The organism is Flavobacterium sp. DSP2-3-1 (assembly GCF_049896865.1).
GTDB lineage: Bacteria > Bacteroidota > Bacteroidia > Flavobacteriales > Flavobacteriaceae > Flavobacterium.
On sequence record NZ_JAFCVD010000017.1, the window covers coordinates 1 to 41,562 of the forward strand.

Here is a 41,562-nt window from a genome sequence, read left to right on the forward strand (position 1 = left end):
ACCTCTTCCCTTCCCGAACAGAGTAGTTAAGCCCGCCTGCGCAGATGGTACTGCAGTTATGTGGGAGAGTATGTCGTCGCCTTTCTTTGAAAACCCCGTTCTGATGAACGGGGTTTTTTGTTTTAGAGGTGTCCGAAGTTTTTTGATAACGATGCGGTTTGGCGCCTTTTTTTAAACTGAATAAAATTCGGAATGTATTAAATCCTCATCATTCAAATGATGAGGATTTTTTTGTGAATGCTAACATTATTTATATTTCAAGTTAATGGAGTTTAAGAATAGGTTAATTTATTGTCCTTTCGTGATCGTAAAGAGTTTGTACAAACTTTATGTTGTATTTTTGTTTTAAATATAAAAATATAATATGAAAAGAATTATTTTGTTTTTAGCAGTAATTATGTCTTTCAACTCACAAGGTCAGCAACGGCCTAAATTAGTAGTTGGTATAGTGGTTGACCAAATGAAAATGGAATATCTATATCGTTTCTCGGACGATTTTTCTGCAAATGGTTTTAAAAGATTAATGAATAATGGATATACTTTTCACAATATGCATTATAATTATGTACCAACTTATACAGCTCCTGGCCATGCTAGTATTTATACTGGTACTACGCCATCTACACATGGAATAGTTGGAAATGATTGGTTCAATAAAGCTACAGGAAAAGATATGTATTGTACGGATGATGCATCTGTTTCAATACTAGGTAACGGTACAGAAAAAGAGGGGGCAATGTCTCCTAAAAATTTATTAAGTACCACAATTACTGATGAGTTGCGAATGGCTACAAATTTTAAAGGTAAGGTAATTGGTATGAGTATAAAAGATCGTGGTGCTATATTGCCAGCGGGTCATTTTGCTAATTGGGCATTTTGGTATAGTAAAACAGGAGCTTTTATTTCAAGTACTTTTTATGGTTCAGCACTGCCTAATTGGTTAACTGAATTTAACCAAGATAAGCGATATATGAATTACATTAATAAAGGATGGAATTTATTGAAGCCGATAGACACTTACAATGAAAGTCTTGCTGATGACAATCCGTATGAAGGTAAATTAGATAAAGCTAATGCACCTGTTTTTCCATATGATTTAAGTAAGATGGATAAAGAAAAAGGAGCAGATGTTTTGAGAACTACACCTTTTGGTAATGATATTTTGGCAGAGTTAGCGATGAAAGCTATAGAAAAAGAAGAATTAGGGAAAGATGATATCACAGATTTTTTGACGGTTAGTTTTTCTTCAACGGATTATGTAGGACATACTTTTGGACCGCGTTCTATAGAGTTACAAGACACTTATTTGCGTTTAGATCAAACCATTGCTCAGTTTTTAAACTATTTAGACAAAACCGTTGGAAAAGATAATTACTTGCTTTTTCTGACTGCTGATCACGCTGGAGCTGAGAATCCTAATTATTTAAAAGATAACAAATACAATGTAAAAAATATTCCTGCGAAAGACATTGTTGAAGCATTAAAAAAACATTCAAATGAAACCTTTGGTTCAGATTTGATATTAGATTATTCTAACTTTAATCTTTTTTTCAATAAAGAAATTATCAAACAGAAAGGATTAGAATTGGTGAAAGTGAAACAAAGTTTTAAGGACTTTTTGATGACACAAGAACAAGTTAAAAGAGTGTACACTGAAGAGGAAATTTTAGCGTCATCAGGAGATGATTATTTTTTAAGTTTCATTTCTAAGGGTTATGATCCTAAACAAAATGGCGATATTGTTATACTTGATAAAGCAGGTTATATGCAATATCAAGCTACAGGAACTACACATGGTTCACCTAATAGTTATGATACTCATGTGCCTTTACTTTTTTATGGATGGCAAGTTCCAAAAGGAGAATTGCACGCTAAAAAATACATTACCCAAATTGCACCAACGCTTTCACAAATGTTGAAAATTCCATTTCCAAATGGGACTGAATCCGAAGTGTTAGAAACTCTTTTAGATAAAAAATAAAAATTGGTCTTATTTATTTTTGAACAAAAAAAATCCCGTCTCATTAAAAGTGAGGCGGGATTTGTATTTTAAACTGTGGCCATTGCTGCAGGTAATGGAATTTGATTTTTAAGTAAATCTTCAAAGGTTTCATGTGCTCTGATTAGATGCCCTTCGCCGTTCATCCATAATACTTCGGCTGGTTTGTATCTTGAGTTGTAGTTTGAAGCCATAGAGAAACAATACGCTCCCGCATTTCTAAAAGATAAAATATCACCTTCTTTTATTTCTGCAATTTTTCTGTTATTAGCAAAAGTATCTGTCTCACAAATATATCCTACTACGGAGTAGAATCGTTCTTTGCCTTTTGGGTGAGAAATGTTTTCGATGTGATGTTGTGAACCGTAAAACATTGGTCTAATCAAATGATTAAAACCGCTATCTATTCCTGCAAAAACCGTAGAAGTAGTTTGTTTAACGACATTAACTTTAGCCAAAAAGAAACCAGCTTCACTTACTAGAAATTTACCAGGTTCAAATATCAAGGTTAATTCTTTTCCATATTCGGTACAAAAGGCATTGAATCTTTTTGATAATTTTTTACCTAACTCTTCAATGTCCGTCTCGATATCGTCTTTTTTATAAGGCACTTTAAATCCACTTCCGAAATCAAGGAATTCGAGGTTTTTAAAGTTTTTTGCAGCATCAAATAATATTTCTGCGGCATATAAAAACACTTCGATGTCCAAAATATCAGAACCAGTATGCATATGAATTCCCACAATATTCATTTTTGTATTTTCAACAATGCGAACTAAATGCGGTAATTGGTGAACAGAAATCCCAAATTTACTATCAATATGACCAACAGATATATTAGCATTTCCACCTGCCATTACATGTGGATTTATTCTAATGCAAACAGGAACACTTGGATATTTTGTTCCGAACTGTTCTAATATGGATAAGTTGTCAATATTTATTTGAACTCCCATAGCGTTAACTTCTTCAATTTCTTCAAGAGAAACACCATTTGGAGTGTAAAATATTTTTTCTGGCTCATAGCCGGCATGAAGTCCTAATAATACTTCCTGAATGGAAACGGTATCTAAACCAGACCCCATTTCTTTCAACAATTGGAGGATCGCAACATTAGACAATGCCTTCATCGCGTAATTAATGCGCAACTTATTAACCTTAGAAAAAGCTTTTGATAATCTGTTATATTGAGATTGTATTTTTTCGGCATCGTAAACGTATAATGGACTGCCAAATTGTTCTGCTAATTGTACTAAGTCTTTTGATTGCATGATTATTAATTTTGAGCAAATTTATTACTCTTTATTTAGTTCCACAAGCTAATATAGGAATTCTAACAAATTCTAACAAAAAGTTATAAATTAAACATATGTTTGAAATTCTATAAAAAAAATAACCCTTGACAAATTTTTCTATCAAGGGTTATAAAATATCATTTAGAACTATAAGTTGGGTAAATCGCCATCTCCTTTGGTCGGTAAATTGGTATAACCCATCAAGTATTTATCGACTTCTCTGGCAGCTTCACGACCTTCAGATATTGCCCAAACAATTAATGATTGTCCTCTTCGCATGTCACCTGCAGTAAATATATGGGGAACATTCGTTTGATAATTGTTCGCTTTATAATTGCTTCTCATATCAATTTCTAATCCTAATTGATTACTTAATGTTTTTTCAGGACCGGTAAATCCCAGTGCTAACAGAGCTAAATCACAAGGCCATATTTTTTCCGAATCTTCTTTTTCTATCAATTCAGGTCTTTGTCCAGGTGTCATTTTCCAAGCCACTTCAACGGTTTTTAAACCTATAAGTTCCCCTTTTTCATTAGAAATGAATTCTTTGGTGTTAATCAACCAGTTTCTATTACAACCTTCTTCATGTGAAGAGGATGTTTTTAATTGCAATGGCCAAAATGGCCACGGAGTAGTTTCACTTCTTCCGACTGGTGGTTTTGGTAAAATCTCAAAATTAGTTACCGATTTAGCACCGTGTCTGTTTGAGGTCCCAACACAATCTGAACCAGTATCTCCACCACCAATAACAATAACATCTTTACCAGTTGCTTTGATTTGATCCGTAATTGATTCTCCGTATATTACTTTAGTTTGTTGTGTTAAAAAGTCCATTGCTTGAATAACTCCTTTACTTTCTATTCCTTTAGTAGGTAAACTTCGTCTTTCGGTTGCACCACCGCATAATACGATTGAATCAAAAGAATTTAAATCTTCAACACTATAATTTACGCCAACATTTATATTTGTTTTAAAAGTGATTCCTTCAGCTTCCAGTACTTTAACACGTCTGTCAATAATCCCTTTTTCTAGTTTGAAATTTGGAATTCCATAACGTAATAAACCTCCTATTGCATTGTCTCTTTCAAAAACCGTAACGGTATGTCCTGCTCGATTTATTTGTTGTGCCGCCGCTAATCCAGCAGGACCAGAGCCTATTACAGCTACTGTTTTTCCTGTTCTAACTTCGGGCGGTTGTGGTTTTATCCAACCTTCAGCAAAGCCCCTTTCGATAATATTTTTTTCGATATTTTCGATAGCTACCGGTTCGCTGATAATTCCTAACACACATGATTTTTCACATGGAGCAGGGCATAAACGGCCGGTAAACTCTGGAAAGTTATTGGTTGATTGTAATATTTTCAATGCACTTTGCCATTCTTCCTGATGCACCATGTCATTAAAATCAGGAATTAAATTCCCTAATGGACAAGCACTGTGACAAAATGGAATACCACAATCCATGCATCTAGATCCTTGTTCTTTGATTTTATCATTGGTTAACGGAATTTTAAATTCATTATAATTTGATACTCTTTCTAGAACAGCAACATTGCTTTCGTCGGTTCTAGTATATTCTTTAAATCCTCCTATCTTTCCCATAACTATAGTGCTAGTAGTTCTTCAATTTGTTTTTCTTCGGCTAATCGTTGCAATGCTTTTTTGTAATCAGTAGGCATTACTTTGACAAAATGGTTGCTTTGGTTTTTCCAATCTTCTAAAATCCTCTTTGCCAAAGGACTATTGGTATACATAGAATGATTTTTTATCAAACGTCTCAGTTTAATAAAGTCATCTTCTTCGAATATTTCAAAAGCGACCATTTCCATATTACATAAGGTAGCGTCGAATTTTTTATTTGGATCAAAAACGTAGGCAATACCACCGCTCATTCCTGCAGCAAAATTTCTGCCTGTTTTTCCTAGAACTACAACAGTTCCTCCAGTCATGTATTCGCATCCGTGATCTCCAATTCCTTCTACAACTGCTGTTGCTCCAGAATTTCTAACACAAAAACGTTCTCCTGCCATACCATTTATGTATGCCTCACCAGTAATAGCTCCATAAAGTGCAACGTTACCAATGATAATATTTTCTTCTGGTTTGAAAGTGGCAGATGGTGGGACTTTGATAATTAATTTAGCTCCAGAAAGGCCTTTTCCTAAATAATCATTACAGTTTCCATGAATTTTGAATGATAAACCATTGGTTGCAAAAGCACCAAAACTTTGTCCGGCTGATCCTTCAAAATCAACTAATATTGTGTCTTCAGGCAAACCTTGTGCGCCATATATTTTAGAAATCTCATTACTCAATATAGCTCCAACGGAACGATCCGTATTTTTAATTTTAAAAGTAACTCTGGTTCTTTCTTTTCGATAAATAGAAGGAATAGCGGCTTTTATAATATCAAAATCAAGCACATGTTCTAAAGCATGGTCTTGTTCTGTAGTATTGTGATTTGGTACTACTTTCGCTTTTTCTGGTTTATATAAAATTGCAGATAAGTCTAATCCACTTGCTTTATAATGTTTTATGGCTTTGTTGACATTCAGTTTTTGAGATTGTCCTACCATTTCTTTGAGGGTTCTAAATCCTAATTGCGCCATGATTTCCCTCAACTCCTCAGCGATAAAATACATGAAGTTAATGATGTGTTCCGGCGTTCCTTTGAAATTTTTTCTCAATTCAGGATCTTGGGTTGCAATTCCTACTGGACACGTATTCAAGTGACACGCTCTCATCATTATACAACCGGACGCTACTAAAGGCGCGGTTGCAAAACCAAATTCTTCAGCGCCAAGTAAAGCAGCAATGGCTACATCACGTCCTGTTTTCAATTGTCCGTCACATTCTAAAACTACACGACTTCTTAAATCATTTAATATTAAGGTTTGTTGTGCTTCCGCAAGTCCAAGTTCCCAAGGAATTCCTGTATGTTGTAAGGATGTTAATGGTGCAGCTCCGGTTCCGCCGTCGTATCCTGAAATTAAAATCACATCAGCTTTTGCTTTAGCAACACCGGCAGCGATTGTTCCTACACCCACTTCAGAAACTAATTTCACATTAATTCTCGCTTCACGATTGGCATTTTTTAAATCAAAAATCAACTGTGACAAATCCTCAATAGAATAAATATCGTGGTGTGGCGGCGGAGAGATTAATCCAACATAAGGCGTTGAATTTCTGACTTCAGCAATCCAAGGCACTACTTTTTCAGCTGGTAATTGTCCACCTTCTCCGGGTTTTGCGCCTTGAGCCATTTTTATCTGAATCTCTTTGGCATTTGTTAAGTAGTTGATAGACACTCCAAATCTTCCGGAAGCTACTTGTTTAATAGCACTATTTCTGGAATCTCCATTTAAGTCTTTTTGGAAACGTTTAGGATCTTCTCCACCTTCACCAGAATTACTTTTTCCGCCAATTCTATTCATGGCAATTGCCAGATTTTCATGAGCTTCCTGACTGATAGATCCGTAAGACATTGCGCCAGTTTTGAATTTTTTTACAATTTCTGTCCAAGGTTCCACTTCGTCAATAGAAATTGGATCCAAATTATTGAATTCAAATAAGCCTCTAATTGTCATCAAGTTTTCGCTTTGGTCATTGACCATTTTAGCATATTCCTTGTAGCTTTCAGGACTATTTAAACGTACTGCTTGTTGTAGTTTAGAAATAGTTGTTGGATTAAACATGTGTTTTTCTCCTGATCTTCTCCACCTGTAAATTCCTCCAATTTCTAAAGGCAATAAATTGCTGACTTTTGAATTTGGAAATGCTTTTTGGTATCTTTTTTTGATTTCTTTTTCGACTTCCATCAGGCCTATTCCTTCAATTCTGGAAGGAGTATAAGGGAAATATTTTGAAGTAAATGTTTTATTTAATCCTAAAATTTCAAAAATCTGTGCCGCTCTGTACGAATGTAAAGTAGAGATGCCAATTTTATTCATGATTTTCAAGATCCCTTTTGCAATAGCTTTATTGTAATTTTTAATAGCATAATCCGCTTTTATGTTAGTAATAAAACCTTGGTTAACTTGGTCATGAATAATTTCATTCACCATGTAAGGGTTTATTGCGCTGGCTCCATAACCAAATAATAGGGCAAAATGATGTGGTTCGCGAGGTTCTGCGGATTCAATAATGATTCCAAATTTAGAACGAACTTTTAGAATGTTAAGCGAATGATGAATGTAAGAACACGCCAACAGCATCGGTATTGGAGCCATTTTTTCACTAACTCCTCTATCTGAAAGAATCACAATATTACAGCCTTCTGAAACCGCTTTAAAAGTTGCTTGAACCGCTCTTTCCAAAGCGCGTTCTAGACCATTTACCCCTTTTTCGTTATCGTATAAAGTAGCGATCGTTACTGATTTGAAATCAGCATGATCAATGTTTTTTACTTTATCTAAATCCTCGTTCGAAATAACTGGATTTTGAATTTTTAGTTTCTTACAATGTTTTGGAACAATATCAAAAATATTATAATCGCCACCAATCGCTAAACTGATATCAGTAATTATTTCTTCACGAATACCATCCAACGGTGGATTGGTAACCTGAGCAAATAATTGTTTAAAATAGTTGTATAACAGCTGTGGCTGATCTGACAAAACCGCTAACGGAGTATCATTTCCCATAGAACTTAATGCTTCTGCACCTTGAGTTCCCATTGGGTTTATGATTGTTTTTAAATCCTCTAACGTGTAGCCAAAAAGTCTTTGTCTTGTTTCAAAATCTATGTTTTCTACTGGAATTGGATTGTCAGTATATGGTATTTGAGCCAATTGTACCAAATTTTCATCCAACCATTGTTTGTAAGGACGTTTGGTAACAATTGCATTTTTGATCTCTTCATCTTCAATAATTCGACCTTCGTTCATGTCAACTAAAAACATTTTTCCCGGTTCTAAACGACCGTGTTGAATCACATCTTCGGGCTTGATGTCAAGAACTCCAATCTCTGAAGACATAATTACGAAACCACTTTTAGTCAATGTATATCGTGAAGGACGCAATCCATTTCTATCTAATAAAGCACCAATAACGTTACCATCAGTAAAAGGAATAGAAGCTGGACCATCCCAAGGTTCCATGATGCAAGCGTTGTACTCGTAGAATGCTTTTTTGTCGGCTGACATAGTTTGGTGTTTTTCCCAAGCTTCAGGGACAACCATCATCATCGCTTCCGGCAAAGAACGTCCCGTCATCAATAACAGTTCGATTACCATATCCATAGAAGCCGAATCTGATTTTCCTTCTAAAATAATTGGGAATAATTTTTTGATGTCATCACCAAAAACATCGCTTTTCATTAGTTCTTCACGGGCCCGCATGCGGCTAATGTTACCACGAAGCGTATTTATTTCTCCATTATGACACATATATCGGAAGGGCTGAGCCAATTCCCATGAAGGAAAGGTATTAGTCGAAAATCGTTGGTGAACTAAAGCCAGTCTGGTCACTAAATCATCATCTAATAAATCCGTATAATACCTGCTGATGTCTTCAGGCATCAACAAACCTTTATATATTATTGTAGTGGTTGAAAAACTGGAAAAATAAAACATGTGACTTTCTGAAATTCTTGAATTTCGAATCGCATGTTCTGCTATTTTTCTTGCTGCAAATAACTTAGCATTAAATTGTTGTTCCGTAAGGTCTAATCCATTTTTACCAACAAATACTTGTTTAACGGTTGGTTCTTTCTCGCCGGCAATACGTCCTAAATTTGATGCGTCAACAGGAACGTCTCTCCATCCTATTAATTCTAGATTTTGATCGCGTATCGAAGTTTCAAAAGTAGTTTTACAAAAAACAACTTGATTTTTACTTTTAGGCATAAAAACCATTCCCACGGCATATTCCTTAGTTTCCGGGAGATCAAATTCGCAAATTTTCTTAAAAAAATCATGTGGGATATCAAACAATATCCCTGCTCCATCTCCAGTTCTGCCATCTGAACTTACAGCGCCCCGGTGTTCTAATTTGATTAATATATCAAGTGCTTTGTGTATAATATCATTTGACTTAATTCCATTTAAATTACAAATGAATCCAGCACCGCAATTGTCGTGTTCAAATTCGGGCAAATAAAGGCCTTGTTCTTTAACTCTCATGCTTAAATTTTTTTCTACAAAATTAAAGATTTAGTAACATATAAGAGGTGTAAAGGTTAAAAATGGCTTGTTTTTACAGTTCTAATAGAAAAAGGTTGACTAAATCTCAATAATGATATTTAAACACATCCGATTTGATTTTTCGATAAAATGGAAATAAAAAAATACTGATTAAAGCGGTGATTTTGAAAGAAATATTTTGCCAATCGTTAATCGTGATTATTTTTAACAAATTTGTAGTTAATTTTTATATTTTTTTATTTTGACAGTGGCTTTGTCTTTCTTTCTATTATCGAGATTTAGAGCTACATTTAATTGAAAAAAAAATAACAGTTAAGTTTAATTTTGCTATTTTTGTGGCACTTTTATTCTGAAAGAAATTCAGAAGCCAGACAAATTCTATATTATGAACATACACGAATATCAAGGAAAAGAGATTTTAGCTAGCTACGGAGTTCGCATTCAACGCGGAATAGTTGCTAATAGCCCTGTAGAAGCGGTTGCTGCTGCAAAACAATTAACTGCCGAAACTGGTACAAGTTGGTATGTTGTAAAAGCCCAAGTTCATGCAGGTGGACGTGGAAAAGGTGGTGGAGTGAAACTTGCCAAAAATTTACAACAAGTTGAAGAGATTTCAGAGCAAATCATCGGAATGCAATTGATTACACCTCAAACTTCTGCTGAAGGTAAAAAAGTACACAAAGTTTTAATCGCTGAAGATGTATATTATCCTGGCGAAAGTGAAACTTCGGAGTTTTACGTTTCTGTTTTATTGAACAGAGCTACAGGTCGAAATATGATTATGTATTCTACTGAAGGTGGAATGGATATTGAAGAAGTTGCGGAACACACTCCTCATTTAATTTTTACTGAAGAAATTGACCCTTCTGTTGGATTGCAAGGTTTTCAAGCAAGAAGAATTGCTTTTAACTTAGGTCTTTCTGGAAACGCTTTCAAAGAAATGGTAAAATTCATCGATTCTTTATACAATGCCTATATTGGATCTGATGCTTCGATGTTTGAAATCAACCCGGTTTTAAAAACATCTGACAATAAAATTATGGCTGTAGATGCTAAAGTAAATATCGATGATAATGCTTTATACAGACAAAAGAAATATGCTGACATGCGTGACATTCGTGAGGAAAATCCAATCGAAGTGGAAGCAAAAGAAGTAGGGTTAAACTATGTAGATCTTGACGGTACAGTAGGATGTATGGTGAACGGAGCTGGTTTAGCAATGGCAACTATGGATTTGATTAAATATGCTGGTTTTGAGCCTGCTAACTTCCTTGACGTAGGTGGAACTGCTGATGCAAAACGTGTTGAAACTGCTTTCCGTATTATCTTAAAAGATCAAAACGTAAAAGCTATTTTGATTAATATTTTTGGTGGAATCGTTCGTTGTGACCGTGTGGCGCAAGGAGTTGTTGATGCTTACAAAAATATGGGTGATGCAATTAAAGTGCCAATCATTGTTCGTTTGCAAGGTACAAATGCAGCGATCGCAAAAGAATTAATTGATAATTCAGGAATGCCAATTTTATCTGCTGTTGAATTCCAAGAAGCAGCTGATCAAGTTAAAGCAGCACTTTCTTAATTAGAAAATAGTTATAAATTTAAAATCCTGTTTGCTGTGGCAAACGGGATTTTTTTTTGGATCATTACAAGTTTTTAAAGAGAACAAATCATAATAATAATTGAAAGTGCAAAGTTTTCTGCTTTACAACAATTATCTTTGTTTTTAATGTTTTTTAGTAATTATGAAACTCCAGATACAAAATAGTTTTACTGCCGAATTACCTGCTGATCCCAATCAAATCAATGTTCCAAGACAGGTTCATCAAGCTTGTTATTCTTACGTACTACCCAAAAAACCTTCAAATCCTTCACTGATTCATACTTCAATTGAAGTAGCAAATGTTATTGGTCTCTCTCAGGAAGATATACTTTCAGCTGATTTTTTAAATACTTTTTCAGGAAGTACCATTTATCCAGGTACGAAACCGTATGCTTTGAGTTATGCAGGACATCAATTTGGAAATTGGGCAGGACAATTAGGAGATGGTCGTGCCATTAATCTTACTGAAGTAGTTCATGAAAATAAGTCGTACACATTGCAACTGAAAGGAGCAGGGCCAACACCTTATTCCAGAACCGCCGATGGTTTCGCCGTTTTGCGTTCTTCTATACGAGAATATTTGTGTGCCGAAGCGATGCATTATTTGGGTGTTCCCTCAACACGGTCGCTTTCGCTAATGCTTTCTGGCGACCAGGTATTGCGTGATGTTTTGTATAATGGAAATCCTGCCTATGAAAAAGGTGCAGTAGTCTGCAGAGTGGCTCCATCATTTATTCGTTTTGGTAGTTTTGAATTATTTGCTTCTCGCGATGATCATGTAAATCTCAAATTATTGACAGATTTCACCATCAAACATCATTTTCCCCATATCCAAGAAGAGGGTGTCGAAAAATATCTGGCTTTTTTTAAAGAAGTTACTCAAACTACGCTGAACATGATTGTACACTGGCAACGCGTTGGTTTTGTTCATGGCGTTATGAATACTGATAATATGTCCATTCACGGCATCACCATTGATTATGGACCTTACGGTTGGTTGGAAGACTACAATTCCACTTGGACGCCTAATACAACGGATAGCCAACATAAAAGATACCGTTTTGGTAATCAACCAGAAATTGCGCTGTGGAATTTGTATCAATTAGCGAATGCGTTGTATCCCTTAATTCTGGAAGCGAAACCGCTGGAAGCTATTTTAGATACTTTTAGTACCGATTACGAAAAGGAGTATTTGAATATGATGCAAAATAAAGTCGGTTTCCAAATCAAAAAAGAACAAGATGCTGTTTTGATTCAGAGTTTAACTCAATTACTTGAAAAGGTAGAAACGGACATGACCATTTTCTTTAGAAATCTAAGTAATGTTATTAAAGCTGATACTGCAATAACAGCTTTGAATACCATAAAAGACGCCTTTTACAATGAAAAAGATTTAGATGAAACAATCTTGAAAGATTGGCACGATTGGTTTGAGATGTACAGCATTCGAATCAATGAAGAAGCTATTTCAGATTTTGTCAGGAAAGAGCAAATGAATCAAGTAAATCCAAAATATGTACTGCGAAATTATATGGCACAATTGTGTATTGATGACGCGGATAAGGGTGACTATGCTTTGCTAAACGAATTATTTGAAATGCTTAAAAATCCGTATGACGAACAACCAAATTCCCAGAAATGGTTTGCTAAACGACCGGATTGGGCCAGAGATAAAGTAGGATGTTCTATGTTAAGCTGTAGTTCTTAAAATTAGATTTAAACACAATTAAATAATAATAAAAATAAAATCTATTTAATACCAATTGCTTCATGACCTTTTATTAAAATCTTATTTTTATTTTCTAAATTTCCTTTGGTTTTTCCCAAGATATTAATGATGTCAAATTTGGTGTCACTTTTTTTAAAATTGTAAAATTCTTCTGAATTAGTTACTTCAACTTTTAAAATATAGTTCCGGTCTAATTTGAAAGTTTCAATATTGTCTTTTATAAATGTTCCATTTACCATAAAAATGACATCGTTAGTTTTGATTTTGGTAAATTCAGATTTAATTTGTTCCAAACTTATGAAATCATATTTCTTAGGAACTTTGGAAGTAAAATATATTTGATCAGGATATCTAACCCCATTTATTATGGTGTCCTTTTTGATAATATTAACAGATTCAATTTTATTTGGGTCAACATATTCCATTGTTGTTGACGTAATTAAAATTGAATCCAGAAATTTTGCGGGTTCTTTTATTTTATTATTTTGTCCAAAAAATAAGGAAGTGAAAAAGAATATTGAGAAGGTTAGAATGTATTTCATATTTGAAGTTGTAAATTCACTTAGATGAACTAAATATACAAAAAAAATCCTGAACGCTTATTCAGGATTTTGATATTGTATTATTTTCCAATTTCTTGAATCGAATCTGATTCATATATTTTAAAACCTATATTGTTTGTTTGAGCTATTTTCAAAAGTGCTTTGGCTACCGTTTCGCTTTCGATAGGTTTGTACTTTTTTAAATTTCCAACGAATAAGAAGGAAAGTGTTTTCATAAAAAAGGCGCCTACTTTTTCTCCTAATCTAAATTCAGTTCGGTTTCCCAAAAGAAGGGAAGGTTGAAAGACAGCAACGCTTTCGAAATCACAATCTTTAAGAAAATCTTGGATTTCTCCTTTTGTTTTCAAATAGAAATTTCCGGATTTCGCATTAGCACCAAGAGATGAAATAATGAAATAGTTTTTGACTTTATTCTGCAAAGCAAAAGCGGCAAACTGTTTTGGATATTCAAAATCTACTTTTCTGAAAGCTTCTTTACTTCCTGCTTTTTTGATTGTTGTGCCAATGGTACAAAAGAAATCATCTCCAACCACTAATTCTTTATAGGTTTCCGGCTTGTCAAAATCGATGATGTGTTGCGTTAATTTTGGATGCTTTATTCCTGTATCTCTTTTTACAAAAGTGATCACTTTCAGATAATCATTGCTATCTAAAAGTAAATTTAATAGTTCTGAACCTATTAAACCAGTGCTTCCAATAATCAAAGCTGTTTTCACTGTTATGATTTTTTATTCTTACCGAAGTTGAATTTAACTTTTTCTACCACCTGAACTTTTGGAGCTCCTTTTGAGAATTGTTTTTTAAATGGTTTTTTAGCAGCAGGTTTCGATTTTGAAGGACTTTCGTCACCTCTAGATCTCTCCTCGTCTCTCGGCTTTGCTTTAAATTCAGCTCTTTCAGAAGTTCCTTCCTTTACAGGAATTTGAGCTTTATGTTTGGCCAAAACATCATTTGGATTTTTTGGATTTTCTTTCGTACCCCGCAAGTGAATTACCAATGCATTTAGGAAGTTACGCAACACTTGGTCGCCACATTCCATATAGTTTTCATGTTTTTCATCACGGAAAAAAGCACCCAATTCTGATTTAGTGATTCTAAAATCTACTAATTCTAATATTTCAACTATTTGATCATCGCGTAACATTAAAGCTACGCGAAGTTTTTTAAAGATATCGTTATTTGTCATCATATTCTAATTTTTTACAAAGGTACGGTTTAAAAGCAATTAGAGCACAATTTTAGATTTAGAATTGGAGCACTTTCAAAGGACCTTAATTAAAGTTACACCGGTTCCATTGATTTCAGAATAGCTTATTTTTCCAAAATCTATTGTTATACCAGTTGCTATGTCTTCAGCTAAAAGCAATGCACCGTCCATATCGACATAATCCAATTGTGGCAATAAATGTGCAATTGCAGATATTCCAACGGTCGATTCAGTCATACAACCCACCATTGTTTTCAAACCGAATTTCTTGGCTTCTTCAATCATTCGTCTTCCGGGAGTTAATCCGCCACATTTCATTAATTTGACATTCACTCCATGAAAATGATGGTGACATTTGGCCACGTCTTGCTCAATTATACAACTTTCGTCAGCAATTATTGGTAAAACAGAATGTTTGAAAACTTCTTTGTGTCCTTCCCAATTTTCTGCATTCATTGGTTGTTCTAAGAATTCAACACCTAATTTTTTCAGCTCAACAGCATTATTTATGGTTTCTTCAACGCCCCAACCACAATTGGCGTCAATTCTAAAAGTGGCATTCGTATGTTTCCGAAGTTCTTTGACAATGGCAATATCTTCGTTGGTTCCCAGTTTTATTTTATAAATTGGCCAAGGCAATTCTTTTATTTTTGCTACCATTTTCTCTACAGATGCAATTCCAATCGTGTAATCTGTCAGTGGATTTTTGTCAATGTCATAATTCCACAATTCGTACAATTTCTTTCCTTTTTTGCGTGCATACCAATCATTGTATGCCATATCCAAAGCGCATAATGCAAACATATTTTCTTTTAAATACGGGTGAATTTTTGACCAAAATTCTTCGGGTGTTTCATCTTTAGTGTTTTCGATGATGTTGCGAATTTTTTCTAAATCTTGCATCATCATCGGAACTGTTGTCTTGTAATATGGATTAGAAGTTGCTTCGCCAAAACCTGAAAAACCGTCACTTTGGAGTTCCACAATCAAGCAAGGCTGGAAGTCTATAGATTTTCTGGAAATTGTAAACGTATGTTTTAATTTAAGGTTGTATTCTCTAAGGATTAATTGCATTTGAATCTATTTTTTAACACTAAAAATTAATGAGTTTTTTCAAAGATGCCATTTAATAGCCAAGCCATAAAATTGCTTTTACAAAACCATCGCGCCATAATTTTTCATTATGTTGTCCGCCTTTTACAATTTTCTTTTCATTTAAATTCAGGCAATAACATCTATTTGAATTTAGCAAACGTTCCATTTTGTTCAAATCTGAAACCATATCGTCGCTTTCACTGTCGCCGCATAAAAAATAGACTTTAGATTTTATCTTTTCAGATTTTTCAGTAAGATTGTAAATGTCTTTGGCAAACCAAAAAGAAGGCGAGAAAACACCTGCTTTTCCAAATATTTCAGGGTATTTTAAAACGGCATAATAAGAGGTAAGTCCACCAAGGGAACTTCCCATGATAATCGTATTTTTCTTTTTGGTTTTTGTTGGATACGTTTTGTCGATTTGTGGTTTTAATGTTTTTACGATAAATTCTAAATAACTGTCCGCTTTTCCTCCACCGTATTTTTCGTTTTTAAAAGGCGTTAATTCATCGATTCGTTTGTCATTTCCGTGTTCAATTCCTACTACAATAACTTGTGCTTTTAAGCTGTCCAGTTTTTCATCGACATTCCATTCACCCGAATAGGAAGTTTTTTCATCAAATAAATTTTGAGCGTCGTGCATGTAAATTACGGAGAATTTCTTTTTGGACGTTAAATAATTTTCGGGTAAAAACACCCAAATTTTCTTTTTGGTTTGAAGTTGTGGTGCTTCAATAGTGAAGGTAGAAACTTGTTTTGAAGCCGTACTTCGTTTCGACTCTTTAGCGTCCTGAGCGGCAATATTTGCTACATTAAAAAAGAAGAGCAGGAGTAGGAACTGTGGTCGAATCATTTTTAGTTTTTGTGTTTTGATTTAAAAACAATATTTTAGCTAAAAATAATAATTTGATGAATACATTCGAAGAAAAGAGGAGTTTAGTTTTGGAGATGATTGCTTTTTCTACTGTCGACGGACATTTGCATAAAAGAGAATATGAATTTTTGGCAATTGTTGCTAGTGAGTTGGGATTTGGAATTGATGTTTTTAAAGATTTGTTTCATCAAGAACTGCCGCAAATCCCTATTAAATCGGAGTTTTTACGTATTCAGCAATTTTACAGATTGGCTTTGTTGATGTATAGTGACGGAATTTTACACCAAAAAGAATCGGTTGCAATCCAACAAATAGCACTTGAAATGGGACTTAATCCTGTCGCTACAAAACGTATTCTTAAGTTGATGAATGAAGCACCAAACGCTATAATTGATGGCGAAGTTTTATTAAATGTTTTTCAGGAGCAACATAATTAAGTTAATTGTCCTTGTAACGCTTTAATTTCATCACGTAATTTTGCAGCTTGCATGAAGTCTAAATCTTTGGCTGCTTTTTCCATTGATTTCCGTTTTTCGCGTATGCGTTTTTCAATCTCTACTTTGGATAGATACAAGTTTTCGGGTTCGGCGGCCGTATTTATTGTGTAGCCTAATTCATAATCAGCTAATGGGTTTTTAGTAAAGGCGCTTTCAATTTTTTTGTTTAACGCCATCGGTACAAGATTATTTTCAGTATTGTGATTAATTTGCTTGGTTCTACGATAATTCGTTTCGTCAATGGTTTTTTGCATGCTATTGGTAATTTTATCAGCATACATAATCGCTTTTCCATTCAAGTTTCTCGCCGCACGACCAATTGTTTGCGTAAGCGAACGATGACTTCGCAAAAAACCTTCTTTGTCTGCATCTAAAATTGCCACCAAAGAAACTTCAGGTAAATCCAACCCTTCACGGAGTAAATTTACACCTATTAGAACATCGAAAATTCCTTTTCGCAAATCTTGCATAATTTCTATTCGTTCCAAAGTGTCTACTTCAGAGTGAATGTAACGGCAACGAATATTGACCTTGGTTAAATATTTGGCCAATTCTTCCGCCATTCTTTTGGTTAAAGTCGTCACTAAAACTCGTTCGTCAATTTCTGCCCTAACCTGAATTTCTTCAATTAAATCATCAATTTGGTTTAAACTTGGTCGAATTTCAATAATGGGATCCAATAATCCTGTGGGACGAATCACTTGTTCGACAACAACTCCCTCCGTTTTTTGCAATTCGTAATCAGCTGGCGTTGCAGAAACATAAATAACCTGATTTTGCATCGCTTCAAACTCTTCAAATTTTAAAGGGCGGTTGTCCATTGCGGCGGGAAGTCTAAAACCATATTCCACTAAATTTTCTTTTCGGCTTCTGTCTCCGCCATACATTGCGCTAACCTGAGAAAGTGTCACGTGACTTTCGTCTACAACCATCAAATAATCTTTTGGAAAATAATCCAATAAACAGAAAGGTCTGGTTCCTGGTAAACGACCATCAAGGTAGCGGGAATAATTTTCAATTCCGGAACAATAACCAAGTTCCCGAATCATTTCCAAATCAAAATTGGTGCGTTCTTCCAATCGTTTTGCTTCAAGATGTTTTCCTATTTCTTTAAAATAATCGACCTGTTTTACCAAATCCTGTTGAATTTCCCAAATTGCATTTTGCAAAACATCTGGAGACGTCACAAACATGTTTGCGGGATAAATCGTCAGTTTTTCAAATTTTTCGATTACTTGAGAATTCTTTGTGTCGAAACTTTCAATTTCTTCAATTTCGTCACCAAAAAAATGAATTCGATAAGCTTCATCAGCATAACTAGGATAAACATCAACGGTATCTCCTTTTATTCTAAAACTTCCCGGATTAAAATCGGCTTCAGTTCTGGAATATAAACTTTGCACCAGTTGATGCAATAATTTGGTTCTAGAAATAATTTGTCCTTTCTCAATTGGAATCAAGTTTTTCTGAAATTCGACAGGATTTCCTATACCGTACAAACACGAAACCGATGCGACGACCAAAATATCTCTACGTCCGGATAGCAACGAAGCAGTTGTTGACATTCGCATTTTTTCCAGTTCTTCATTGATAGATAAGTCTTTCTCAATAAAAACACCGGTTACGGGCATAAAAGCTTCGGGTTGGTAATAATCGTAATAAGAAACGAAGTATTCCACAGCATTATTCGGGAAAAATTGTTTGAATTCCGAATATAATTGTGCTGCCAACGTTTTATTGTGTGCTAAAACTAATGTTGGTCTTTGTACCTCCTGAATGACATTAGCAACGGTAAATGTTTTTCCGGATCCGGTAACTCCTAAAAGTGTTTGGAATTTATCACCATCAATAATCCCCTGAGTCAATTTTTCAATCGCTTGAGGTTGGTCGCCCTTCGGCTGGTAATCAGATACTACTTGGAAATTCATTTACAACAAAAACAAAGGTTAAGAGGAACAAAGGTACAACGTTTGAATTCTTCTTTTACCTAAGTTTAAGCCAAAAAAAAGCCATCAACTGTTTGTTGATGGCTTTCCTTTGTATAAAAGATGTTTTTCTAAAAACTGAAGCTTAATCTGGCGAAAACAAAACGACCGTTTTGACCAAATTGAGAGGTGTTTCTTGAATATATAAATTGATTTGCATTGGATAAATCTATTGTCGATGGCGCCGCTGTGTAATTGATAGCTCCTGATACTAATCTTGGTCTAATTGCAGTTTGCGTTCCAAGATTCATATCCGGATATATGTCAAAAATATTATTTGCTCCAATAACTATTTTTGCAGCATCAGTAATTTTGAAACCAACAGATAAATCCGTAATTATTTTAGCGCCCCAGATCGGGTGCTCAATCTCTACCGCTTGACCGTTTATTATAATACCTTCAACTCTTCCATCTCCGTTTACGTCTGCTGTATTTGGATCAGTAACTTTACCAAAATAAACATTTCTCAAGAAGAAATCGAATTTTTTGTAGCTAATCGAATTAGTCAAATTAGCTTTAACTCTTGGAATTGCTTCTTGTAAGTACACTCTACTTGCTTCAGAATAGTATCTGTTTATCTGACCGGCAGCTGCTAAAACTGGAGAAGCGTGAATATCTCCCACTCTGTAGGTATTTGAAAAAGTTCCTGACAGATCTGTTTTCAGAGAAACATTATTTCCAAAACTTGTTTTATGACTTATTACAATATCAATTCCTTTTGATTCCGTGTCAATCGCATTAGCAAAGAAAGTTGCAGCAGTTGCTCCGGCTGTATCAAATAATGCATTCAAAATTGCATTTGGAGACCCTGCGGCAGGAGTCCCACCCGGTCTTGAAAATTGATCAGTAAGCACTACTCTGTCCGCTATTTTTACAATGTAAGCATCGGCTGTCAATGTTAAATTTGCAGTTGGTATTTTAGCTGTAAAACCAATGCTGGCACTTTGAGATTCTTCCTGTTTCAATTTAGGAATTCCTAGCAATTGTGCTGCTTGCGAATCATTACTGAAAGTTCCAACCTCAAATGGTACACCGCCCACAAATTGTGTAGCAGTTGAATTGAAATAGATTTGGTGTAATGAAGGTGCTCTAAATCCAGTTGAAACAGCGCCGCGTAAATTGATATTTTCTGTTACTTTATAACGAGTCGCTACTTTGAAATTAGTAGTATTTCCAAAATCCGAATAGTTCTCAAAACGAACGGCTCCATTTACTAGCCATTTGTCAGTAACGTCTAGTTCTAAATCGGTATAAACGGCAACACTATTACGGTCTTTGTCAATTGCATTTGCAGGGCGGAAACCAGGAAATACTTGAGAGCCATTTGGTCTTGCAGAACCAAAAAAGTCTGTCACTCTAATATTTGACGCTGTTGTTCCTGTAACTACTCCTCCGTTAATGTCATATAAATTATAAGATTCCGGCTGACCTGCATTGATAGCGAAGTTTTCATGACGATATTCTGCGCCAAAAGCAACGTTTAATCCTTCAAGAACATCAAATTTTCTGTTCATGTCAAAATTTGTTGTGTTTTGGGCGAAAGCCAAACCACCGGCATCAAATTCAGTTGGAGACTTTTCTCTTAAAGAGGCATTCACTGTATTCTCAACTCCGTAATCAAAAGCATTTCTTCCAAAAGTGTTACTTAAGTCAAAATTCCAATTTTCGAAAATCATACCTCTAAGACCAGCGGCTATTGAGACGTCGTTGATTGTAGAATGTATTTCCGGCAAAAATCCGTTTGGATACAATCCTGTATAAGATCGGGCTTGATTTGGTCTTCTGTAAAAACCTGCAGCTTCACCATCTCTATAACTAGTTCCTCCGAAAGCATACGCTTCTAATTTGTCATTGATTGGATAAGCGGCATTCAAAAAGAACTGAGCACTTTTTAAGGACGATTGTCCCACTCTCATGTTGAAATTTCTTCTTTCAAGACCTCTGTACGCTAACTCTCCGGCAGTTGCATCAAAATTTAATGCTGTTTGCATTTGTGAAATAGTAGCAGCACCAGTGATAGCAGTTTGTTGCGCTGCTGTAAAATAACCCACTGTAGGAGCATATTGTTTTATTGTGGTAAGTATTTGTACCGTATTTGGAGTATTATTTATGTTTCCAAAAAGAGCATTAATATTTGTTCCAGCTTCAGCAGCTCTTTGTTCAACAGCATTATAGGCATTAAATAAATTACCGGTCACATCTTTAGCTCGGCTAGTAGCATCTCTAAGTTGAAAACTCGCAGTTGCATTAATAAAGCTTTTCTCTTTGCCAAGACCAGTTCCGTAATTTAAGTCTAATTGGTAATTAGCACCGTCAATACCACCAGTATGATCATTAGCTCCTTTTGAAAGATTTCCTCCTCCAAAAAGGGCAACATCTAATTTATTGGTATTTTTCTTGACGTTAATGTTGATTACACCCGCAATAGCATCAGAACCATATTGCGCTGAAGCGCCATCTCTCAATACTTCGATTTTTTCGATTGCAAAAGCAGGAATAGCATTTAAATCTGTTCCAACAGATCCTCTTCCAGGAGAACCATTAATATTTACTAAAGAAGAAGTATGTCTTCTTTTTCCGTTTATTAAAACCAACACCTGATCAGGACCTAAACCTCTTAATTGTGCAGGATCAATGTGATCGGTACCATCCGCTACGGTTGTAGTATTTGATGTAAACGATGGCGCAACCATGTTCAAAATTTGGTTTAAGTTGACTTGTGGTCCTTGAGAAGCAATGTCTTTCATAGAAATCACATCAATTGGTACAGCAGATTCTGTTACAGTTCTAGTAGGATTTCTAGAACCTAGTACAACAACATCTTGAAGGGTTTCTCCGCTTCCCGTTAAAATAACGTTTAACGTAATTCCTGTTACAGTCACCGATTTCGTTTCAAGTCCTACATACGAAAATTGTAAAACATCCCCTATTTTTGCAGTAATTGTAAATTTACCGTCAGCATCTGTAGTTGTGCCTTTGGAAGTCCCTTTCAAGAGTACAGTTGTTCCTGGTAAGGTAGCATTAGACTCATCAGTTACGACTCCCGAAACTTTCATTTCTTGGGCAGTTAATCCTGCCGCAAAAAGAAAGCTCAGAATAAAAAATAATTTTTTCATTTTTGGTTTTTTAGGTTGTAACGGCTAAATTACTACTAAAATAACGTTAATTTTTATAAAATAAGCACTAAAATTATTAATTGAGGTATTAACATTTTTTTTGGATTATTTAACAACAAATATAAAATGATTTGTTTGTTTTTTGGAAATATAAAAATTTATTGCTTGGTGGATAATTTGTGAGAATAAGCAATGATAATGATTATGAAAAATGGTGCTTAAAATTTCCACGCTTTTTGCTGTGCTTCACTCAAAAATGTCCAAGCTACAATTCGGCTATTTTTTTGGCCTTGAGCCATGTCAATTGTTTTAATTTGGACCGCACTTACTTTATTTAGTGTTTTGTAAAGGCTGGAAAGATTCTCTTTTTTAGAAACTAAAGTTGTGAACCATAAACATTGCATTGGATATTTTGCACTTTCGAAAATCATCTGGGTAACAAAACCTAATTCACCACCTTCACACCATAATTCAGCATTATGGCCACCAAAATTTAAAACAGGTTTAATTACTTTGCTCCCGGCGCTACGGGATTCTAAATTATTGATTTTTCTTACTGTACTTTTCGTGGCTTCATCCTGTGAGGCATGAAAAGGAGGATTGCAAATAGTGAATGTAAACTTGTCTTCGGGAGTAATTATATTTTTAAAAATAAAACGCGATTCCGTTTGTTGTTGTAAACTTATCGCATCAATTAGTTTTGGATTATCTTCAATGATGGCACTGCAGTTTTCAATTGCTTTTAAATCAGTATCAGTTCCTACAAAACTCCATCCGTACGCCGAATTACCAATTATAGGATAAATGCAATTGGCACCGACACCAATATCTAAACCTTGAACAGTTTCCCCTTCAGGAATGATTCCGTTGTTGCTTGAAGCTAATAAATCCGCTAAATAGTGAATATAATCCGCTCTTCCCGGAATGGGAGGACAAAGATAATTTTTAGGAATATCCCAGTTTTGAATGTCATAATGGGATAATAATAATGCTTTGTTAAGTGACTTTACCGCATCAGGATTACTAAAATCGATGGTCTCAATTTTATATTCATTGACAGAAACAAAAGTTTTTAATTCAGGAGATTTTTCTATTAACTGCTCAAAATCATATCCAAATCTGTCAAGATTTCTAGGATGTAAATTAGTCTTTTCGGTAATCGTTTTCGGTTTCATTTTCTATATTTCGGTGCAAAGATAGCGATTCCTATTTTGTAAATTGCTAAAGGCCACCAACACCCATTAAACAGATGAAAAATAAATGATAAAATTAGATTGTTGCCGTTTTTTCGAAAACAAAAAACGGTTACTTTTATAAAAAATACAAATAGCATGACTTTTATGCCCGCTTCATTTCATTTTAAAAAGAGATACATAGCTTACAGTTTAATTTTTTTATATGTAGTACTATGTCAGTCCTGTATGACGATGCGATTTTCTAGGGAAGAGACAACAAAATTTTTCGCTGCATCTAAAACAGAATTTCAGGATAAAACAATGGATTTTGATGGTTATAAAATTCATTATGTAGAAACAGGAACTATTCAAAACCCAACTTTGTTTTTTGTACACGGTTCGCCGGGAAGTTGGAATGCTTTCAAAGAATATCTTAAAGACAGTTTGTTACTGAAAAAATACCGAATGATTGCCATAGACCGTCCGGGTTTTGGTTACAGTGATTTTGGTGACGCTCAAAATTTAAGGGTACAGTCTCAAAGAATATCTGAGTTTATAAAAAAAATAGATAATAAAAAGCCGCTAATTTTGGTGGGACATTCCGTTGGTGGTCCAGTTGTGGCTCAGTTAGCCGTAGATAATCCGTCTTGGTATAAACGATTGGTGATAGTGTCAGGCTCATTGGACCCGAAAGCTGAAAACCCAGAGAAATGGCGAACCGTTATCAAGGCATCGCCTTTGCGGTATTTGATTCCCGGAGCATTACGGCCTTCCAATGATGAGTTGTGGTGGCTGAAACAGGATTTGGTGGCTTTAGAACCAGAGTTGAAAAAGATTACTTGCGATGTTACCATTATTCACGGAACAAAAGACGCTTTGGTGCCGTACAGCAATGTTGCCTTCATGAAAAAAATGTTTGTCAATGCAAAATCAATTGATACCATAACGATCAAAAAAGCGAATCATTTTATTCCCTGGAGCCATTATGAAATTGTGAGAAACGCATTGTTGAATATTCAATAAATGCTAATCCAAGCATTCCATCATCAATAAATCGCCTTCGTTATGTTCGATTGTCACAATGCCGTCGTTGATGACATGATTACTGCTTCCAGTTCTGTAACCAATGGTCAAACTATCATCTTTCAATGGGTAATATAAATTATCTGAATGTATTCCAGTCACATGACCGATGGGAATTAATGAAATGGGGGTGTCTGCCGTGTACCATTTTTCGAATTTCTTAGGCAATAAAAACACTTTTGAATGATCGTCCAGAATGACAATTTTCAATAGATTTCTGTATCGTGTAATGTTGGTCAGATTGGTAATCGTATGATCGGCTCTACGTCCCGTGGCCCAAACAACATTGACTGCAGGAATTTTTCTTTCGATTAAATAGTCAAAAGCCTTCTCTAAATCGGTTTTATTTTGATCTGGCGTATGAATGATTTCGATGGGGTATTGTAAGGTTTTATAAATTTCAGGATCAAATCCTTTGTCGAAATCTCCTAAAAGCACATCGACTTTGATGTCTAATTCCATGACACGAACCATAGCCGAATCTAATACGACCACAAGCGGCGACCATTCCAGTAACTGACCCAACAGTTCCGGATTACAGGAAGCACCATTGGCAATGATTAAAGCAGGTTCTTGGTCGTCCCGAACGATATGGTGTGAAGACATACTTAATGATGAATTATAAATTATGATGCAAAAGTAAATAAAAGTTCCCGTTTTATCTCAGACGCACTAGCCCAGATGGCAATGAAAACAAAAACAGGTTGTAAACTTTAGTTTTCCGGCAGTAAAAGAGCGACCAAAGGAAGCTCCTTATACGGACTGGAAAACTGTTTAGAACCTGTTTTTTGGTTGTAATGAACAGCTGGATTAGCTCCTAATTATTCAATAGTGTAATTTTTAATATCGACTTCACTGAGGGAGAAATAGCCCAAAGGATAATTCGACGCATCCGTGGTGTTAATAATGTTTCCTCTCACAGTTGCAGGTGGAGATTGAAACGGTCCACCGCCATTATTTCCTGCAATACTCACCAAAACACTCATGTAATTGTAATAGGCTTTAGAAATTCCGTAGTGGCTTATTTCAATTTTATCGCCTTTTCTCAACTCGTCATTTTGCGAGATACTAAAGAATTCGTTTCCGTTAAAAAACTCATCCAGGTCCACATAAAAGTTTAATTTCACTTGGTTCGAGTATAAATATTTGTAGAGGTAATAATTGCTTTCACCCGTTGGATCTTGATAAAATGTTTTAATTTCTATATCTGTTCCTGTGAAACCGCCTTTATTGTTTTGAACAATTTTAGTTATTGGCGCAACTGGTTTCAATGTTTCAACAGCGGTGTAGGTATTGCCATTTCTGATAACGGTTAACGTGTAGGTTTCGTTAATGACCGGAATAAAAGTAGCGCAACTGTATTCGCCTGTTTTTAGGATTTCTATAAAATTGAAAACAACATTGGTACTGTTTTTTATGGAAACTGTTGCTCCGGAAACTTTTGGAATTTCAGTACTATAAAAACTGGTTGTAGTGGTGAGTTTTATTTTTTGTTGATTTCCTGAAGTTCCTTTTTTCCAATTAATTGCTGCTTCAATAACCAGTTTTGGTGGTGCATTGTCTAAATCTACTTCGACTACATCTTCGCAACTTGCCGAAAAAACGGCGATGATAAGTATTAGGGATACTATTATTTTTTTCATGTTTTCATTGTTTTATTTTGTGCTCTTACTGATTGCTACCATTAAAATTTAAAGTTATAACTCACTGCAGGAACAATACCGAAAATTGAAGTTTTTACAGCTTCATTACTCCCGGTATCAATATTTTGTCTGAAATTGATGGAAGCGGCATTTTTCCGATTGTACAAATTGTAAATGCTGAAAACCCATTCCCCTTTCCATTGGCGGTCTTTGTCGCTTTTGGGAGTCAATGTCGCGGCAATGTCCAGGTGGTGGTAAGCCGGAAGTCGATTTTCATTTCTTAATCCATAGCTGGGTACATTGATTCCTAAGTAGTCATATTGCCCAACGGGATACGTTACCGGTTGCCCGGTTTGTAGCGCAAAATTAGCTCCAAAAGACCATTTTTCATTCAAATTATAAGAAGACGTTATCGCAATATTGTGCAATTTGTCATATACTGAATTGTACCATTGCCCGTTGTTTATTCCAGTTTCTATCGGGGTTCTTCCCGGAGTTTGTTGCTCGGATTTGGATAATGTATATGAAATCCAGCCGTTAAATTTTCCTTCGTTTTTTCGGAACATAATTTCTAAACCGTAGGATCTTAATTGCCCGTTCAGGATAATTTGTTCAATGGCTTTGTTGGCAATCAAATTGGCGCCGTCAATGTAATCCAATCGGTTTTGCACTTCTTTATAATACGTTTCTACCTCGAGGGAATACATTCCTTCTTCGAAGTTTTTGAAATATCCCAAAGCTACCTGGTCAGCAATTTGAGGTTTTATAAAACGGTCACTTGGCGTCCATACATCGAGTGGAGTAGGCGATGAGGTGTTTGAAATGAGTTGTAAATACTGCACCATTCTGTTGTAGCTCGCTTTGAAGGATTGGTCATCGTTGATTTGGTAGGCTAATGAAAAACGTGGTTCCAAGTAATTATAGCTTTGCATGACTTTATTTCTGTCATAAAACTTTGTGCCAATTGGAGTTGCTTTTTCATAAATCTGTAGTTCCGAATTGAACGTTACAGGATTGTCATCTTTATAAATATTCACGGTAGATTGTCCTAAACGGTAAAACATACTGTAACGAAGCCCGTATGAAAGTGCTATTTTATCGGATATTTCCTGATCAGCATTGATGTAAAGTGCGGGTTCAAAAGCATATTTTTTATCCAATTGATCAAAATTTATTCCGGAATTGGCATCAGATGGCTTGATAGTTCCCGGGTTGAACTCGTAATAAATTCCGTTTACACCGTAATTTAATTTGAATTTATCCGAAATATAATTCTTGAAATCGTATTTGATATTATAGTTTCTAATGCCGGAATCCCATTTGAAACCTATAAAATCCAAATCTAAACCGTAATAATAATCACTGTAAATGAGCGATAAATTCGAAAATAATTTTTCAGAAAACAAGTGATTCCAACGCAGGTTTACGGTCGCATTTCCATAAATATTGGTAAAGCTTTTGTTCAGGCTGAAAACATCACGCCCAAAATAACCAGATAAATAAAGACTGTTGTTTGAATCTAATTTGTAGCTTAATTTGGTGTTTAAATCATAAAAATAAGCGGTATTGTTTTTTTGTTCTTCGGATAGTTTCAGGAATAAATGCGCGTAGGAACTTCTGCCGCCAATAAGGAAGGAACCTTTGTCTTTAACCAATGGCCCTTCGGCCAAAATTCTGCTGGAAATTAATCCGATTCCTCCATTGACATGAAAACCTTTGCTGTTACCGTCTTTTTGATAAATATCCAAAACAGAAGAAGCTCTTCCTCCATAACGAGCTGGGATTCCCCCTTTATACAGCTTTAGATCTTTGATGGCATCCGGATTAAAAACAGAGAAAAAACCAAAAACATGTGAGGAATTAAAGATCGTTGCCTCGTCCAAAAGAATCAAATTTTGGTCGGCACCACCACCACGAACATTAAAGCCTGATGCACCTTCACCAGCATTAGTAACTCCGGGCAGTAATAAAATAGATTTTAGAACATCGACTTCACCCAAAACAACGGGCATTTTTTTAATAGCAGAAATAGAGAGTTTATTGACGCTCATTTCGGGTTTTTTGATGTCAGTTTTTGTTTTATTGTCAGTAATGACTACTTCTTTCAAAGCGGTTTCATTACTATATAAATTGAAATTATTTTTTATGTTTTGGTTCAGGTTTATTGATTCTTCAATGGTTTGATAGCCCAGATAACTTATTTCTACACTGTATGTCCCTTGTGGTACAGTAATGGAATAAAACCCATATTCATTGGTGGTTACCCCAGTTTTAAGTTGTGGAATTACAACATTGACACCTATTAAAGTTTCATTACTGTTAACGTCAATAATAGTTCCGCTTAACGTAAATTTCTCTTGGGAGTAAGAGGAAAACGAGGATAATAATACAACTAAAAAGGTAATAATTTTCTTTGGAGTCATTGTTTAGATTTTATCGAAATGAAAAGGTGCAAATTACATTAAATAGAATTTAAATTGGTATATAACAGATGTTAAGGAATTGCTAATATAAAAAAAGACAACTGTTTCCAGTTGTCTTTTCGATAGTATTATTAAAATTGTAAAGCAGTTAATTAAGCGATTTTTGCCAATATAGCATTGAAAGTCTCGCTTGGACGCATTGCTTTGTCTGTTAATTTAGGATTTGGTTGGTAATGGCCGCCGATATCTTGTGGTTTTCCTTGCGCTGCAATTAACTCGGTATTGATTTTGGCTTCTTTTGCTGCAAATTCGGCTGCAATAGGAGTGAAGATAGCTTTCAAAGCAGGTTCTTTGTCTTGCGTTGCCAAGGCTTCTGCCCAATACATAGCTAAGTAAAAATGAGAACCACGGTTGTCAATTCCCCCAAGTTTACGTGCGGGTGATTTGTCATTTGCCAAGAATTTCTCTGTAGCAACATCAAGAGTTTCAGCTAAAACAATTGCTTTAGAATTGTGTAATGTTTGTCCTAAATGCTCTAATGAAGCACCTAATGCCAAGAATTCGCCAAGAGAATCCCAACGTAAATAACCTTCTGCCGTAAATTGCTCTACGTGTTTTGGAGCTGATCCGCCGGCACCAGTTTCAAACAAACCACCACCATTCATCAATGGAACGATAGATAACATTTTTGCAGATGTTCCCACTTCTAAAATTGGGAATAAATCCGTCAAATAATCACGTAAAACGTTTCCTGTTACTGAAATAGTGTCCAATCCTTTGACAATTCTTTCTAATGTGAAGTTTGTCGCTTCAATAGGATTTAAGATTTGAATGTCTAAACCGGTAGTATTGTGGTCTTTTAAATATCTTGTAACTTTTTCAATAAGTGCTCTGTCGTGTGCTCTATTATTATCCAACCAGAAAATGGCCGGAGTATTAGACAGACGTGCTCTGTTTACAGCTAATTTGATCCAGTCTTGAATCGGGGCATCTTTTGCCTGACACATTCTGAAAATATCTTTAGCTTCAACAGCTTGTTCCATCAAAACGTTTCCGTTAGTATCTACAACGCGCACCATTCCGTCAGCTGTCATTTGGAATGTTTTGTCATGTGAACCGTACTCTTCTGCTTTTTGTGCCATCAAACCTACGTTTGGTACACTTCCCATTGTTGTGGGGTCAAAAGCACCATTTTTTTTACAAAAATCAATTGTCGCAGTATAGACGCCGGCATAACATCTGTCAGGTATAAGAGCGATGATATCTTGAAGTTTACCATCTTTATTGTGCATCTTTCCCGAAGTACGAATCATAGCTGGCATGGATGCATCCACAATCACATCCGAAGGAACATGCAGATTGGTAATTCCTTTCTCAGAATTTACCATTGCTAATGCTGGTCCGTTATCGATTGCTTGGTTTAATGCAGCTTCTATTTCAGCTTGCATCGGATGTCCTGCAATTTTTGAATATACATCACCCAATCCGTTTCTGGTATCAATGTTCAATTCGTCAAATAAGGCCGCGTATTTTTCGAAAACAGTTGCAAAATAAACTTCTACGACAGCTCCAAAAATAATTGGATCAGAAACTTTCATCATTGTCGCTTTCAAGTGAACTGAAAGTAGAACGTTTAATTTTTTTGCTTCTGCAATTGTTTTGGCAATAAAAATTTTTAGCGCTTTCAAGTTCATTACTGAACTGTCAATTATTTCTCCTGATTTAAGTGGAGTACTCGCTTTCAAAACAGTAGTGGAACCATCTTTAGCAATGAATTCGATTTTTACATCAGTAGCGTTAGCGACTGTTATTGATTTTTCACTTCCGTAAAAATCGCCGCTTTCCATAGAAGCAACGTGTGTTTTTGAGTCAGCAGACCAAGCACCCATCGAATGTGGATTTGCTTTAGCGTAGTTTTTTACTGCCTTAGGAGCTCTACGATCAGAGTTTCCTTCACGTAAAACAGGATTAACGGCAGAACCTAATATTTTAGAATATTTAGCTTTAATGTTGGTCTCAGTCTCGTTTATCGGTTCTTCAGGGAAGTCAGGTAAATTATATCCATGAGATTGTAATTCAGCAATAGCCGCTTTCAGTTGAGGAAAAGACGCTGAAACATTTGGTAATTTTATTATGTTAGCTTCTGGTGTTGTGGCTAATTGCCCTAGTTCTAACAAAGCATCACCTGTTTTTTGGTCTTCCGTCAAAAACTCCGGGAAATTGGACAAAATTCTTGCTGCTAAAGAAATATCTCTAGTTTCAATCTCAATGTCAGATGTTGCTGTAAATGCTTTAACAATAGGTAAAAATGAATGAGTTGCCAATAAAGGCGCTTCATCAGTAAGCGTGTAAAAAATTTTTGATTTCTGTGTCATTTTTTTATTTTTATAATCGAATCAAGTTAAAAGTAGCTTATAGAAGGTGTTTCACTTAAAATAAGGCGGACAAATATATGAAAATCAGATGTAATAGAAGGTGGATTTGGCTTAGAAAAACATGAATTTTAAGATTACTAACTTGTTATTCTTATATTGTTAGTTTTAGAGGTTTATTAATCCTAAATTAGGAATATATAAGGAAAATAGTAGACAAAAAAAAAGTCCCAACAGTGTTGGGACTTTTATAGTAAAAAGATAGTTGACTATCTTCTTTTGTCTTTAATCTTAGCTTTTTTACCAGTAAGTTCTCTGAAGTAGAAAATTCTCGCTCTACGTACAGCACCTTTCTTATTGATTTCAATTTTTTGTAAAGCTGGTAAGTTTACTGGGAAGATACGCTCAACTCCAATAGCACCAGACATTTTACGAATTGTGAAAGTTTCTGTATTAGCAGAACCTCTTCTTTGAATAACAACTCCTTTAAAAAACTGTGTTCTCGTTTTTTCACCCTCTCTAATTTCGTAGTAAACAGTGATAGTGTCTCCAGCTGCAAAAACTGGGAATTCTTTTCTTGTTACGAATTCGTCTTGAACGAATTTCATTAAATCTGCCATGATATTTTTTAATTATGGTTTGCATCAAATCAACATTCACGGATCTCGCCAGAGGTTAAACTAATGTGGGCGCAAAAGTATGTAATTATTTTGAATTATAAATTATAAATTATGAATTATTTGAATCCTTATAATGAGTCATTTAGAATTTAAAATATAACATTTATAAAAGTTTTACTCCTCCAGTAAATCGGGTCTTCTGTTCTTAGTGTGTTCGTACGCCATATCGTCACGCCATTTGTCAATTTTGGCAAAATTCCCGCTGGTCAAAACCTCCGGAACTTTCCATCCGTTGTAATCTGCCGGGCGAGTGTAAATAGGGCCTGACAATAATCCATCCTGAAAACTATCCGTCAACGCTGAGGTTTCATCGCTCAAAACTCCCGGAATCAATCGGATTAATGCATCCGATAACACCAAAGCTCCTAATTCGCCGCCAGACAACACATAATCACCAATAGAGATTTCTTTAGTAATAAAATGGTCGCGTACCCGCTGATCGACACCTTTATAATGACCGCAAAGGATAATAATATTTTCGTACATCGACATCGTATTTGCCATTTTCTGGTTCAGGGTTTCCCCGTCCGGCGACATATAAATGATTTCGTCGTAAGTTCTCTCGCTTTTCAAATGGGTGATGCAAGCATCAATAGGCTGCACCGTCATTACCATTCCGGCACCACCGCCATATGGATAATCATCCACGCTTTTCTGCCTGTTGGTCGTGTAATCCCGCAGATTATGAAAATGAACTTCCACTAATCCTTTGTCAATAGCACGTTTCATAATCGAAGCCTCAAACGGACTTCGCAATAATTCTGGTAGAACGGTAACAATATCGATGCGCATAATTTTTATTAAAAAGGTTCTGAGCCGCAAAGGTACAAAGTTGCTTAGGTTTTCAGATAACCAAATAACCAAATCAACGATTAAATTTTTCTTTTGGAGCTATTTCCAGCTGTTCGCTTCAATCTTTTTATCCGCCGAAAAGGCGCATAAAAAGGATTTTCACTTCCATCTGGGCTAGGATTTTTGTGGAATTAGGTAGGTTTAAGAACACCAAAAATTTCAGTAAAATACACATCAAACAATGATTCTGACAAAGGAAACCATCCTTTATTAGAAATGCCCTGAGTGGTAAGCTCTAATAATCCGTTATCCAAAATAAGTAAGCAATTATACACTAGCGACTTAGGTCTCATCCCACTTTCTCTAATAATAGATTTGAGTTTTTGTAACAAAGAATTTACTCAATTAGAAGTTAGTTTTGTGTTTGGTTCGTTTTAGCAAATCCCAAAGTATTCTAAATTGTATTGATTTACAGTTTTTTATTTCAGAATTTTGATATTCAATGAAAGATCATGAAAAATAAAATTTTAGTTTTAGGGAGTCTAACGTTGCTCTCGGCAAGTCTGTTGGTAATGAACTCCTGCAACTCTTTGCCTAAAGGATTAAGGACAGTTCAACATTTTGATAAAGATAAATACTTAGGCAACTGGTACGAAATTGCACGGTTGGATTTTGTTTTTGAAAAAAACTTAAACAATACAACTGCTGAATATTCATTAAACGAGGATGGAAGTATCAAAGTGGTAAACCAAGGGTATAATTACATAAAGAATAAGTATGTATCATCTACAGGTAAAGTGAAGTTTGCAGGTAATTCTAATGAAGGAAAATTAAAAGTTTCCTTTTTTGGGCCATTTTATTCAGGATATAACATTATTGCGCTCGATTCTGATTATAAGTACGCTTTAGTTGCAGGTGAAAGTCTTAAATACTTGTGGCTGCTCTCGCGGGAAAAAACAATGCCTAATGATATAAAAGAAGCCTATCTAAAAACGGCAAAAGATCTTGGATACAATACTTCTAAACTAATTTGGGTAAAACACAATTAGTTTCTATAATTAGAAAAGGGAATCATTTACAGCGCTTTTTTGCCTTAATAGAGCACCATAATGATTAAAAAATGGACTTCAATTAACTGAATCCATTTAGGGAGAATTTTCAAATTGTCTAATTTAATTCGTAAATTTGCGCTTTAACAAAAATTAAATAAAAATGGAAAACGGAATATATGCTAAATTCAACACTACTAAAGGTGCTATTTTAGTAAAATTAGCACACGATTTGACTCCAGGAACAGTTGGAAACTTCGTAGGATTGGCTGAAGGAAACTTAGAAAATAAAGTAAAACCGCAAGGAGTTAAATTTTATGACGGATTAAAATTCCACAGAGTAATTCCTAACTTCATGATTCAAGGAGGTTGTCCACAAGGAACAGGAACTGGAGATCCAGGATATAAATTTGATGATGAATTTCACCCAAGCTTGAAACACGACCGTCCGGGAGTTTTGGCAATGGCTAATTCTGGACCTGGAACAAACGGTTCTCAATTTTACATTACGCACATTCCAACAGATTGGTTGGATAACAAACATACTGTTTTTGGTCATGTTGTTGAAGGTCAGGACGTGGTAGATGCTGTAGAGCAAGGAGATGTTTTAGAATCTTTGGAAATCATCAGAGAAGGAGAAGAAGCTAAAAACTGGAATGCAATTGAAGCTTTCATCACTTTCAAAGGATCTCGCAACAAACGTGATGCATCTTTGAAAGCAGAAGTTGAAGCAGCGATGGAAAAATTAGCAGCTGGTTTTGAAAAAACAGAAAGCGGTTTGCGTTACCAATTCATCCAAAGAGGTGAAGGTAAAAAAGCAGAAAGCGGAAAAACAGTGTCTGTTCATTATGAAGGTTCATTAGAGAACGGAAAAGTTTTTGATTCGTCGTATCCAAGAAAAAAACCAATCGAATTCAAATTGGGTCAAGGTCAGGTTATTGAAGGTTGGGATGAAGGAATTGCGTTGTTGCGCGTAGGTGACAAAGCGCGTTTTGTGATTCCATCTGATTTAGGATATGGATCTCGTGGTGCTGGAGGAGCAATTCCACCAAATGCCACTTTGATTTTTGACGTAGAATTAATGGATGTCAAATAGTCTAAAAAAATTATAGGTCTTATAAAATTTAAAAATCCCAAAATGTATGGACCGCCTCTAACTGTTTGAACAAATTTATAAGTAATTTTGATAATTGTGAGCTCGATATTTTATCGGGCTCATTTTGTTTATATTTGACTTAATTCTTACGCTATTGAAATAGTCTGTATTTTTTTAATTTCCCGTTTTAGTTCATCTAAACTTGCAAATTTTCGTAGGTAAAACAATTCTGATTTTAGTATTTGAAAGCAGTTTTCAATAACAGCTTGGTTTGATTTAAAAGTAAATTCAAATCAAATTTATGTCTTAACTCTATTATGGCTTGCGCTTTCTGACTTTCTCTTCTGCTTGAATTAAGGCTAAGAAATTTTTTAGCAATTCGTTCTCACAACGCAGTGCTTTAATCTCTAAAAGAATTTCTTCTGCTCTCGTAACTGTTTTGTCCGATTTTCGCTTTTTTCGTTTTTTGTCATAAATAGTTTCTAGTCTTCTCCTAGTTTTTGGTTGTAAGGCTACTAAACCAAAATTGGCAAAATATTTCTTCCCTTTAGCAATTATACCTGCATCAGGGATATTAAACTTAACACTTGCGGTTCTCAGAGACAATGAGTTTTTGTCAACGGCTTTTCGTACTTCTAATTTAAAATCTAACCAATAACTTTGATTTTTTCTAGGGAACAAAACAATGGTTCATAATTCTTTATAAAACCCAGTCCATTTATGAAGGTTTGATCTTTCTAAACCCTTTTCAATAGAAACATGTTTGCAAGAACAATGCTTTTCTGGCACTAATTTTACACATTCAAGCTTAAACGCATTAGCATACTTAATTTTTCTTTCCATAAAAATGCCCCCAAATAGTGTTTGACTTTTTGAGGGCAGTTCAATTAGATTGTGACTTTTTTAATTCTTGAAAGCGAGAATTATTTTTTATTCAAAACGGCACTCATTTCCATAGAGATAGCAGAGCGTTCCATTTTTAATTTTCCTGACATCGTTTCAACAATAACAGTTGTGTCCGCAAGCTCAGAAACTTTTCCGTGAAGACCACTTTTAGTTATGATTTTATCACCTACTTTTAAGGTGCTTTCAAATTCTTTTTCGTTTTTTGCTCTTTTTTGCTGTGGTCTGATCATAAAGAAATAGATCACCACAAACATTAATATAAACGGTGCAAATTGAGTTAATTGTTCCATAATTTTAATTCTCTTTTTATTTGTTAATTACTACATTAAACCACGACCGGCTTTTATAATTCTTTTGCTGGTTTGAAGCTCTTTTACTAAATTGTCTAAAATTCCGTTGATAAAAATACTACTTTTTGGAGTAGAATATTCTTTGGCAACCTCTAAATATTCGTTAAGAGTTACTTTTACAGGAATCGATGGGAATTTCAAGAACTCACAAATAGCCATTTTAAGTATGATGGTATCTATTTCAGCAATTCTATCGCTGTCCCAATTTGGCGTTTTATCAACATATTCTTTCGCTAATTCCGACTCATTTAACACTGTTTTTCGAAATAAATCTTTAACAAAGTCTTTGTCCTCATTGTCTTTGTACAATTTTGGAACTCTGAAATTATCATCTTCACCAGATTTAATCGCTTTCAATTGTTTGATGATATGCGTATTTACTAACGGAATATCATCTACCCAAGTCAACTTATCATCTTCCAGATAGTCATACAATTTTTCATTAGGAACAATTACATCCATGAACAAATCAACAATAAACTGTCGGTCTTCCTCAAAAGTATTTAGTGGATTACTCATGTATTCCAAATACAATTTACTGGCTTTTATATCATTGAGAAGCAATAAAATATAATCGTCATTTAAAGTCCAATTATTGATTTTACGATTTTCCAGCGCGATACTTAATGAATTATTTTCGGAAAGAATTTGAAAAATCCTGTTTTTGACAAATTTTTCATTGGGTTTACGTTCCTCGGGAGTCGCAAGATGCTTCAAACTTGACTTATGTAAAAAGACAGTTTCTGTTTTACAAATCTCAATCAGCGAGGAAAGCATTATCAGGTATAAATCTTGAATATTGTCGATACTGTAAAAAAGGAATTTTTCTTCTTTTTCCAGATTATCTGAACCGCTTTGATGCATCGCATAAATGGATTGCATAACTTTAACGCGAATGTGTCTTCTGTTTACCACCTTGTAAGAACTTTTATTAATTAGCGTGCAAAAATAAGTATTTCATTTTTTAAAATAAAATATATAATCGCTTATTTTAAAGTATTCAGCAATCAGTATTTAGTGACGGGAAATAATTTATCACTGAATACTGACAGCTGAGCACTGAAAACTACTTTTTACTATTTTCTAACTTTCTTTGATTGATGCGATTTTGAGCAATAGTCAAAGCAGCGTGATGCGGTGTCATATTGTTCGCAATGGCAAAATCAAATATCTCCAATGTTGTGTTGTAAATATTTTCCGTTTTACGCATGATTTCTGCTTTATCATAATGCGCTAATTCAGCGTACACGTTGATGATTCCACCTGCATTAATCAAAAAGTCCGGAGCATACAGAATGCCTCTTTCTTGCAAAATTGCACCATGTACATTCTCATCAGCCAACTGATTATTAGCGGCACCAGCAATCACTTTTGCTTTTATTTTATAAACGGTGTTGTCATTTAAAGTCGCTCCCATCGCACATGGTGCGTAAATATCAACATCTGCACTGTATAAATCTTCTCCTCTAAAAATTTGTGCGTTATACTTGGTTCCTACTTCGTTCAGTTTTTGTTCATTGATATCAGCAATCGTTACTATTGCTCCTTCTTTGCTTAAATAATCAACTAAAGTTTCCCCAACATGACCAATTCCTTGAACCAATACTTTTTTTCCACTCAAAACATCTGATCCAAATTGTTGTTTTGCAGCCGCTTTCATTCCTAAATAAACACCGTACGCCGTGACTGGCGAAGGATTTCCAGCACCACCTCGTGATTCAGAAATTCCAGTAACATACGGCGTTACATCTCTTACGATATCCATATCTGCGGTTTCCATTCCTACATCTTCAGCAGTGATATATCTTCCGCTTAAAGAATGTACGAATTCACCAAATTTACGCATGAGTTCTGGTGTTTTCTCTGTTTTGGCGTCACCAATAATCACTGCTTTACCTCCACCAATATTCAATCCTGTAATCGCCGCTTTGAAAGTCATTCCACGAGAAAGACGCAAAACATCGTTTAATGCTTCCCATTCATTCGCGTAATTATACATTCTTGTACCGCCCAAAGCTGGACCCATTACCGAATTATGAATACCAATAATTGCTTTTAAACCTGTATCTTTGTCGTTGCAAAATACAATTTGTTCGTGATCATCAAATGATAATTGACCAAAAACGGGATCCATTTTTTGAAGTTCCTTTCCAGTTGTGAAAGCTGCATTCATAGTGTAAATTTTTATAGTGATGAAATTATGAATTTGTCAAAAAGACAATTCAAATTTACATAAAATATAAATATGCATCAGCTTTTTATCAAAAAATCGTTAATTCATCAATTTAAAGAGTTGAGAATTTACTATTAAAATGATTAAAAAAATACTTTTATTCTAAAAATAAAAGCAGTTCAACACAGAATATCTTAAAAAATGAAAGAATTACGTTATTTAAATAAATACTTCGTCAAATACAAATACAGTTTTTTACTTGGAATTGTTTTTACGATTATTGCTCAGATATTTATGCTTTTCACACCAAAGTTGATTAGCAAATCATTCAAATTAATTGAGGCTTTTGCCAAAGATAAAACCGTGTCCAAATCCATTATTCATGAAGAATTAATTTCGAATATTTTACTGATTATCGCCACTACAATAATTGCTGGTTTTCTTACTTTTTTGATGAGACAAACCTTAATTGTGATGTCGCGCCACATCGAATTTGATTTAAAAAACGAAGTATTCCGTCAATACGAGCATCTTTCGCAAAACTTCTATAAACAAAACCGTACCGGAGATTTAATGAACCGCATCAGCGAAGACGTTTCAAAAGTAAGAATGTATGTAGGCCCAGCGGTGATGTACTCCATCAATACCTTCATTCGTTTCGCAATAGTCATTGTGTACATGTATAATGTATCGCCAATATTAACTTTATACACTTTACTTCCTTTGCCAATTCTTTCATTTGCTATTTTTAAACTGAGTTCAGAAATCAATATAAGAAGTACTATTTTTCAACAATATTTATCTAAAGTTTCCAGTTTTTCACAAGAAATATTTTCAGGAATCCGAGTGATAAAAGCCTATTCTCTGGAAGATCAACACCAAAATAACATGGTAAGTTTAGCCAATGAAAGCAAAAGCAAAAGCTTGAATTTAGCCAAAGTACAATCCTTATTTGGTCCGTTAATGTTGGCGCTAATAGGAATTAGTAACCTTGTGGTGATTTATTTTGGAGGGTTAATGTACATCAGCGGGACCATAAAGAGTATCGGGACCATTGCTGAATTTATTTTGTACGTCAATATGCTGACTTGGCCGGTAGCGTCTTTAGGTTGGGTTTCTTCGATGGTTCAGGAGGCCGAAGCTTCACAAAAAAGGCTGAACGAATTCCTAAAAATTGAACCGGAGATAAAAAATAAAAATTTAAATAAATCAGTCATTAAAGGATCTATTTCATTCGAGAATGTAAGCTATACGTACGAAGACACTAATATCAAAGCGTTGCAAAACATTTCATTCACGGTTAAAAAAGGAGAAACTTTAGCCATTTTAGGAAAAACGGGATCCGGAAAATCGACCATTTTATCTTTAATTTCCAGAATGTACGATGTAACTGAAGGGAAAATAACCATTGATGGACATGAAATAAGTACTATAAACCTATTTGATTTGCGAAACAGCATTGGAATTGTGCCACAAGATGCGTTCTTATTTTCGGACAGCATCAAAAATAATATTATGTTTGGTAAAGAGAATGCTACCGATGAAGAAGTGTTTTCTGCAGCCAAAAGCGCAGTGGTTCATGACAATATCATGGGCTTTAATAAACAATATGAAACCGTTCTGGGAGAGAGAGGAATTACGCTTTCCGGTGGACAAAAACAACGCGTTTCCATTGCCAGAGCCATTATTAAAAATCCTCCGATTTTACTTTTTGACGATTGTTTATCCGCAGTAGATACAGAAACTGAAGAAGCAATATTGAACAACTTGTATGAAATATGCAAAGACAAAACAACAATAATAGTAAGCCACCGCATATCGTCAGCTAAAAATGCCGACAGAGTTATTATTATCGACAAAGGGCAAATTATACAACAAGGTTCTCATAATCAATTGATAAATCAAGAAGGTTATTACGCAGCTTTGTATTTGAAACAAATTTCAGAAAAAGAAATGCCATAATTGTTGTATAATACATATTTTTTATAGATTTTTGGATACTAGTTAACAACCATAAATTGATAGAAAGGATTATGAGAGAAAATGACATGTTAGAAAAAGAAGAGATATTTTCTAAAGTTTTAAGAGCTGGAAGAAGAACCTATTTCTTTGATGTGAGAGCTACAAAAGCTGACGATTACTACATTACTATTACCGAGAGCAAGAAATTTACCGAAGAAGATGGATCTTTTCATTTCAAAAAACATAAAATCTACTTATACAAAGAAGATTTCGCTGCTTTTGCAGAGATTCTAGGCGAAATGACATCATACGTTTTGAACCACAAAGGCGAAGAAGTTATTTCAGAAAGACACCAGAAAGATTTCAAAAAAGAATATGCTTCTGAAAAATCAGATGACGATATTATACCGCAAACATCAACTTTTACCAATATAGAATTTGATGATATTTAATTTTTAGTTTTATACTTACCAATTAAAAAGTCTAAAAGTCATTTGATTTTTGGACTTTTTTTGTATTTTTAGATAAATAGTAGAAACAACCGGAATGACAAAACCTATAGTAAGTGTAGCATGGCTCTTCAGCAATCTTGAAGACCCTAATGTAATAATTTTGGATGCCAGTTTCAAAGAGAATCAATCCAATGTAAAAACTGAACTGGTAAATATTCAAATTAAAGGCGCCCGATTTTTTGACATAAAAAATAATTTTAGCGATACCTCAAATCCTTTACCGAATACGATTCCGAGTCCTGAACAATTTGAACTCGAAGCCAGAAAACTAGGAATAAACAAAAATAGTTGTCTTGTGATTTATGACAACTTGGGTATTTATTCCAGTCCAAGAGCGTGGTGGCTTTTTAAATTAATGGGACATCAAAAGGTAGCTGTTCTTAATGGCGGACTGCCTGAATGGATTAGTCAAAAGTATCCAGTTGAAGCAATACCGGAAAATCCAAACTGTTCCATTGGTGATTTTAAAGCCGAATTTATGCCGGAATTGGTAAAAAGCAAAGAACAAATTTTAGAAAATGTAAACACAAAAAATGCCGTTTTGATTGACGCTCGTGCAGAGAGCCGATTCAAAGGAATTGGCGATGAGCATAGACCCGGACTTCGAAGCGGTCATATTCCCGGTTCTATAAATGTGCCGTTTACGCAGCTTTTGCAAAATGGCAAATTTTTGCCAAACGAGGAATTAATTAAATTTATGAAAACCGACAGCAGGCCTTTAATATTTACTTGTGGTTCGGGAGTTACTGCCTGTATTGATTTAATTGCCTACGAATTGATAAGTGAAAATCCAAAATCCGTGTACGATGGTTCTTGGACAGAGTGGGGACAATTGAAAAATCTTCCAATAGAAAAGTAGAATGTATTTTATTTAAAAATATTGATGTTAATTTTTTAAATAAAAACTGATTTTACATTGTAAATTAGATTTCGACCATTAATTCCGAGAGTGATTTAAAACATTGAGCGGAATGAATAGTTGACAAAGAAATTTTTATTTTGTAGTGTGCGCTGCCAGCCCGTTTTATATCTTTAAATGAACTAAGAAACGCCAATCCTTTTTACTGGAACATTAGCCAGAACTTCGGAGTAATAAACTTCTTTATTTCATCTAATAATAGTTAGCTAGATTCAACTAATTAATGCAACTTTTAGGGGGGAGATAAAGACATTTTTTCAAAAGAAAGGACTTTTAAAAAGCCCTCTCTCTCGAATGGAATAAATGTTCTTTATTTGCTCCTGA

At 34.9% G+C, this 41,562-nt stretch carries 32 protein-coding genes, 1 rRNA gene and 1 pseudogene; 11 read left to right on the forward strand and 23 right to left on the reverse strand.

Translation table 11 applies throughout. From position 1 onward, the window contains the following. Together rrf and pafA are read left to right on the forward strand one after the other, a co-directional pair. Positions 1–85 (forward strand): 5S ribosomal RNA (gene rrf / locus ACP7AT_RS15350); the annotation flags it as partial. 279 nt (positions 86–364) lie between these two features. Further along, positions 365–1,981: an alkaline phosphatase PafA gene (pafA, locus tag ACP7AT_RS15355; protein WP_426065312.1), complete on the forward strand. Its 1,617-nt coding sequence runs from the start codon at positions 365–367 to the stop codon at positions 1,979–1,981. Between the two features lie 68 nt (positions 1,982–2,049). Here the strand turns inward: pafA and lysA are convergent, their stop codons facing one another. From lysA to gltB, 3 genes are all read right to left on the reverse strand, one after another. After that, on the reverse strand, positions 2,050–3,270 hold the full coding sequence (gene lysA, locus ACP7AT_RS15360; RefSeq protein ID WP_426065314.1) for a diaminopimelate decarboxylase: 1,221 nt from the start codon (positions 3,268–3,270) through the stop codon (positions 2,050–2,052). Between the two features lie 171 nt (positions 3,271–3,441). Next, positions 3,442–4,896, reverse strand: coding sequence for a glutamate synthase subunit beta (locus ACP7AT_RS15365; RefSeq protein WP_426065316.1), 1,455 nt, complete (start codon positions 4,894–4,896; stop codon positions 3,442–3,444). Positions 4,897–4,898: 2 nt separating this feature from the next. Then, a complete protein-coding gene (gene gltB, locus ACP7AT_RS15370) occupies positions 4,899–9,416 on the reverse strand; it encodes a glutamate synthase large subunit (RefSeq protein ID WP_426065317.1) in 4,518 nt (1,505 codons plus the stop codon). A 406-nt stretch (positions 9,417–9,822) separates the two neighbouring features. On the opposite strand from gltB, the gene sucC reads away from it, so the two are divergent. Together sucC and ACP7AT_RS15380 are read left to right on the forward strand one after the other, a co-directional pair. After that, entirely contained in the window at positions 9,823–11,016 is a 1,194-nt protein-coding gene (sucC, locus tag ACP7AT_RS15375; protein WP_091208171.1) for an ADP-forming succinate--CoA ligase subunit beta, read from the forward strand. Between the two features lie 160 nt (positions 11,017–11,176). After that, the gene (locus tag ACP7AT_RS15380; protein WP_426065341.1) at positions 11,177–12,745 is read left to right on the forward strand and encodes a protein adenylyltransferase SelO; all 1,569 of its coding nucleotides are present in this window, start codon (positions 11,177–11,179) and stop codon (positions 12,743–12,745) included. 41 nt (positions 12,746–12,786) lie between these two features. Here ACP7AT_RS15380 and ACP7AT_RS15385 read toward each other — a convergent pair whose 3' ends face one another. From ACP7AT_RS15385 to ACP7AT_RS15405, 5 genes are all read right to left on the reverse strand, one after another. Continuing rightward, the gene (locus ACP7AT_RS15385) at positions 12,787–13,308 is read right to left on the reverse strand and encodes a hypothetical protein (protein WP_426065318.1); all 522 of its coding nucleotides are present in this window, start codon (positions 13,306–13,308) and stop codon (positions 12,787–12,789) included. An 80-nt stretch (positions 13,309–13,388) separates the two neighbouring features. Continuing rightward, entirely contained in the window at positions 13,389–14,045 is a 657-nt protein-coding gene (locus tag ACP7AT_RS15390) for an NAD(P)H-binding protein (RefSeq protein ID WP_426065320.1), read from the reverse strand. A 2-nt stretch (positions 14,046–14,047) separates the two neighbouring features. Next, entirely contained in the window at positions 14,048–14,515 is a 468-nt protein-coding gene (locus ACP7AT_RS15395; protein WP_091208157.1) for a DUF1456 family protein, read from the reverse strand. 75 nt (positions 14,516–14,590) lie between these two features. Continuing rightward, a complete protein-coding gene (locus tag ACP7AT_RS15400; RefSeq protein WP_426065321.1) occupies positions 14,591–15,610 on the reverse strand; it encodes a dipeptide epimerase in 1,020 nt (339 codons plus the stop codon). A 52-nt stretch (positions 15,611–15,662) separates the two neighbouring features. Then, positions 15,663–16,484, reverse strand: coding sequence for an alpha/beta hydrolase (locus tag ACP7AT_RS15405; protein WP_426065323.1), 822 nt, complete (start codon positions 16,482–16,484; stop codon positions 15,663–15,665). Positions 16,485–16,540: 56 nt separating this feature from the next. On the opposite strand from ACP7AT_RS15405, the gene ACP7AT_RS15410 reads away from it, so the two are divergent. Continuing rightward, complete coding sequence (locus ACP7AT_RS15410) at positions 16,541–16,942, forward strand: excinuclease ABC subunit B (protein WP_426065324.1); 402 nt, start codon at positions 16,541–16,543, stop codon at positions 16,940–16,942. Here ACP7AT_RS15410 and uvrB read toward each other — a convergent pair. The 3 genes from uvrB to rlmF form a co-directional block, all read right to left on the reverse strand. Next, a complete protein-coding gene (gene uvrB, locus ACP7AT_RS15415) occupies positions 16,939–18,930 on the reverse strand; it encodes an excinuclease ABC subunit UvrB (protein ID WP_426065325.1) in 1,992 nt (663 codons plus the stop codon). The genes ACP7AT_RS15410 and uvrB overlap by 4 nt on opposite strands. A gap of 128 nt (positions 18,931–19,058) precedes the next feature. Next, complete coding sequence (locus ACP7AT_RS15420; protein ID WP_426065326.1) at positions 19,059–22,103, reverse strand: TonB-dependent receptor; 3,045 nt, start codon at positions 22,101–22,103, stop codon at positions 19,059–19,061. A 218-nt stretch (positions 22,104–22,321) separates the two neighbouring features. After that, entirely contained in the window at positions 22,322–23,278 is a 957-nt protein-coding gene (gene rlmF, locus ACP7AT_RS15425) for a 23S rRNA (adenine(1618)-N(6))-methyltransferase RlmF (protein ID WP_426065327.1), read from the reverse strand. Between the two features lie 252 nt (positions 23,279–23,530). Here rlmF and ACP7AT_RS15430 point away from each other — a divergent pair, with 252 nt between their 5' ends. Further along, on the forward strand, positions 23,531–24,301 hold the full coding sequence (locus tag ACP7AT_RS15430) for an alpha/beta fold hydrolase (RefSeq protein WP_426065328.1): 771 nt from the start codon (positions 23,531–23,533) through the stop codon (positions 24,299–24,301). Positions 24,302–24,304: 3 nt separating this feature from the next. On the opposite strand, the gene ACP7AT_RS15435 is transcribed toward ACP7AT_RS15430, so the two are convergent. The 6 genes from ACP7AT_RS15435 to trmD all read right to left on the reverse strand — a co-directional run bounded on the left by ACP7AT_RS15435 (position 24,305) and on the right by trmD (position 32,271). After that, complete coding sequence (locus ACP7AT_RS15435; RefSeq protein ID WP_426065329.1) at positions 24,305–24,967, reverse strand: thiamine diphosphokinase; 663 nt, start codon at positions 24,965–24,967, stop codon at positions 24,305–24,307. Positions 24,968–25,182: 215 nt separating this feature from the next. Continuing rightward, on the reverse strand, positions 25,183–26,004 hold the full coding sequence (locus ACP7AT_RS15440; RefSeq protein ID WP_426065330.1) for a DUF4249 domain-containing protein: 822 nt from the start codon (positions 26,002–26,004) through the stop codon (positions 25,183–25,185). 41 nt (positions 26,005–26,045) lie between these two features. Next, positions 26,046–28,427 carry a TonB-dependent receptor gene (locus ACP7AT_RS15445; RefSeq protein ID WP_426065331.1) on the reverse strand — a complete coding sequence of 794 codons (2,382 nt, stop codon included), beginning with the start codon at positions 28,425–28,427 and terminating at the stop codon, positions 26,046–26,048. A gap of 152 nt (positions 28,428–28,579) precedes the next feature. After that, a complete protein-coding gene (locus ACP7AT_RS15450) occupies positions 28,580–30,802 on the reverse strand; it encodes an NADP-dependent isocitrate dehydrogenase (RefSeq protein WP_426065332.1) in 2,223 nt (740 codons plus the stop codon). Between the two features lie 266 nt (positions 30,803–31,068). Continuing rightward, the gene (gene rplS / locus ACP7AT_RS15455; protein ID WP_073354306.1) at positions 31,069–31,419 is read right to left on the reverse strand and encodes a 50S ribosomal protein L19; all 351 of its coding nucleotides are present in this window, start codon (positions 31,417–31,419) and stop codon (positions 31,069–31,071) included. 174 nt (positions 31,420–31,593) lie between these two features. Then, positions 31,594–32,271: a tRNA (guanosine(37)-N1)-methyltransferase TrmD gene (trmD, locus tag ACP7AT_RS15460; protein ID WP_426065333.1), complete on the reverse strand. Its 678-nt coding sequence runs from the start codon at positions 32,269–32,271 to the stop codon at positions 31,594–31,596. 512 nt (positions 32,272–32,783) lie between these two features. Between trmD and ACP7AT_RS15465 the strand changes: the two genes are divergently transcribed. Together ACP7AT_RS15465 and ACP7AT_RS15470 are read left to right on the forward strand one after the other, a co-directional pair. Continuing rightward, the gene (locus ACP7AT_RS15465; protein WP_426065335.1) at positions 32,784–33,320 is read left to right on the forward strand and encodes a lipocalin family protein; all 537 of its coding nucleotides are present in this window, start codon (positions 32,784–32,786) and stop codon (positions 33,318–33,320) included. A gap of 163 nt (positions 33,321–33,483) precedes the next feature. After that, entirely contained in the window at positions 33,484–34,416 is a 933-nt protein-coding gene (locus ACP7AT_RS15470; RefSeq protein ID WP_091208115.1) for a peptidylprolyl isomerase, read from the forward strand. Positions 34,417–34,491: 75 nt separating this feature from the next. On the opposite strand, the pseudogene ACP7AT_RS15475 reads toward ACP7AT_RS15470, so the two are convergent. The 6 genes and pseudogenes from ACP7AT_RS15475 to ACP7AT_RS15500 form a co-directional block, all read right to left on the reverse strand. Continuing rightward, positions 34,492–34,572, reverse strand: a pseudogene (locus ACP7AT_RS15475) (hypothetical protein); the annotation flags it as partial. Then, complete coding sequence (locus ACP7AT_RS15480; RefSeq protein WP_426065342.1) at positions 34,563–34,676, reverse strand: IS3 family transposase; 114 nt, start codon at positions 34,674–34,676, stop codon at positions 34,563–34,565. The pseudogene ACP7AT_RS15475 and the gene ACP7AT_RS15480, both read right to left, overlap by 10 nt. Before the next feature lie 55 nt (positions 34,677–34,731). Further along, on the reverse strand, positions 34,732–35,097 hold the full coding sequence (locus ACP7AT_RS15485) for a hypothetical protein (RefSeq protein ID WP_426065336.1): 366 nt from the start codon (positions 35,095–35,097) through the stop codon (positions 34,732–34,734). Between the two features lie 242 nt (positions 35,098–35,339). Continuing rightward, complete coding sequence (yajC, locus tag ACP7AT_RS15490; RefSeq protein WP_091208108.1) at positions 35,340–35,612, reverse strand: preprotein translocase subunit YajC; 273 nt, start codon at positions 35,610–35,612, stop codon at positions 35,340–35,342. A gap of 30 nt (positions 35,613–35,642) precedes the next feature. Next, positions 35,643–36,554 carry a transcription antitermination factor NusB gene (gene nusB / locus ACP7AT_RS15495; protein ID WP_426065343.1) on the reverse strand — a complete coding sequence of 304 codons (912 nt, stop codon included), beginning with the start codon at positions 36,552–36,554 and terminating at the stop codon, positions 35,643–35,645. A gap of 184 nt (positions 36,555–36,738) precedes the next feature. Next, positions 36,739–37,845, reverse strand: a complete 1,107-nt coding sequence (locus ACP7AT_RS15500) for a Glu/Leu/Phe/Val family dehydrogenase (protein WP_426065337.1) — start codon at positions 37,843–37,845, stop codon at positions 36,739–36,741. Positions 37,846–38,046: 201 nt separating this feature from the next. On the opposite strand from ACP7AT_RS15500, the gene ACP7AT_RS15505 reads away from it, so the two are divergent. From ACP7AT_RS15505 to ACP7AT_RS15515, 3 genes are all read left to right on the forward strand, one after another. After that, a complete protein-coding gene (locus tag ACP7AT_RS15505) occupies positions 38,047–39,807 on the forward strand; it encodes an ABC transporter ATP-binding protein (protein ID WP_426065339.1) in 1,761 nt (586 codons plus the stop codon). 71 nt (positions 39,808–39,878) lie between these two features. Then, positions 39,879–40,259, forward strand: a complete 381-nt coding sequence (locus tag ACP7AT_RS15510) for a PUR family DNA/RNA-binding protein (RefSeq protein ID WP_426065344.1) — start codon at positions 39,879–39,881, stop codon at positions 40,257–40,259. A gap of 94 nt (positions 40,260–40,353) precedes the next feature. Beyond that, the gene (locus ACP7AT_RS15515; RefSeq protein ID WP_426065340.1) at positions 40,354–41,178 is read left to right on the forward strand and encodes a sulfurtransferase; all 825 of its coding nucleotides are present in this window, start codon (positions 40,354–40,356) and stop codon (positions 41,176–41,178) included. The last annotated feature ends 384 nt before the right edge of the window (positions 41,179–41,562 follow it).

Coding starts and splice junctions, on each gene's coding strand:
- pafA (WP_426065312.1), top strand. CDS start 365: ATGAAAAGAATTATTTTGTTTTTAGCAGTAATTATGTCTTTCAACTCA.
- lysA (WP_426065314.1), bottom strand. CDS start 3,270: ATGCAATCAAAAGACTTAGTACAATTAGCAGAACAATTTGGCAGTCCA.
- ACP7AT_RS15365 (WP_426065316.1), bottom strand. CDS start 4,896: ATGGGAAAGATAGGAGGATTTAAAGAATATACTAGAACCGACGAAAGC.
- gltB (WP_426065317.1), bottom strand. CDS start 9,416: ATGAGAGTTAAAGAACAAGGCCTTTATTTGCCCGAATTTGAACACGAC.
- sucC (WP_091208171.1), top strand. CDS start 9,823: ATGAACATACACGAATATCAAGGAAAAGAGATTTTAGCTAGCTACGGA.
- ACP7AT_RS15385 (WP_426065318.1), bottom strand. CDS start 13,308: ATGAAATACATTCTAACCTTCTCAATATTCTTTTTCACTTCCTTATTT.
- ACP7AT_RS15395 (WP_091208157.1), bottom strand. CDS start 14,515: ATGACAAATAACGATATCTTTAAAAAACTTCGCGTAGCTTTAATGTTA.
- ACP7AT_RS15400 (WP_426065321.1), bottom strand. CDS start 15,610: ATGCAATTAATCCTTAGAGAATACAACCTTAAATTAAAACATACGTTT.
- ACP7AT_RS15405 (WP_426065323.1), bottom strand. CDS start 16,484: ATGATTCGACCACAGTTCCTACTCCTGCTCTTCTTTTTTAATGTAGCA.
- ACP7AT_RS15410 (WP_426065324.1), top strand. CDS start 16,541: ATGAATACATTCGAAGAAAAGAGGAGTTTAGTTTTGGAGATGATTGCT.
- uvrB (WP_426065325.1), bottom strand. CDS start 18,930: ATGAATTTCCAAGTAGTATCTGATTACCAGCCGAAGGGCGACCAACCT.
- ACP7AT_RS15420 (WP_426065326.1), bottom strand. CDS start 22,103: ATGAAAAAATTATTTTTTATTCTGAGCTTTCTTTTTGCGGCAGGATTA.
- rlmF (WP_426065327.1), bottom strand. CDS start 23,278: ATGAAACCGAAAACGATTACCGAAAAGACTAATTTACATCCTAGAAAT.
- ACP7AT_RS15430 (WP_426065328.1), top strand. CDS start 23,531: ATGCGATTTTCTAGGGAAGAGACAACAAAATTTTTCGCTGCATCTAAA.
- ACP7AT_RS15435 (WP_426065329.1), bottom strand. CDS start 24,967: ATGTCTTCACACCATATCGTTCGGGACGACCAAGAACCTGCTTTAATC.
- ACP7AT_RS15440 (WP_426065330.1), bottom strand. CDS start 26,004: ATGAAAAAAATAATAGTATCCCTAATACTTATCATCGCCGTTTTTTCG.
- ACP7AT_RS15445 (WP_426065331.1), bottom strand. CDS start 28,427: ATGACTCCAAAGAAAATTATTACCTTTTTAGTTGTATTATTATCCTCG.
- ACP7AT_RS15450 (WP_426065332.1), bottom strand. CDS start 30,802: ATGACACAGAAATCAAAAATTTTTTACACGCTTACTGATGAAGCGCCT.
- rplS (WP_073354306.1), bottom strand. CDS start 31,419: ATGGCAGATTTAATGAAATTCGTTCAAGACGAATTCGTAACAAGAAAA.
- trmD (WP_426065333.1), bottom strand. CDS start 32,271: ATGCGCATCGATATTGTTACCGTTCTACCAGAATTATTGCGAAGTCCG.
- ACP7AT_RS15465 (WP_426065335.1), top strand. CDS start 32,784: ATGAAAAATAAAATTTTAGTTTTAGGGAGTCTAACGTTGCTCTCGGCA.
- ACP7AT_RS15470 (WP_091208115.1), top strand. CDS start 33,484: ATGGAAAACGGAATATATGCTAAATTCAACACTACTAAAGGTGCTATT.
- yajC (WP_091208108.1), bottom strand. CDS start 35,612: ATGGAACAATTAACTCAATTTGCACCGTTTATATTAATGTTTGTGGTG.
- nusB (WP_426065343.1), bottom strand. CDS start 36,554: ATGCAATCCATTTATGCGATGCATCAAAGCGGTTCAGATAATCTGGAA.
- ACP7AT_RS15500 (WP_426065337.1), bottom strand. CDS start 37,845: ATGAATGCAGCTTTCACAACTGGAAAGGAACTTCAAAAAATGGATCCC.
- ACP7AT_RS15505 (WP_426065339.1), top strand. CDS start 38,047: ATGAAAGAATTACGTTATTTAAATAAATACTTCGTCAAATACAAATAC.
- ACP7AT_RS15510 (WP_426065344.1), top strand. CDS start 39,879: ATGAGAGAAAATGACATGTTAGAAAAAGAAGAGATATTTTCTAAAGTT.
- ACP7AT_RS15515 (WP_426065340.1), top strand. CDS start 40,354: ATGACAAAACCTATAGTAAGTGTAGCATGGCTCTTCAGCAATCTTGAA.